The 55331-nt window shown below is 68.0% G+C and carries 60 protein-coding genes (1 of these 60 only partly in view); 37 read left to right on the top strand and 23 right to left on the bottom strand.

The window, feature by feature from the left end; genetic code table 11:
- Window positions 1–213: hypothetical protein (locus tag ACIA12_RS29115; protein ID WP_396370293.1), on the top strand; the 213-nt coding region annotated here is incomplete at its 5' end.
- A 132-nt stretch (window positions 214–345) separates the two neighbouring features.
- Here ACIA12_RS29115 and ACIA12_RS29120 read toward each other — a convergent pair.
- Both ACIA12_RS29120 and ACIA12_RS29125 read right to left on the bottom strand, forming a co-directional pair.
- Window positions 346–1038: a VOC family protein gene (locus ACIA12_RS29120; RefSeq protein ID WP_396370295.1), complete on the bottom strand. Its 693-nt coding sequence runs from the start codon at window positions 1036–1038 to the stop codon at window positions 346–348.
- Between the two features lie 45 nt (window positions 1039–1083).
- Entirely contained in the window at window positions 1084–2565 is a 1482-nt protein-coding gene (locus ACIA12_RS29125) for an LLM class flavin-dependent oxidoreductase (RefSeq protein ID WP_396370297.1), read from the bottom strand.
- 111 nt (window positions 2566–2676) lie between these two features.
- Here ACIA12_RS29125 and ACIA12_RS29130 point away from each other — a divergent pair, with 111 nt between their 5' ends.
- The 6 genes from ACIA12_RS29130 (at window position 2677) to ACIA12_RS29155 (ending at window position 7913) form a co-directional block, all read left to right on the top strand.
- Window positions 2677–3465, top strand: coding sequence for a polysaccharide deacetylase family protein (locus ACIA12_RS29130; RefSeq protein ID WP_396370298.1), 789 nt, complete (start codon window positions 2677–2679; stop codon window positions 3463–3465).
- Window positions 3466–3481: 16 nt separating this feature from the next.
- A complete protein-coding gene (thpR, locus tag ACIA12_RS29135; protein WP_396370300.1) occupies window positions 3482–4045 on the top strand; it encodes an RNA 2',3'-cyclic phosphodiesterase in 564 nt (187 codons plus the stop codon).
- Between the two features lie 42 nt (window positions 4046–4087).
- The gene (gene efeU / locus ACIA12_RS29140) at window positions 4088–4936 is read left to right on the top strand and encodes an iron uptake transporter permease EfeU (protein WP_396370302.1); all 849 of its coding nucleotides are present in this window, start codon (window positions 4088–4090) and stop codon (window positions 4934–4936) included.
- Window positions 4933–6069, top strand: coding sequence for an iron uptake system protein EfeO (gene efeO / locus ACIA12_RS29145; RefSeq protein WP_396370304.1), 1137 nt, complete (start codon window positions 4933–4935; stop codon window positions 6067–6069). The genes efeU and efeO overlap by 4 nt, the downstream gene beginning before the upstream one ends.
- Complete coding sequence (gene efeB, locus ACIA12_RS29150) at window positions 6066–7352, top strand: iron uptake transporter deferrochelatase/peroxidase subunit (RefSeq protein WP_396370306.1); 1287 nt, start codon at window positions 6066–6068, stop codon at window positions 7350–7352. The genes efeO and efeB overlap by 4 nt, the downstream gene beginning before the upstream one ends.
- A 111-nt stretch (window positions 7353–7463) precedes the next feature.
- A complete protein-coding gene (locus ACIA12_RS29155; protein ID WP_396370308.1) occupies window positions 7464–7913 on the top strand; it encodes a hypothetical protein in 450 nt (149 codons plus the stop codon).
- Between the two features lie 44 nt (window positions 7914–7957).
- Here the strand turns inward: ACIA12_RS29155 and ACIA12_RS29160 are convergent, their stop codons facing one another.
- The 4 genes from ACIA12_RS29160 to ACIA12_RS29175 form a co-directional block, all read right to left on the bottom strand.
- A complete protein-coding gene (locus tag ACIA12_RS29160) occupies window positions 7958–8797 on the bottom strand; it encodes a carbohydrate ABC transporter permease (protein WP_396370309.1) in 840 nt (279 codons plus the stop codon).
- Window positions 8790–9764: a carbohydrate ABC transporter permease gene (locus ACIA12_RS29165; protein WP_396370310.1), complete on the bottom strand. Its 975-nt coding sequence runs from the start codon at window positions 9762–9764 to the stop codon at window positions 8790–8792. Before ACIA12_RS29165 ends, ACIA12_RS29160 begins: the two co-directional genes overlap by 8 nt.
- On the bottom strand, window positions 9764–11083 hold the full coding sequence (locus ACIA12_RS29170) for an ABC transporter substrate-binding protein (RefSeq protein WP_396370311.1): 1320 nt from the start codon (window positions 11081–11083) through the stop codon (window positions 9764–9766). Before ACIA12_RS29170 ends, ACIA12_RS29165 begins: the two co-directional genes overlap by 1 nt.
- Before the next feature lie 132 nt (window positions 11084–11215).
- Window positions 11216–12214, bottom strand: coding sequence for a LacI family DNA-binding transcriptional regulator (locus ACIA12_RS29175; protein ID WP_396370312.1), 999 nt, complete (start codon window positions 12212–12214; stop codon window positions 11216–11218).
- 82 nt (window positions 12215–12296) lie between these two features.
- Between ACIA12_RS29175 and ACIA12_RS29180 the strand changes: the two genes are divergently transcribed.
- Window positions 12297–13868, top strand: coding sequence for an acyltransferase (locus ACIA12_RS29180; protein ID WP_396370314.1), 1572 nt, complete (start codon window positions 12297–12299; stop codon window positions 13866–13868).
- On the opposite strand, the gene ACIA12_RS29185 is transcribed toward ACIA12_RS29180, so the two are convergent.
- Complete coding sequence (locus ACIA12_RS29185; protein ID WP_396370316.1) at window positions 13858–14352, bottom strand: helix-turn-helix transcriptional regulator; 495 nt, start codon at window positions 14350–14352, stop codon at window positions 13858–13860. The two genes, ACIA12_RS29180 and ACIA12_RS29185, sit on opposite strands and share 11 nt — an antisense overlap.
- Window positions 14353–14575: 223 nt before the next feature.
- On the opposite strand from ACIA12_RS29185, the gene ACIA12_RS29190 reads away from it, so the two are divergent.
- From ACIA12_RS29190 to ACIA12_RS29205, 4 genes are all read left to right on the top strand, one after another.
- Complete coding sequence (locus tag ACIA12_RS29190) at window positions 14576–15640, top strand: hypothetical protein (protein ID WP_396370317.1); 1065 nt, start codon at window positions 14576–14578, stop codon at window positions 15638–15640.
- Between the two features lie 113 nt (window positions 15641–15753).
- Window positions 15754–16119 (top strand): hypothetical protein, encoded by a 366-nt coding sequence (locus ACIA12_RS29195; protein ID WP_396370319.1) that lies wholly within the window; start codon window positions 15754–15756, stop codon window positions 16117–16119.
- A 63-nt stretch (window positions 16120–16182) separates the two neighbouring features.
- A complete protein-coding gene (locus tag ACIA12_RS29200) occupies window positions 16183–17565 on the top strand; it encodes a class I SAM-dependent methyltransferase (protein ID WP_396370320.1) in 1383 nt (460 codons plus the stop codon).
- 32 nt (window positions 17566–17597) lie between these two features.
- Window positions 17598–18671: a hypothetical protein gene (locus ACIA12_RS29205; RefSeq protein WP_396370322.1), complete on the top strand. Its 1074-nt coding sequence runs from the start codon at window positions 17598–17600 to the stop codon at window positions 18669–18671.
- A 5-nt stretch (window positions 18672–18676) separates the two neighbouring features.
- Here the strand turns inward: ACIA12_RS29205 and ACIA12_RS29210 are convergent, their stop codons facing one another.
- The 3 genes from ACIA12_RS29210 to ACIA12_RS29220 form a co-directional block, all read right to left on the bottom strand.
- Window positions 18677–19198 carry a GNAT family N-acetyltransferase gene (locus tag ACIA12_RS29210; RefSeq protein ID WP_396370325.1) on the bottom strand — a complete coding sequence of 174 codons (522 nt, stop codon included), beginning with the start codon at window positions 19196–19198 and terminating at the stop codon, window positions 18677–18679.
- Window positions 19199–19287: 89 nt separating this feature from the next.
- Window positions 19288–20412 carry a phosphoserine transaminase gene (gene serC, locus ACIA12_RS29215; RefSeq protein WP_396370327.1) on the bottom strand — a complete coding sequence of 375 codons (1125 nt, stop codon included), beginning with the start codon at window positions 20410–20412 and terminating at the stop codon, window positions 19288–19290.
- 105 nt (window positions 20413–20517) lie between these two features.
- A complete protein-coding gene (locus ACIA12_RS29220; RefSeq protein WP_396370328.1) occupies window positions 20518–21351 on the bottom strand; it encodes a phytanoyl-CoA dioxygenase family protein in 834 nt (277 codons plus the stop codon).
- 90 nt (window positions 21352–21441) lie between these two features.
- Between ACIA12_RS29220 and ACIA12_RS29225 the strand changes: the two genes are divergently transcribed.
- Complete coding sequence (locus tag ACIA12_RS29225) at window positions 21442–22218, top strand: helix-turn-helix domain-containing protein (protein ID WP_396370330.1); 777 nt, start codon at window positions 21442–21444, stop codon at window positions 22216–22218.
- Here ACIA12_RS29225 and ACIA12_RS29230 read toward each other — a convergent pair.
- Window positions 22215–23330 carry a citrate synthase 2 gene (locus ACIA12_RS29230; RefSeq protein WP_396370332.1) on the bottom strand — a complete coding sequence of 372 codons (1116 nt, stop codon included), beginning with the start codon at window positions 23328–23330 and terminating at the stop codon, window positions 22215–22217. The two genes, ACIA12_RS29225 and ACIA12_RS29230, sit on opposite strands and share 4 nt — an antisense overlap.
- A gap of 210 nt (window positions 23331–23540) precedes the next feature.
- On the opposite strand from ACIA12_RS29230, the gene ACIA12_RS29235 reads away from it, so the two are divergent.
- From ACIA12_RS29235 to ACIA12_RS29250, 4 genes are all read left to right on the top strand, one after another.
- Window positions 23541–25691, top strand: a complete 2151-nt coding sequence (locus tag ACIA12_RS29235; protein WP_396370333.1) for a hypothetical protein — start codon at window positions 23541–23543, stop codon at window positions 25689–25691.
- Window positions 25692–25773: 82 nt separating this feature from the next.
- Window positions 25774–26412, top strand: a complete 639-nt coding sequence (gene pdxH / locus ACIA12_RS29240; RefSeq protein WP_396370334.1) for a pyridoxamine 5'-phosphate oxidase — start codon at window positions 25774–25776, stop codon at window positions 26410–26412.
- Between the two features lie 277 nt (window positions 26413–26689).
- Window positions 26690–27316, top strand: coding sequence for a CGNR zinc finger domain-containing protein (locus ACIA12_RS29245; protein WP_396370336.1), 627 nt, complete (start codon window positions 26690–26692; stop codon window positions 27314–27316).
- A 67-nt stretch (window positions 27317–27383) separates the two neighbouring features.
- A complete protein-coding gene (locus ACIA12_RS29250) occupies window positions 27384–28142 on the top strand; it encodes a hypothetical protein (RefSeq protein ID WP_396370338.1) in 759 nt (252 codons plus the stop codon).
- On the opposite strand, the gene ACIA12_RS29255 is transcribed toward ACIA12_RS29250, so the two are convergent.
- Window positions 28135–28857: a hypothetical protein gene (locus ACIA12_RS29255; RefSeq protein WP_396370340.1), complete on the bottom strand. Its 723-nt coding sequence runs from the start codon at window positions 28855–28857 to the stop codon at window positions 28135–28137. The genes ACIA12_RS29250 and ACIA12_RS29255 overlap by 8 nt on opposite strands.
- Before the next feature lie 192 nt (window positions 28858–29049).
- Between ACIA12_RS29255 and ACIA12_RS29260 the strand changes: the two genes are divergently transcribed.
- From ACIA12_RS29260 to ACIA12_RS29280, 5 genes are all read left to right on the top strand, one after another.
- Window positions 29050–29688: a TetR family transcriptional regulator gene (locus ACIA12_RS29260; RefSeq protein WP_396370341.1), complete on the top strand. Its 639-nt coding sequence runs from the start codon at window positions 29050–29052 to the stop codon at window positions 29686–29688.
- A 75-nt stretch (window positions 29689–29763) separates the two neighbouring features.
- Window positions 29764–30717 carry an ROK family protein gene (locus ACIA12_RS29265; RefSeq protein ID WP_396370343.1) on the top strand — a complete coding sequence of 318 codons (954 nt, stop codon included), beginning with the start codon at window positions 29764–29766 and terminating at the stop codon, window positions 30715–30717.
- Window positions 30714–31844, top strand: a complete 1131-nt coding sequence (gene nagA, locus ACIA12_RS29270) for an N-acetylglucosamine-6-phosphate deacetylase (protein WP_396370345.1) — start codon at window positions 30714–30716, stop codon at window positions 31842–31844. The genes ACIA12_RS29265 and nagA overlap by 4 nt, the downstream gene beginning before the upstream one ends.
- Complete coding sequence (locus ACIA12_RS29275; RefSeq protein ID WP_396370348.1) at window positions 31832–32752, top strand: 1-phosphofructokinase family hexose kinase; 921 nt, start codon at window positions 31832–31834, stop codon at window positions 32750–32752. Before nagA ends, ACIA12_RS29275 begins: the two co-directional genes overlap by 13 nt.
- A 16-nt stretch (window positions 32753–32768) precedes the next feature.
- Entirely contained in the window at window positions 32769–33605 is an 837-nt protein-coding gene (locus ACIA12_RS29280; RefSeq protein ID WP_396370350.1) for a ketose-bisphosphate aldolase, read from the top strand.
- On the opposite strand, the gene ACIA12_RS29285 is transcribed toward ACIA12_RS29280, so the two are convergent.
- Complete coding sequence (locus ACIA12_RS29285) at window positions 33602–33856, bottom strand: hypothetical protein (RefSeq protein ID WP_396370352.1); 255 nt, start codon at window positions 33854–33856, stop codon at window positions 33602–33604. The genes ACIA12_RS29280 and ACIA12_RS29285 overlap by 4 nt on opposite strands.
- A 68-nt stretch (window positions 33857–33924) precedes the next feature.
- Here ACIA12_RS29285 and ACIA12_RS29290 point away from each other — a divergent pair, with 68 nt between their 5' ends.
- The 3 genes from ACIA12_RS29290 to ACIA12_RS29300 all read left to right on the top strand — a co-directional run bounded on the left by ACIA12_RS29290 (window position 33925) and on the right by ACIA12_RS29300 (window position 36347).
- On the top strand, window positions 33925–34485 hold the full coding sequence (locus tag ACIA12_RS29290; RefSeq protein WP_396370354.1) for a TetR/AcrR family transcriptional regulator: 561 nt from the start codon (window positions 33925–33927) through the stop codon (window positions 34483–34485).
- A gap of 85 nt (window positions 34486–34570) precedes the next feature.
- Window positions 34571–35092 carry a hypothetical protein gene (locus ACIA12_RS29295; RefSeq protein WP_396370355.1) on the top strand — a complete coding sequence of 174 codons (522 nt, stop codon included), beginning with the start codon at window positions 34571–34573 and terminating at the stop codon, window positions 35090–35092.
- A complete protein-coding gene (locus ACIA12_RS29300; RefSeq protein WP_396370357.1) occupies window positions 35085–36347 on the top strand; it encodes an APC family permease in 1263 nt (420 codons plus the stop codon). The genes ACIA12_RS29295 and ACIA12_RS29300 overlap by 8 nt, the downstream gene beginning before the upstream one ends.
- Here the strand turns inward: ACIA12_RS29300 and ACIA12_RS29305 are convergent.
- From ACIA12_RS29305 to ACIA12_RS29325, 5 genes are read right to left on the bottom strand one after another with little or no spacing between them, the layout of a single operon-like run.
- Window positions 36328–37374, bottom strand: coding sequence for an ABC transporter permease (locus tag ACIA12_RS29305; RefSeq protein ID WP_396370359.1), 1047 nt, complete (start codon window positions 37372–37374; stop codon window positions 36328–36330). The two genes, ACIA12_RS29300 and ACIA12_RS29305, sit on opposite strands and share 20 nt — an antisense overlap.
- Complete coding sequence (locus tag ACIA12_RS29310) at window positions 37371–38261, bottom strand: ABC transporter ATP-binding protein (RefSeq protein WP_396370360.1); 891 nt, start codon at window positions 38259–38261, stop codon at window positions 37371–37373. Before ACIA12_RS29310 ends, ACIA12_RS29305 begins: the two co-directional genes overlap by 4 nt.
- Complete coding sequence (locus tag ACIA12_RS29315; RefSeq protein ID WP_396370361.1) at window positions 38258–38650, bottom strand: GntR family transcriptional regulator; 393 nt, start codon at window positions 38648–38650, stop codon at window positions 38258–38260. The genes ACIA12_RS29310 and ACIA12_RS29315 overlap by 4 nt, the downstream gene beginning before the upstream one ends.
- 60 nt (window positions 38651–38710) lie before the next feature.
- Window positions 38711–39634: a cryptochrome/photolyase family protein gene (locus tag ACIA12_RS29320; RefSeq protein ID WP_396370364.1), complete on the bottom strand. Its 924-nt coding sequence runs from the start codon at window positions 39632–39634 to the stop codon at window positions 38711–38713.
- On the bottom strand, window positions 39580–39972 hold the full coding sequence (locus ACIA12_RS29325; protein ID WP_396370365.1) for a deoxyribodipyrimidine photo-lyase: 393 nt from the start codon (window positions 39970–39972) through the stop codon (window positions 39580–39582). The genes ACIA12_RS29320 and ACIA12_RS29325 overlap by 55 nt, the downstream gene beginning before the upstream one ends.
- Before the next feature lie 97 nt (window positions 39973–40069).
- On the opposite strand from ACIA12_RS29325, the gene ACIA12_RS29330 reads away from it, so the two are divergent.
- The 6 genes from ACIA12_RS29330 (at window position 40070) to ACIA12_RS29355 (ending at window position 44875) form a co-directional block, all read left to right on the top strand.
- Window positions 40070–40774 (top strand): metal-dependent transcriptional regulator, encoded by a 705-nt coding sequence (locus ACIA12_RS29330; protein WP_396370366.1) that lies wholly within the window; start codon window positions 40070–40072, stop codon window positions 40772–40774.
- A 74-nt stretch (window positions 40775–40848) separates the two neighbouring features.
- Window positions 40849–41622, top strand: coding sequence for a methyltransferase domain-containing protein (locus tag ACIA12_RS29335; RefSeq protein ID WP_396370368.1), 774 nt, complete (start codon window positions 40849–40851; stop codon window positions 41620–41622).
- A gap of 21 nt (window positions 41623–41643) precedes the next feature.
- A complete protein-coding gene (gene pabB / locus ACIA12_RS29340; RefSeq protein WP_396370370.1) occupies window positions 41644–43011 on the top strand; it encodes an aminodeoxychorismate synthase component I in 1368 nt (455 codons plus the stop codon).
- A gap of 26 nt (window positions 43012–43037) precedes the next feature.
- Window positions 43038–43715: an aminotransferase class IV gene (locus ACIA12_RS29345; RefSeq protein ID WP_396370373.1), complete on the top strand. Its 678-nt coding sequence runs from the start codon at window positions 43038–43040 to the stop codon at window positions 43713–43715.
- 29 nt (window positions 43716–43744) lie between these two features.
- A complete protein-coding gene (locus ACIA12_RS29350) occupies window positions 43745–44659 on the top strand; it encodes an SPFH domain-containing protein (protein ID WP_396370374.1) in 915 nt (304 codons plus the stop codon).
- A gap of 9 nt (window positions 44660–44668) precedes the next feature.
- Complete coding sequence (locus tag ACIA12_RS29355) at window positions 44669–44875, top strand: hypothetical protein (RefSeq protein WP_396370376.1); 207 nt, start codon at window positions 44669–44671, stop codon at window positions 44873–44875.
- Here ACIA12_RS29355 and ACIA12_RS29360 read toward each other — a convergent pair whose 3' ends face one another.
- Complete coding sequence (locus ACIA12_RS29360; RefSeq protein WP_396370378.1) at window positions 44876–45316, bottom strand: VOC family protein; 441 nt, start codon at window positions 45314–45316, stop codon at window positions 44876–44878.
- A gap of 95 nt (window positions 45317–45411) precedes the next feature.
- Between ACIA12_RS29360 and ACIA12_RS29365 the strand changes: the two genes are divergently transcribed.
- Genes ACIA12_RS29365 through ACIA12_RS29385 form a run of 5 tightly spaced genes read left to right on the top strand, consistent with a single transcriptional unit; the run spans window position 45412 to window position 49146 of the window.
- Window positions 45412–45771: a GntR family transcriptional regulator gene (locus ACIA12_RS29365; protein WP_396370380.1), complete on the top strand. Its 360-nt coding sequence runs from the start codon at window positions 45412–45414 to the stop codon at window positions 45769–45771.
- Window positions 45768–46676, top strand: a complete 909-nt coding sequence (locus tag ACIA12_RS29370; RefSeq protein WP_396370382.1) for an ATP-binding cassette domain-containing protein — start codon at window positions 45768–45770, stop codon at window positions 46674–46676. Before ACIA12_RS29365 ends, ACIA12_RS29370 begins: the two co-directional genes overlap by 4 nt.
- Window positions 46673–47443 (top strand): hypothetical protein, encoded by a 771-nt coding sequence (locus ACIA12_RS29375; RefSeq protein WP_396370384.1) that lies wholly within the window; start codon window positions 46673–46675, stop codon window positions 47441–47443. Before ACIA12_RS29370 ends, ACIA12_RS29375 begins: the two co-directional genes overlap by 4 nt.
- Window positions 47444–47482: 39 nt before the next feature.
- Window positions 47483–48421: an ABC transporter ATP-binding protein gene (locus ACIA12_RS29380; RefSeq protein WP_396370386.1), complete on the top strand. Its 939-nt coding sequence runs from the start codon at window positions 47483–47485 to the stop codon at window positions 48419–48421.
- Window positions 48418–49146, top strand: coding sequence for an ABC transporter permease (locus ACIA12_RS29385; RefSeq protein WP_396370387.1), 729 nt, complete (start codon window positions 48418–48420; stop codon window positions 49144–49146). The genes ACIA12_RS29380 and ACIA12_RS29385 overlap by 4 nt, the downstream gene beginning before the upstream one ends.
- Before the next feature lie 407 nt (window positions 49147–49553).
- Here the strand turns inward: ACIA12_RS29385 and ACIA12_RS29390 are convergent, their stop codons facing one another.
- The 4 genes from ACIA12_RS29390 to ACIA12_RS29405 all read right to left on the bottom strand — a co-directional run bounded on the left by ACIA12_RS29390 (window position 49554) and on the right by ACIA12_RS29405 (window position 55004).
- Window positions 49554–52025, bottom strand: coding sequence for a glycogen debranching protein (locus ACIA12_RS29390; RefSeq protein WP_396370388.1), 2472 nt, complete (start codon window positions 52023–52025; stop codon window positions 49554–49556).
- A gap of 302 nt (window positions 52026–52327) precedes the next feature.
- Window positions 52328–53332 carry a LacI family DNA-binding transcriptional regulator gene (locus ACIA12_RS29395; RefSeq protein ID WP_396370390.1) on the bottom strand — a complete coding sequence of 335 codons (1005 nt, stop codon included), beginning with the start codon at window positions 53330–53332 and terminating at the stop codon, window positions 52328–52330.
- A 105-nt stretch (window positions 53333–53437) separates the two neighbouring features.
- Window positions 53438–54232 carry an LLM class flavin-dependent oxidoreductase gene (locus tag ACIA12_RS29400; RefSeq protein WP_396370391.1) on the bottom strand — a complete coding sequence of 265 codons (795 nt, stop codon included), beginning with the start codon at window positions 54230–54232 and terminating at the stop codon, window positions 53438–53440.
- Window positions 54233–54263: 31 nt separating this feature from the next.
- Window positions 54264–55004 carry an SDR family NAD(P)-dependent oxidoreductase gene (locus ACIA12_RS29405; protein WP_396370393.1) on the bottom strand — a complete coding sequence of 247 codons (741 nt, stop codon included), beginning with the start codon at window positions 55002–55004 and terminating at the stop codon, window positions 54264–54266.
- A gap of 139 nt (window positions 55005–55143) precedes the next feature.
- On the opposite strand from ACIA12_RS29405, the gene ACIA12_RS29410 reads away from it, so the two are divergent.
- Window positions 55144–55331 carry the start of an AlkA N-terminal domain-containing protein gene (locus ACIA12_RS29410; RefSeq protein ID WP_396370394.1) on the top strand. Its footprint extends 1321 nt past the window's final position, so 188 of the gene's 1509 nt are visible here — the first part of the coding sequence; it begins with the start codon at window positions 55144–55146; the stop codon falls past the right edge of the window.

Here is a 55331-nt window from a genome sequence, read left to right on the forward strand (position 1 = left end):
TGCAAGAGCAACAGACAGTCCCGGCTGCTGCTGTGGTTCACGCGGTGCCGGGCGCCAGGTTTGTCTGGCCTGCTGGAACGACAGATGTCGATCGATTGCGGCTTGACCGAACAACTGGCTTGGTGGCGGTCGTACGGGGCGTGGCCGTGCACCTGCGTGCATACGGTGGCGGATCCGGACGGGGTGCTCTGGCGTGATGTGCCGCTCGGGTAGGCCGAGCGGTAGCCGCCTGCGGCTCTGTCCGGCGCCGGCAGCGGGGTGGGCTAGAGGCATCCTCAAACAGCTCCGGGGTCAAGGCGACGCCGATGGCTCATCGGCTGGGGCGTCAGCGTCCTGACCAGTGCTTTAGCTGTCTCGGGCTTGCCAGGTGGTTATGCAGGCTTCGTTGTCTTCGGGGTCGGCTAGGACCCAGAAGGCGGGGGCTCGGTGGTCGGAGAGTAGGCGGCCGCCGGCTGCTAGGGCGGCTTTGAGGCGGTGGGGGGCTTCGTCGTGGGGGACGGAGATGTCGAGGTGGATGCGGTTGCGTTGGGGGCGGGGGTGGTCCATTTGCTGGAACCAGATGGCGGGGCCTTGGCCTAGGGGGTCGACCAGCGGGTCCGTGGGGCCGTCGGCTCCTGCTTCGGCGGTGTAGCCCAGCGCTGCCTTCCAGAAGGGGCGGATCGCGGCGATGTCGAGGGCGTCGATGCCGAGTTCCACGAGTTGGACCGATCGTGGGGCTTCCGTGTTGATGTCAGGTTTGGTTTGTGAGCCGGCTTCGTGGACAGCGGCGGAGATCTGGTGCGCGAGGGCGGTGTCGCGGGTGGTTACGGCGGCGTGGTCCAGCGACTGGAGGGTGAGGATCACCCGGCTGGGGCGGAGGTCGACTCGAAGATGCTGGTCGGCGTCGTCGCCACACGCCTCGACCGCGCGTGAGGTGATCTCGGCCGCCTGGGTCAGTGATCCGACCGGTACCGATGTTCGCAGTGTGCCGAGGAGGAAGCGCCACCCCGCGTCGCTGACAGCTTCCGAGGCATCCGTTCGGCTCAGCTTCTGCTCCATGGCTCCATCCTCGCAGCCTCGGCAGTCCACGCGGTGCCAGGTGAACTAGCGGAAGGCGGCGATGATCTCCGCCGCGGTTTCGAGAGGGGCGAGGTCGTCATCGAGGTCGGGGAGGCTGAGCATCACCTCGGTGGCACCCGCCTCGGACAGTTCGCGGAAGCGGCCGATCTGGTCGGGGATGGTGGCTGCGTTGACGGAGGCGGCGTACTTGGCTGGGTCCTGGTTGCGGGGGCGGAGACGGTCGATCAGTTCGGTGAGGTGCTGGGGGTTCTTGCCGATGAGGGTGGTCGAGAGTTGGGTCAGCCGTGGCGGTTCTTTGCCGGGAGGGGTGTTTGCCTGGAGATAGGCGGCCTTCTCCCGGACCTTGTCCGCGGGGCCGAAGACGTTGACGGCATCGGCGTACCGGGCTGCCAGGCGCAGAGTGCGGTTGCCGCTGCCGCCGAGCAGGATCGGTAGTGGGTCCTGCAGCGGGCGCGGGTAGCAAGCAGTCTCCGGTACGTCGAGAACCTTGCCTCGCCACGGTTTGTTGCCTGGTCCCCACAACACGGGCAGCAACTGCAAAGCGTCCTGCAGCAAGGCATACCGATCGCCGACCGACGGAAACTCCCACCCGTATGCCTTGTGTTCGGCCTCGAACCACGCCAACCCGAGCCCACACACCGCCCGACCACCACTCAGCACGTCGAGCGTCGCCACGATCTTCCCGAGGTGAGCGACGTTGCGATAGGTGATCCCGCTGACGAGCGTCCCAAGGTGCACCCGCGACGTACAGGCTGCCAGATACGCGAGCGTCGTCCAGCTCTCCAGGAAGTCCTCCCACGCCCGCCCCACCTGCGGAATCTGCCGGAAGTGATCCATCACGTAGATCGCATCGAACCCAGCCGTCTCAGCAGCAGCGCCGATCTCCTTGACCCATTGCCCCGTCGTCTTCCGCCCCGCCTTGTGCGTATAGCTGCTCAACTGCAACCCGAACCGCAACCGCGCCGGCGCCTCCCGTTGCCGCCGCGCCGCTTCCCCCGCCCCCACAAACGCCTCCGGTACTACGCGTACCGCCGTAGGCGCGAGCACGTCGTCATACCCTTCGCCCGGCAACTCCTTCTTGACCGCCGCCCAAGCCTTGAGCTGCCCAGTCAGCACATCCGCCGGGATCCGCTTGGCCCGCTCCCGATTCCGCCGCCGGCACTCCTCCGCCGGCGTATCGAACCCAACCGCCACACACGCGATCCCTTGCGCCCGAGCCATCGCCAGCCAGTTGAGCCGCCGCTCCCGATCCAGCCCGAGCGTGTCGATCACCGTGGTCAACCGCCGCCCGATCCGCTGCCGAACCACTTCCTCCAGCAACGCGAACGCATCCGTACTCGCCGCCAGATCGTCTTCCCCCGCCCCCACCAGCGCCCGCAGCCGATCGCTGGACACCACCAGATCAGCCGCGAACGTCTCCGCGGCCCAAGTCGACTTCCCCGCCGCCCCCGGCCCCACCAACACCACCACACAAGGCGCCGGCAAATTCCGCCCCTCGATCTCCATACCCCAGTCTCACCCCGCGAATCGGAAACGCGCGAACTGGATGGGGACTTTCGGCGTCTCATCTTCTGCAAGGCCCTGGAAGTGGGGCCGTCTGGTCAATGAGGAGTCGTCATGTCCCGCAAGCTCGGTGCCTTCATCAACTTCGGCATCGGTGTGTCGGCGGTCTTTGTGATCGTCGGGGCGGTGGCTTTCGGGATGGGGCAGGCCAACCAGGCGGCGGCGAGTGCGCCGGACAAGACGGTTTCCTCCGCGAAAGCCCCGGCCAAGGTGCCGGCGAAGACGCCGACGACCACGCCGAGCCCGACCACCCCGAGCCCGAGTACGCCGGTCAAGCCGGCCGGCAACCGGACTGCTGGTGCCGAAGGCAACAAGGTGTTGTTCTTCACCTTCGACGACGGGCCGGATCCGGTGTGGACGCCGCAGGTGCTCGAGGTGCTGGCGAAGTACAACGCTCACGCCACCTTCTTCGAGTTGGGTAGTATGCAGGAGCAGCACCCGAGCCTCAAGGAGCAGGTACTTGCTGCTGGCAACAGCATTGGGAGTCACTCGATCTCGCATCCGCAGCTGACGAAGGTGTCGGCGGCCAAGCGGCATCACGAGATCTTCGACGGGCCGGCCTCGAAGTGTTTCCGGCCGCCGTACGGTGCGGAGAACGCGAAGGTCAAGGCGGACATCAAGGCGGCCGGGATGAAGCCGGTGCTGTGGGACGTCGACACCCTCGACTGGCAGCGGCCGGGGACCCAGGCGATCGTGAACAGCATCCTCAAGGGCGCCCACAATCAAAGCGTGATCCTGATGCACGACGCCGGCGGCGATCGCAGTCAGTCCGTGGCGGCGCTCGACCAGGCGCTGGAGACGTTGACGGCCCAGGGATATGCCTTCGCCGCGATGGACTGCTGACCTCTAAAGTCGTGGGATGCGACTGTTTGTGGCGGTCATCCCGCCGATGGAGGTTGTCGAGCATCTGGCCGAGTTCGTCGGCCCCCGAAGAGATCACCCGGATGAGGACATCCGCTGGGCGTCGGACGAGAACTGGCACATCACGCTCGCGTTCCTGGGCGACGTACCGGAGTACAAGACCGAAGACCTGGCTGAAGGGCTCGAGCGGGTGGCGAACCGGCAGAAGCCGTTCGACCTCCGGCTGAAGGGATCAGGAGCGTTCCCGAGCGTGGCGGACGCCCGGGTGCTGTTCACCGGCGTCCAGGACGAGTCGGACGCTCTGCCGCACCTGGCGATGACGACGCGGTCAGCTGCGAACAAGGCGGGGGTGACCGTGGACGGGCGCAAATTCACCCCGCACCTCACGCTGGCGCGTTTGAAACAGCCGATGGACGTGGTCCGGTGGGTGCGGATCTTCGACACCTACGAGGGACCATCCTGGACAGCGGAGAGTATCGAGTTGGTCTCATCGCGTCTAGGGGAGGGTCCGAGCCATGGTGCGGCGTACGACACAGTGGGCGAATGGAGCTTCTTAGGCTAACCTTCGGAAGGTTAGCCGTACCTAATACCTGGAGTTCCCGCCATGCTCGCCAACTACCTGATCGGTCTTCGTGAAGGTCTCGAAGCCTCGTTGGTGGTCAGCATTCTCGCCACCTTCCTGGTCAAGGCCGGACGGCGGGACAAGCTCAAACTGGTCTGGGCCGGAGTGGTCGCGGCGCTCGCCGTCGCGGCCGTCGGCTGGGGTCTGCTGCAGTTCGTCACCGCGCTGACCGCCAAGTCGTTCACCACCCAGGAGACGATCGGCGGGGTGATGTCGATCGTCGCGGTCGGCTTCGTCACCTGGATGATCTTCTGGATGCGCAAGGCCTCCCGCAGCATCGCCCGGGAGTTGCGCGAGCGGATGGGGCAGGCGCTGGAGCTCGGCTCCGGCGCCGTCGTCCTGCTCGCCTTCCTGGCGGTCTTCCGGGAGAGCATCGAGACGGCCTTCATCGTCTACGCCTCGGCCGCGACCGCGACGACGGCCGCGCCGCTCACCGGCGTAATGCTCGGCCTGATCACCTCGGTCGTGCTCGGCTTCGCGATCTACCGCGGCGCGGTCAAGATCAACCTGGCCGTCTTCTTCAAGTGGACCGGCGCGCTGCTGGTGCTGGTCGCGGCCGGCATCTTCGCCTACGGCTTCCACGACCTGCAGGAGGCGAACATCCTGCCCGGCCTGCAGAACCTCGCCTTCGACATCTCGCAGGTGATCCCGCCGGACAGCTGGTACGGCGTACTGCTGAAGGGCATCTTCAACTTCAGCCCGGCCCCGACGGTGCTCGAGGCGACCGCCTGGCTGGTCTACCTCGTCCCGGTCCTGTTCCTGTACTTCCGCCCGATCAAGTCGACGCCGTCGCCCGCGGTGCCCGTCCGAACTGCCCAGGAGAACTCATGATCACCACCCGCCGAGCCGCCGCCGTCGGCGCAGTACTGCTGCTGGCCGGCCTGACCGGTTGCGCGGACGACAAGCCCGCCGCCGGTGCCGACGACGGGACGGGTCCGGTCAACGTCAAGGCGACCGACTCCGAGTGCGGCCTGAGCCGTACGGACGTGAAGTCCGGGACGAGCACCTTCTCGGTCTCCAACGGCGGCAGCAAGGTCACCGAGTTCTACGTGTACGCCGAGGGCGACCGGGTGATGGGTGAGGTCGAGAACATTGGCCCAGGCCTCAAGCGGGACCTGATCGTGGAGCTGCCGACCGGGAAGTACCAGGCCGTCTGCAAGCCGGGCATGGTCGGCGACGGCATCCGGGGCGACCTCACCGTCACCGGCGCCGCAGCGGCCCAGGTGGACGAGGACACCGCACTCAAGCAGGCCACCGAGAGCTACCAGCGCTACGTGAACTCGCAGGCGATCGCGCTGGAGCAGAAGACCATCGAGTTCGTCACCGCGGTCAAGGCCGGCGACGTCGCCAAAGCCAAGGCGCTGTTCCCGGTCTCCCGCACCTACTGGGAGCGGATCGAGCCGGTCGCGGAGTCGTTCGGCGACCTCGACCCGAAGATCGACGCCCGCGTCAACGACGTCGAGCCCGGCACCGAGTGGACCGGGTACCACCGCATTGAGCAGGCCCTGTGGGAGAAGAACACCACCGCGGGGATGGCGAAGTACGCCGACCAGCTGCTGACCGACGTGAAGACGGTGGTCGCCAAGGCCAAGGTCGTGAAGCTCAACCCGCTGCAGCTGGCCAACGGCGCCAAGGAGCTGCTCGACGAGGTTGCCACCGGCAAGGTCACCGGTGAGGAAGACCGCTACTCGCACACCGACCTGTGGGACTTCCAGGCCAACGTCGAGGGCTCGCAAGCCGCGGTACAGGCCCTGCGTCCGGCGCTGCAGCAGCGCGACCCCGCACTGGTCACCACGCTGGACACCAACTTCAAGGCAGTCTTCGCCGCGCTGGACAAGTACCGCGTCGGTGACGGCTTCAAGCCCTACACCGCGAGCGAGGCCGAGAAGAAGGAACTCGGCGCGGTCGTGGACGCGCTGGCCGAACCGGTCAGCAAGGTCGCCGGCGTGATCGCGAAGAAATGACCGAGAACACGAACGACGCCCAGCAGCGTCGAGGGATCTCCCGTCGCGGTCTCTTTGGCGCGGCGGGGGCCGCGGTCGCCACCGGCGTCGCCGGGTACGCCGCCCACTCAGCGCTGACGACCGAGGAGTCCCAGGCCGCCGACAACAGCGGCCCGGTCGAGTTCCACGGGACCCATCAGGCCGGGATCGTCACGCCTGCGCAGGACCGGCTGCACTTCGCCACCTTCGACGTGACGACCGACAAGCGCGACGCCGTCATCTCCTTGCTGAAGGAGTGGACAGCAGCGGCGGCGTTGATGACGGCGGGCCGCGACATCGGCCAGTACGGTGCGGTGAACGGCCCGGGCGAGGCTCCACCCGAGGACACCGGCGAGGCTGTCGGCCTGCCGCCGGCCCGGCTCACTCTGACCATCGGCTTCGGGCCGAGCTTCTTCGTCGATGCCAAGGGCAACGACCGGTTCGGGCTGAAGGGAAACCGCCCGGCCGCGCTGGTCGACCTGCCGCACTTCATCGGTGACAACCTGGATCCGGCTCGCAGCGGTGGCGACATCGCGATCCAGGCGTGCTCGGACGACCCGCAGGTCGCGGTGCACGCGATCCGCAACCTGGCCAGGATCGGCTTCGGGACGACGGTCGTGCGGTACTCGCAGCTCGGGTTCGGGCGGACGTCCTCCACGTCGAGGGCGCAGACCACGCCGCGCAACCTGTTCGGCTTCAAGGACGGTACGAACAACCTCAAGCTGGAAGACACCGCGAAGCTCGAGGAGCAGCTGTGGGTCCAGCCCGAGGACGGCCCGGACTGGATGGTCGGCGGCTCGTACCTGGTGTCGCGGCGGATCCGGATGACGATCGAGATCTGGGACCGCACGTCGCTCGGCGAGCAGGAGCAGATCATCGGCCGCGGCAAGGGCACCGGCGCTCCGCTGGGCAAGGCCGACGAGTTCGACCCGATCGACTTCAACGCCAAGACCTCGGACGGTACGCCGAAGGTGGCCAAGGACTCGCACGTCCGGCTGGCGCATCCGCAGTTCAACAAGGGTGCGGAGCTGTTGCGGCGTGGGTACAACTTCGTCGACGGCTCGGACGGCCTCGGCCGGCTCGACGCGGGGCTGTTCTTCCTCGCGTACCAGCGCGATCCGCGCAAGCAGTTCGTACCGATCCAGCAGCAGCTGTCCCGCTCCGACGCCATGAACGAGTACATCCGCCACGTCGGCTCAGGCATCTTCGCCTGCCCACCAGGAGTCACCCCCGGCTCCTTCTGGGGCGAGAAGCTTTTCAGTTAGATCCCAACAGTTAGACCTCCGTCTAACTGTTGGGCCGCGGCGCCCAGCTCAACCACCAAACCCATTGCGCCTCCGGCCTGCCGCGGGTGCATCCCCGGCCTCAGCGTTGACGTGATCACCAAGCGGCTCAAGGCCAAGGGCTTCAGTTGCAAGGACGACCGCATCCTCGGGATGCGCTGCGAGAAGGGCGGGCTGGAGGTCGGCCTCAGCCGCGTCTACAAGACGAAGAACCAGGTCGAGAGCATCGACGTGGGCGGGCGCGCCTCCGGCAGCGGGAGTTATCCGCAAGGCCCGAAGAAGGCGTGGGCGTCGCTGCAGGCCGGCCTGCCCGGGATTCTGCCGCTGTTCATTCCCGATGCCGCGGCCCGGCGGCAGATCGTCGCCTTCGCCGCCAAGAACACCAACCACGCGGCGACCGGTCCCGACGCCGTGAAAGAGACGAGGCTCGACAACTACCGCCTCTCCTGCCACGGAATCAGCGGCGCCACCGTCGGCAAGAACGGCCGGAGCTCGTCCAGCTACTCCACCTCGGTGGACATCTACGGTTCGTCGCCCTACTGAACGACGACGCGCGGGGTCACCTGACCCCGCGCGCCACGTCATTGCTACTTGACGGCTCCAGCGGTTACTCCGGCGACGAAGTGGCGTTGGGCCAGGAGGAAGCCGATGACGACCGGGATGCTGACCACGAGGGCAGCGGCCATGATCTGGTTCCAGTAGATGTTGGTCTGGGTCGAGTACTGCCGTAGTCCGACCGACAAGGTGCGGTTGGACTCGGTCGTCATCACCGAGGCGAACAACACCTCACCCCAAGCGGTCATGAACGAGTAGATCGCGACCGCGATGACGCCCGGCCGGGCAGCCGGGAGTACGACCCTGGCAAGCGCGCCCATCGGACCGCAGCCGTCGACCAGTGCCGCCTCGTCGAGTTCGCGGGGGATGCTGTCGAAGTACCCGGCGAGCATCCAGATCGAGAACGGCAGGCTGAACGTCAGGTACGTGATGATCAGCCCGAGCCGGGTGCCGACCAGTTGCAGCCCGAGCGAGTTGTTGATGTTCACGAAGATCAGGAACAACGGCAGCAGGAACAGCACGCCGGGGAACATCTGCGTCGACAGCACCGTGGTGGTGAAGACGCTGCGGCCGCGGAACCGGAACCGGGAGACCGCGAACGCCGCCAGGATCGCGATCGCGACCGAGCAGACGGTGGCGACCACCGAGACGATCGTGGAGTTCACGAAGTACCGGGCCAGCGGCACCGTCTTCCACATGTCCACGAACGGGTCGAGGGTGAGCTTCGACGGCCACCAGGTGAAGGCGCCCTGGACGTCGCTCAGCGGTTTCAGCGACGAGGTCACCATCACGTAGAGCGGGACGAGCACGAACAGCCCCAGCACGGTCAGCACGACCGCGCGATAGGCCTTGAATCCCTTGGTGTCACGCACGACGAGACCTCCGGCCGGTGACGATCAGGTAGGCGCCGGTGACGATCATCAAGAAGATCAGCAGCAGCACGGACATCGCCGCGCCGGAGCCGAAGTTCCAGGTCAGGAACGACGCGTTGTAGATGTGGAAGGTGATCAGGTCACCCGCCGGCGGCTGCGCGTTGCCGAACAGCACGTACGGCGTGTTGAAGTCGCTGAACGTCCACAGGAACAGCACCAGCACGAGCACCAGGTTGACCGGCCGCAAGGCAGGCAGCGTGATGTTGCGCCACTGCCGGACCGACCCGGCGCCGTCCACCGCGGCCGCCTCGTAGACGTCGCGCGGGATGCTCTGCAGCCCGGCCATCAAGGTCAGGAACGCGAACGGCCACAGCTTCCAGACCGCGACCGTGATCAGTGAGACGAGCGCGTTGCCGCCGATCAGCCAGAACGGGCGGTCGCTGGTGAGCCCGAGGTTGTCGACGATCACATGGTTCACCGCGCCGGTGTCGCGCTGGAGCATGAAGTTCCAGGTCAGGATTCCGGCGTACGCGGGGAGCGCATACGGCACCAGGAACAACGTCCGTACTACGCTCCGCCCCTTGAACGGTGGTTGCAATGCGACCGCCGCCGCCATCCCGAGAATCCACGAGAGGGCCAGCGTGATCAGCGAGAAGGCGACCGTGACGCCGAAGGACTTGAGCAGGCCTTCGCCGACCGCGTTGTGGAAGTCGACGGCCACCCGGTAGTTGTTGAAGCCGGCCCACGGCGCGGCCGACCAGTTCGAGATGAAGAACTTGGTCAGCTTCACGAAGCTCATCCAGATGCCGACCAGCATCGGCACGATGTGGATCAGCAACTCCAGCAGGACCGCCGGGGCGAGCAGCAGATAGGGGAGCTTCCGGCTCAGACCGGGCCGGTGGTCGAGCCCCCGCCGCGGCGGCTTGGCAGCCGTCGCGGCAGGGGCATCCTCGGTGACTACGGACATCAGCTGCCGGCCGCCACTTGGTCCTGGGCCGTCTGGAGGACCGACTTCACGTCATCGGCGGTGACCGTGCCACCGGTGGCGATCTTGGCGAACAGGCCGTTCATCGCCTTGCCGACGGTGCTCTCGAACTGGTCCTCGGCCGGTACCAGCGGCAGCGGCTTCGACTTGGTGTTGTAGACGTCCTGGAAGGTCGCCGCCTCGGCCGCGTCGGTGGTGAAGACCGGCTTGGCGTCCTTGAGCACCGGCAGCGAGGAGAACGGCTTGCCCAGCGTGGCCTGGGTGGTCGCGTCCGTCATGTACTTGACGAACTTCAGCGCCGCGTCCTTGTGCTTGGTGTTCTTGAAGATCGACAGGTTGATGCCGGCCACGTGGCTGGCGGTCTGGTTCGGCGAGCCCTGCGGCGCGGGGAACGGCACGACGCCGTACTCGCCGGCCTTCATCCCGTTGGCCACGATCGAGGAGTCGGCGTTGTTCTGGTTGATCACCATCGCCACCTTCTTGGTGGCGAAGTCGTTCACCGACTTGGTGCCGTTGTCGTACTGCGCGTTCGACGGGTTGGCGACCTTGTCCTTCTGCATCAGGTCGAGGTACCGCAGCACGCCCTGCACGTTGCCGTCGCTGGTGAAGGTCGGCTTGCCGTCCTTGTCGAACCAGTCGGCGCCGTTCTGGGCGCCGTTGATGAAGGCGAAGTGCACGTTCTCGGTGTAGCTGCCGGCCGCCAGCGCCATTCCCCAGGTCTTCTTCGCCGGGTCGGTCAGCTTCTGCGCGGCCGACACCATCTCTTCCCAGGTCTTCGGCGGCTGCAGCCCGGCCGCGGCGAACATCGCCTTGTTGTAGTACAGGCCGTAGGCCAGCCCGTAGAGCGGGACCGAGGTCGGGTCCTCGCCTTCCTTGCCGCCGGTCGCCAGAGCCGTCGGCACGAACTTGTCCTTGCCCCCGATCGCGTTCATCGCATCGTCGTCGAACGGCAGGAACGCGCCGGTCGCCTGCAGGGACGCGGCCCAGGTGTTGCCGATGTTGAGCACGTCGGGGCCCTGGCCGGAGGTGGTCGCGGTCTGGATCCGGGTCTGCAGGTCGTTCCAGCCGATCACCTCGAGGTTGACCTTGATGCCGGTGTCCGCGGTGAACTTCTGCAGGACCGGTGTCAGCACCTCTTTGTCGTTGTCCAGGCTGGTGCCCTGGTTGCTGGCCCAGTAGGTCAGCGTCTGGTCTCCACCACTACCGCCGTCGGAGCCGCCTGAATCGCTGCCACCGCAGGCGGCCAGGCTGATTCCCAGGGCGGTCACCGCTGCTGCGGCTACAAACGAACGCAGTCTCACGTCGGACTCCCTCGTCCCGTCGAGCCTCCGGCAGGAGAGCGGAGGCTGGTGCGGCCATAGTGGCCTAACCGGTTAAGCTGCGGAACCCTAACCGGTTCAGTTGACCCGGTTTCGTTATTTCACCGTGATCTTTCAGGCTGGTGCGGTCGAGTCCCGCACGCGTAGTACCCCAGAAGGGGTCTCCCAATGCAGCCCCGACTCGCCGGCCGCGATCCGGAACAGCAGATCGGCCGCCATCCGGCCGCGCTCCATCGTCTGCTGGTCGACGGCGGTGATGCCCGGGAGCGCGAGCTCGCACAGCGGTGAGTCGTCCCAGGCGATGATCGAGAGCTCGTCCGGTACCGCGGTCCCGAGCTCGACGGCGACGCGGAGAGCAGCGACAGCCATCAGATCGTTGCCCAGGATGAGGGCGGTCGGCCGGTTCTTGCTGGTGAGGAGCTTGCGCGTGATCGCCGCGCCGTCGGCGTACTGGTAGCTGCCTTCGAGGTGGGTGACCCGGATGCCGCGTGCTTCGGCGTGCTCCTTGAGGAGTGTCACCCGCAACTGCTCGTGGACGAAGGTGAACGGGCCGCTGACATGTGCGACGTTCTTGTGGCCAAGCTCTTCCAGGTGCCCGACCAGCAGTTGCACCGTCTGCTCCGGCGAGCTGACCAGCCGGCCGACGCCGTCGTCGGGCGCGTTGGAGCTGACCACGACGCAGGGGACGCCGAGCTCCTTGAGCAACGGGATCCGGGGGTCGTCGTTGTGCTCGTCGAACAGGATGAATCCGTCGACCCGGCCCTGCCGGCTCCAACGGCGGAGTACGTCGAGATCCTGGCCCTGCTCGCCGGTCAGCCGGAGAAGGAGCGAGGAGTCGACCTCGTTCAGGTACTGCTCGATGCCGACCAGGGTGCGCATGTAGAACGCCTCGGTCGAGATCAGCGCCGGGTCGCGGGCGATCACGATGCCGATCGTCCTGGTACGGCTCGCGGACAGCGCGACGGCGGCGGAGTTCGGGTGGAAGCCGAGCTCGGCGGCGAGGCTGAGCACGCGTTGCCGGGTCTCCTCGCTGACGCCGGAGCGGCCGTTCAGCGCGTACGAGACCGAGGCCTTGGAGATGTCGAGCCGGCGCGCGAGGTCGCTGATCGTCACGCGCTGACTGCGCTGCCCCCCACCGCTCCCTCCTTGCATGGGCCGAACGTTAGCAGCGCAGTTTTCTGGATAGCGTTATCCCATGACCTCGTCCGGTATGACCTCCGCCGCTCACCGTCTGGATTTCCTTCCGTGGGAGTACGCCCGCGCATCGCCCGCTGAGCGCGAACGGCAGGCCGAGCGGCACCGCGAACTGAAGGGCTCGGCGGGGCCGGCCGGTTCGGTGGAGCTGGCCGCCGACGCGTATGTCGCGGAGAGCGCCGCGGTCTTCTGCGAGGTGCTCCGGATGGGGTCGCGGTCCTACATAGCCGCCCACGCCTACGTCACCGGCGAGATCCGGCTCGGCGCCGACACCACCATCAACCCGTTCACCACGGTCCGCGGCAAGGTCGTCCTGGGCGACGGCGTCCGCATCGGCGCCCACACCTCGATCCTCGCCTTCAACCACGGCACCGCCCCCGACCAGCCGATCCACCGCCAACCCCACACCTCCGCCGGCATCACCGTCGGCGACGACGTCTGGATCGGCTCCAACGCGGTAATCCTCGACGGCGTAACCATCGGCCCCCACAGCATCATCGGCGCCGGCGCGGTAGTAACAAAGAACGTCGACGAGTGGTCCGTAGTAGCCGGCAACCCCGCCCGCAAACTCCGCGACCGCCGCGAGCCTAGAAGGCCGGTTGCAGAACTTTCGGCACCTGCCGCAGCCTTTGCTGTCAAAGCGCGGTCGCAGGCGGACGCCTTGCTGGCAAGGTGTTTTGATGGTGAGAAGTTTGTCGATCAGCCTGGGGGTGAGTCTGCGGTCCGGCCTTGGTGTGATGCCATCGAGATCGCTGATCTGCTCCTTCGACGTGCACCCGCTGGCCACTCGACAGCTGACCTGGTACGTCGGTTGCGGGCGGCTGAGGTGTCTGTGCTCGACGGGCCCGGGAGCTATCACGTGCTCTGCGTCGGCTACGCCCTTCAGTTGCTGGGTAGTTGCTTCGAGCACCCAATCTCACTCGACCTGGAACCGGCCCGCTTCGACGAGTTGCCGTGGGCAAGGAATGCGTGGAGCGCGGGTGCGGCGATCGACTCCGTCGGTACGGCGATCGCCCGGAACCTCAAGGATCATGGGGATTCCACCATGCTCTACCCGCTGATGGGCTGGCTGACCACCCACGCCGATCCCGAGACCGGCATGTGGGGCCAGCCTCACCCCGACGACGGTTGGCTGCAAGTGGTCAACGGCTTCTATCGCCTGACGCGCGGCACCTATGCGCAGTACGGGCTCCCGCTGCCGTACCCCGAAGCGGCGATCCGCACCCTCCTGGTCCACTCGCAAGACCAGCGCGTCGAGTTCAACGCCTGCAACGTACTCGACGTCATCCACCCGCTCTGGCTGGCCGGCAAGCAAACCGACTACGGCCGCGCACAAGGCCGTGAATGGGCCGAGCAGACGCTGGCCATCATCCTCACCCGCTGGGTCGACAACGAAGGTTTCGCCTTCGCCCCCGACGCCACCGACGCCCGCGCAACCCCTGGCCTGCAGGGCACCGAGATGTGGCTGGCCATCATCTGGCTCCTCACCGACTACCTCGGCTTCTCCGACGTACTCGGCTACCGCCCCCGCGGAGTACACCGCCCCGAACCGCTCATCACCCTCAACCGTTGAACCAGCCGTCAGTGTGCAGCGTGCGGCCGAGTCGGCCGGCGTACTGGCTGAAGAAGATGCGGGAGGAGAGTTCCCGGCGGCTGGAGACGCCTACCTTTTCGAAGATGACCTTGAGGTGGTCCTGGACCGTGTAGGGGGACAGGTGGAGGGCCGCGGCGATCTGGTTCGTACTGTCGCCCAGGAGGACGTGCTGGACCACGTCTCGCTCGCGATCGGTCAGCCCGTACGCCTCCACGATGAGCGGGATGACCTTGGCCGCGCCGGCGGCGGACACGACAGTGGTGATCGACGAGGGCAGCATGCCCCACAGGTCGCCACCGAGCTCGGCGATCCGCTCCTGCGCGGTAGCGCTGGCCGAGATGACCTCATTGGTGCCGTCGAAGATCACCACGGCCGCAGACGTGTCCCGCCCGGTCTGGCCGACGTTTGCCGCGACCAGGCCGCGCCGGAGGCCCAGTGCCATCGTGGCCTCGATCCAGTGCATGAACTGCGCCTCGGCCGGGGAGAAGCCGACCCGGTCGCCAGGCTCGGGGAGATCAAGCAGCGGGTGGATCCGCTGGGCGTATTGGTCGGCAACTACCTACTGGTCTGAGCTGGTCGGCAGGGGTCCACTAACCTGGGCCGGTGGACCCCCGGACCCGACGGCTCGTCACCTCAGTCGTACTAGCGGCGCTGGTCGCGATCGTGGTGATCGCGGCGCTGGTGAAATGACCACCAGGTCGTCGTACCTGCTTCGGGCCGGACTGGTCCGCAACGTGCGGACCGGGGAGCACCTGACCACCTTCGTGGTGTCGGGGGTCTCGACCGTCCTCATCACTCGCCTGATCCTGGGGCTGAGTGGTTACCCGCAGATCGGCGGCAAGGGACTGCACATCGCGCATGTCCTGCCCGGCGGACTGCTGATGCTGCTCGCCATCTACCTGCTGCTGTCGTACGTCGGACCGGTGGTCCGGCCGGCGGCGGCGCTGGTGGGCGGCGTCGGCTTCGGGCTGTTCATCGACGAGGTCGGCAAGTTCATCACCTCGGACAACAACTACTTCTACCAACCGACCGCGGCGATCGTGTACGTCATCTTCGTGCTGATCGTGCTGGGCTCGAGGTACGTCAGCAACCGGCGGCCGATCGACGAGCGGGAGCAGTTGGCCAATGTGGTCGACAACGCGGTCGAGGGAGTCGCCGGTGGGCTGTCCCGGCGTCGGCTGGCACAGGCGTCCGCGCAGTTGAGGGTGGTGGGGCCGGAGGTCGTCGGGCGGCGGGAGACCCGAGCGCTGCTGGCTGCTTGTCCGCCTGACGAGGTGGAGCTCGCTGCGCCGATCGACGCCGCGTGGAAGAAGCTGCACCGGGGCTTCGACCGGCTGGCGACCCATCCGCTCGCGCCGGCCGTGGCGGTCTTCGTGCTGACCCTGCAGGCGCTCGGTGCTCCTGTCATCGCGGCCGGCCTCCGGTTGGATGACGGGCGGTTGCTGACCGACCTGCCGGTGGTCGGAGTGGCTGCGGGGAGTCTGCTGTCGGCAACCTTCACGATCCGGGGCGGGCTGCGGTTGCGGGCTCGCGATCGGGCGCGTGCGGTGCGGCTGTTCGAGCTCGCAGTACTGGTGTCGCTGCTAGTGACCCAGGTGTTCCAGTTCGCCGGTACGCAGTTCGCCGCGGTCGGCGGGATGACCCTCGACCTCGTCCTACTCGGCTTGCTCGGCGCCGAGAGCGAACGACTGCGGCAAGCAGCCGCCCCAGTTCTCATCGCGGCCGAAGAGGACCGCGGCGATGGCGGCTAGTAGACCAGCGGGCCGGTTGGGTTGTCCACAGGTCTGAAATTCGTCTCTGGATCGCGGTGGGATCGCGGCATCTTCTCTGGTGAGAACCCGTTTCGACACGAAGGAGAAGACACATGGTCCGGGTGATGCTCGAGGACGCCGACTACTGCGACGTCCCGTCCGACCTGATGACATTCGACGACGGCGTGGTCGTCTTCTGGCGCGATGGCGAGGAGGTCGGCCGGCACCGACTGCTCCGGATCAGAGCCCTGGAGCTGCCGGCCGGCCGCTCCTACGGCCGTCGCGTGGAGGAGGCCCGCAAGACGTATCCCAATGCCTTCCGGCTGTGGACGGCAGAGCAGGAGGAGTTGCTCACCCAGATGTTCCAGGACGGTGCCGGCAAGGACGCGCTGGTGACCGCCCTGGGGCGCCAACCCGGCGGTATCGAGACCAGGCTGAAGGCCCTCAATCTGCTCCCCGAGGACGGCAAGCTGGTGTAGCCCTGGTGTAGCCGAGGCGAGACCCTTTTGTGATCTCGCGGAGCGGTCGGCGACAATGGCGCGATGCAGGCTGACCAGGAAGCGGTTGAGCGGACCGGCGACGCGAGTGAAGACTCCGTCGCGGGTGCCGTACGCGACGAGTCTGCCGGAGGTGCCGCAGGCGACGATCCTGCCCGGGTTGCGGCGGGTGAGCCGTATGCCGGGGGTGCCGCGGGCCAGGCGTCTGCCGGGGGTGCTGCGGGTGAGGAGTCTGTTGCGCGGGCTGCGGTTCGGGAGGCGCTGCTCGAGCCGGGGGCGTTGGTGCGGGCGGTCGGGTCCGGGCGGCGGCGTGGGGCGGAGGCGCCTCAGTACCAGCGGGTGGAGTTGCGGTATGTGGACCTCAAGGGGGTTCGGCGACTCCAGGTGACTGAGTTCGACGAGCGGCAGGCGCATACCCGCAACGCGGACGCCGGTGGCGCGGGTGAGGTCGTGGATGAACTGCTCGGGCTTCCGTACGGGAACTGGCATGTCGAGACGACCTCCGAGACGCTCCGGCTGCGATACACCAAGAAGGGCCGGCCGCTGCTGCACCGGCAGGCCGAGCAGCACGAGCAGGAGACCTCACACGACCGGGCCAAACACCGGCTGCTCGATCCTGCCGCGGCGTTCCTGGTCGAGTTGGGGATCAGTGACCATCTCGGGCGGGTGAAGCCGTCGCGGCAGGCGAAGTACAAGCAGATCGAGGAGTTCTGCAAGCTGCTGCTGCCGGCCGTGGAGGACGCGGTGTCCGCGGGCCGGATCGGGACCGGCCGGCCGTTGCACGTGGTCGACCTCGGCTGCGGGAGCGCCTACCTGACGCTCGCGGCGTACCACTTGCTGACCGATGCCGGGCATGACGTGCGGATGACCGGCATCGATCACAACCCGGCCGCCCGGAAGCGGAACACCCAGCGTGTCACCGCGCTGGGCTGGCAGGACCACCTGGAGTTCGTGGACGCGACCATCGCGGACGCGCGGCTCGACACGCCCCCGGACGTCGTGCTCGCGCTGCACGCCTGCGACACGGCGACCGACGACGCGCTGGCCCGGGCGGTCGGCTGGGAGGCGCCGCTGATCCTCGCGGCGCCTTGCTGCCACCATGACATCCAGAAACAACTCAAGAGCGTCGAACCACCGGCGCCTTATGCGCTTCTCACCAGATATGGCATCGTTCGGGAGCGGTTCGCCGACGTCCTCACGGATTCGCTCCGGGCGGCGGTGCTCCGACAAGTCGGCTACCGGGTAGAGGTGGTGCAGTTCGTGGACAGTGAGCACACGCCGCGCAACCTGCTGCTCCGTGCTGCCCGGACGGGCGCGGCTGCCGGCCCGGAGGTGCGCGCGGAGTACGACACGCTGACCGCGGAGTGGCAGGTCACGCCACATCTCGCGACACTGGTGCTCGCCCCCGACCGCGAGGCGGTGCTTTGAGCTTGCTGCGCAATGCCCTGACCCTGACTGCCGTGGCTCTGCTGAGTTTGGCCGGGGTCGCGATCCCGGCGGGTGCCGCTGACGCGGCCGATCCGACCCCCGGGGCGCCGAAGAAGCTGTTCACCATCGACGACTCCCGGGTGGACGAGTCGTCCGGGCTGGCGAAGAGCTCGCGCTACGAGGGCATCTGGTGGACGGTGAACGACTCCGGCGACACTGCCCGGGTGTTCGGCGTCGACAAGACCGGCAAGGTCCGGGTCCAGCTCAAGTTCAAGGCGCCGGTCAAGGACGTCGAGGCGATCGCGGTCGACAATGACGGCACCATCTACATCGCCGACATCGGCGACAACAACAAGGTCCGGGATCAGATCTACGTGTACACGATCCCCGAGCCCAACCAGCTCGAGGACGAGGATGACGTCAAGTTCCACCGGTACGACTTCGAGTATCCCGACGGCGCGCACGACGCCGAGACGCTGCTGATCGAGCCGGCCAGCAAGCGGCTGTACTTCGTCACGAAGGTCAAGAAGAAGGCCGGTGCCATCTACGCCGCGCCCGAGGACGCGTCCCGTGAGGGCACCAACAAGCTGACCAAGCTCGCCGACGCGCCCGCCTCGGAGTACGGGGTGACCGACGGCACCTTCATGCCGGACGGCAAGACGGTCGTGCTGCGGACGTACCTCGACGTCGCGACCGTGGCTTGGGGCGATACGCCGACGCTGGTCGCACGGTCGGCCACGCCGGTCGCGCAAGGCGAGTCGGTCGCGGTGGGACCGACCGGCAGCGACATCCTGGTCGGCAGCGAGGGCAAGAACTCGCCCGTCTACGAGATGGCCGCGCCGGCCAAGAAGACCGCCGCGAAGCCGCCGGCGGCCACCAACCCGGCCGCCACGCCGAAGCCGGCCGCGAACACCAGCTCGACGGAGCCGAAGAAGAGCCACAGCCTGCGCTGGATCGTCGTCGGCGCCGCTCTGCTGGCGCTCATCATCACCTTCGTCACGTTCCCGGCCGGCCGCCGCGAACGCCTCGACCGAATGGCAGAGAACGCCCGCCTCACCGGCCAGCCCCCACCCAACCCCCACGGCCGGCGCCGCTCCAACGCCTAGTACGGCTAGTTGCTTCCGGTCGGTGGAACCGGTTTTGCGAAGTGGACCCGGCGATGGCCGTGCTGTTCCTCGCGATGGGTCTCGGTGTAGCCGTGGCGTGGGTAGTAGGCGAGGTTCTCGGTCATCTTCTCGTGGGTGTAGAGCACGATCCGGGAGTACCCGCGGGCCCGAGCCTGCTCTTCGGCGAACGCGAGCAAAGTGCTGCCCACGCCCTGCCCCTGCGCATCCGGAGCCACCGCGACGACATCGAGCAGCAGCGCATCCGCCTGCTCCTCGAGCAACACGAACCCGAGCGGTGGTCCGCCTGCGGGGGTGAGCGCGAGGGGCGGCGGCTCGGCGTCAGCGACGGCGGGCGGAGGCTCGACTTCGGCGAGCCAGACCTTGTGGTCAGCGATCGCGGTGGCGTAGTCCAGCGTCATCGGCATCGCGGGACGGCCGATTCGCTCGGTGTACCGCTCGAAGGCGGCGATCGCGAGGCTGGTCACCGCCGCCGAGTCCGTGGCGACTGCGGGACGGATCGAGGTCATGCCCCCATCGTCACTCCCCAGCGAACCGGCGCAAAGCAACCGGCCGCCGTCCCCTGTGGGAGCGGCGGCCGGTCGGGTGGTCGGGCGGGTCAGCGGAGCTTTTCGACGGTGTAGTCGATGGCTTGGGTGAGCTTCTCGACGTCGTCGGGGTCGACGGCGGGGAACATCGCGACCCGGAGCTGGTTGCGGCCGAGCTTGCGGTAGGGCTCGGTGTCGACGATGCCGTTGGCGCGCAGCACCTTGGCGACGGCCGCGGCGTCGATCGAGTCGTCCAGGTCGATGGTGCCGATCACCAGCGAGCGGGCTTCGGCGTCCTCGACGTACGGGGTGGCGTAGTCGGACTTCTCGGCCCAGGTGTAGAGCCGGTTGCTGGAGTCGGTGGTGCGGCTGACGCTCCACTCCAGGCCGCCCTGGCTGTTGATCCAGTCGGTCTGCTCGGCCATCAGGAACAGCGTGGACAGCGACGGGGTGTTGTACGTCTGGTTCTTGCTGGAGTTGTCGACCGCCGTCGCCAGGTCCAGGAACGCGGGGATCCAGCGGCCGGACGCGGTGATCTCCTCGACCCGGGCCAGCGCCGCCGGCGACATCAGGGCGATCCACAGACCGCCGTCGGAGGCGAAGCACTTCTGCGGCGCGAAGTAGTAGACGTCGACCTCGTTGATGTCGACCGGGAGGCCGCCGGCGCCGGAGGTGGCGTCGATCGCGACCAGCGCGCCGTCGTCGGCGCCCTCGACCCGCTTGATCGGGGCCATCACGCCGGTGGAGGTCTCGTTGTGCGGCCAGGCGTACAGGTCCACGCCGGCCTCGGCGACCGCGGCCGGGCGGGTGCCCGGGTCGGCCTTGATCACGGTCGGGTCGCCCAGGTGCGGCGCGAGCTGGGCGGCCTTGGCGAACTTGGACGAGAACTCGCCGAAGCTCAGGTGCTGGCTCTTCTCCCGGATCAGGCCGAAGGTCGCGATGTCCCAGAACGCGGTCGAGCCGCCGTTGCCGAGTACGACCTGGTAGCCGTCGGGCAGCTGGAAGAGGTCGGAGACACCCTGCTGGACGCGGGCGACCAGGTTCTTCACCGGCGCCTGGCGGTGCGAGGTGCCGAGCAGCTTGGCCCCTTCGGTCGCCAGGGCCGCGACGGCCTCCGGGCGCACCTTGGACGGACCGGCGCCGAACCGTCCGTCAACCGGCTTGAGCTCTGCGGGGATGATGATGTCGCTGGTCACCAGCGGTTCCCTTCGTCGTCTGGCTGAATCCTGCCGACGACGCTGTCAGCACTTCACAGTCTTCCACATCTCCCCACGCCGTCTGCCGCGGGTCTCAACAGGCCGCTACTCGTGCTTTCGGGTGACCTTCTCATGCCCGGTCATCACAGCCACCGGCCCGTCCTCGCCAGGCACCCACTCACCGCAGGCGCCGCCGCCCTCGGCGACCCCCAGCTCCAGTGGAGTCCCGTCCATCCGCAGTGCCGGGTGGTAGTACTCAGCGACCTGGTCGGCCTCGCCCTGGATGTAGTGCCCGATCAGTGCCCGCCGGAAGCGGTCTGTACTCACGTTAGGCGCGCTGCCATGGACGAGAGCGCCATGGAAGAACAGCACGTCACCAGGAGCCATCTCAACCGGTACTGCCGCCTCCTGCGACGGCAGCGGGACAGTGACGTCCGTGAAGCTCACCTTGGTGTCGGCCTTCTCAGTGCACAGGATCGGCCACCGGTGGCTGCCCGGCACGACCTCCAGACACCCGTTCTCCACATCGACCGTGTCGAGCGCCATCCACGCCGCTATGCAAGTGCCCGGCTCGGCCTTCAGATAGAAGTTGTCCTGGTGCAGAGCCTGGCCTCGCGACCCCGGCGGCTTGAAGTAGATCATCGTCTGTACTGCGTAAGGCGACCGCCCGAGCAACCCCGTCATCACCTCGTCCAGCCGCCGGTCGATCAACCACTGCAGCGACAACTCGTCCCACCGATGCATCTGCGCCATCCGCGGATACCGCCGCAACGGATCCCGGCTGCCGGCCTGTACGCCGACCACATCGCCCGGGTAGGACCCTCGCCCGCGCAACTCCATGTAGTGGTCCCGCAGCCGCCCCACCTCGTCCGCCGCGAACAACCCGCGCACCAGCGTGTACCCCGCACTGTCGAACTCCTGCTTGTACGAAACGCTCACCACTGGCTCCTCACGGATTAGGCTGACATCAATATCCTCCCCGTCCACAAAGGCTACGGCGACGGATGATCGACGCAAGGAGTTGACCTTTTGACGCATCAGCCCGTCCTCGCTACGCCGGTCGCCCTCGAACTCCATTCGCCGCCGACCTTCTGGCGGTGCGAGCCGTCCTGGTCGTGGGTGTCGCCGCCGCAGCAGGATCACCTGCTCTGGTGCGTGCTGGACGGCATCGGCCGGCTGGAGCTCAACGGCAGCACCCGCGAGCTGGGACCGGGCGTCTGCGCGGTGTTCGCGCCAGGGGATGCGCCCACGGCCAGCCACGATCCACGGCGTCGGCTGCTGGTGTTCGGGATGCACTTCGCTGTCGACCCGCAGGGCGTAGTACCGGCGACGCGGTGGGCCGAGGTGCAGGACCGGGTGCTGCTCGGTGCGCTCGCCCGGAGCAGCGATACGGCGTACAGGCGGGGTGATCCGCTAGGGCGACGGCAGGCCGAGCTCTGCCTGGAGCAGTTGCTCGGTCTGATCTGGGACGCGGCACACAGTCCGCAGCCCAGTGCGACCGACACTGCTGTGCAGGAGGTCGCGCAGGCGATCAGGCAAGACCCCAGCCGGGACTGGAGCGTCGCAGAGATGGCCGCCCAGGCGCTGCTCTCCAGAGCTCAGTTCACCCGGAGATTCGTCGCCCAGCACGGCACCTCACCTGCCCAGTACCTGATCCAGGCCAGGGTGGAGCGAGCGCACCAGCTCCTGACCGAGACTGCCATGACAGTCACCCAGGTCGCTGCCGCGCTCGGCTACACCGATGTCGCCTACTTCAGCCGCCAGTACAAGTTCCGCACCGGCAGCTCACCGAGCCAGACCCGCTAGTTGGCCCACTTCTCGTTCCAGCCCTCGATTTCTGTGGCGGGGCGGGACGCGGGGCCCGAGTAGATGGCAGAGGGACGGATCAGGCGGCCGGTGCGCTTCTGCTCGAGGACGTGGGCGCTCCAGCCGGCCGTGCGGGCGCAGGTGAACATGGAGGTGAACATGGGCGGCGGGACCTCGGCGAAGTCGAGCACGATCGCTGCCCAGAACTCGACGTTGGTCTCGAGGACCCGGTCCGGGCGGCGCTCGCGCAACTCGGTGAGGGCGGCCTGTTCCAGTGCCTGGGCTACCTCGTAGCGGGGTGCGTCCAGCTCTTGCGCCGTACGGCGAAGTACCCGGGCGCGGGGGTCCTCGGCCCGGTACACGCGATGGCCGAAGCCCATCAGGCGCTCGCCGGCGTCCAGCAGGCCCTTCACGTAGGAGCGGGCGTCACCACTCTTCTCGACGCCCTCGATCATCGTCAGTACCCGAGCAGGAGCGCCACCGTGCAGCGGGCCTGACATCGCGCCGACAGCACCGGACAGGGCCGCGGCGACGTCGGCGCCGGTGGAGGCGATCACCCGGGCGGTGAAGGTGGAGGCGTTCATGCCGTGCTCGGCGGCAGAGGTCCAGTACGCGTCGACTGCCTTGACGTGCTTGGGATCGGGCTCGCCGCGCCAGCGGATCATGAAGCGCTCGGTGATCGTGCTCGCCTTGTCGACCTCGCGCTGGGGGACCATCGGTTGCCCGATGCCACGAGCGGCCTGGGCGACGTACGACAGCGCCATCACGGCCGCGCGGGACAGGTCGTCGCGTGCCTGAACATCGTCGATGTCGTAGAGCTGCCTCAGACCCCAGGCCGGGGCGAGCATCGCCAGCGCGGACTGCACGTCGACCCGGACATCACCAGTGTGCACGGGCAGCGGGAAAGGCTCCGCGGGCGGCAGGCCCGGGGTGAAAGCGCCGTCGACGAGGAGGCCCCAGACGTTCTCGAACGGCACCCGGCCGACCAGATCCTCGATGTCCACCCCGCGATAGCGAAGCGCCGAACCTTCCTTGTCCGGCTCCGCGATCTGGGTGTCGAAAGCGACCACACCCTCTAGACCGTGCTGAACATCGACCTTTGGATCTGACATCCCCTGAGACTCCCTTGTCCGGCTGTTCGATCTAGGCGCTCAGGCAGCATAGTTCTCCGCCTGACCGCGCGGACAGATCTGTGACCGGTTCGGCGTGAACCTCTGGCTGTGCCAGACTCTGGGCGCAGACCATGCTGCCCACTGGTCTGGTACTGATCCGACATCTCGCCGGGATGCAACTTTTCCGGCCCCGATCGCATCTGGCAGGGCATGGAAACTGTTGTGGCATACGCCTTCGACCGCTTCGCGGGTCCGGAGAAGGCGGCGGCCGGCGTACGACGCGTCGAGGCGTACTACGGCGAGCTTTGGCAGGGCCAGGCTCGACGGGACGGTTGTGACGCCGGAACCGTCGGACTGCACAGCTGGAGCCGGCGCGAGCCGGACTACCACTGGCCGGCCTGGCGTGACGACGACGACCTCTGCGTCGCCAGTCTGCACGTGCCACTCGGCTACCAGCAGATCGTCGGCGACCTGGCGCCGCAACGAGCCGCGACGCCATTGGCCCGTGCAGTGCTCGCCGATCCGGCCCGCATGGCGGAGCTGGCGCCTCCCTTCCTCTTGTCGGTGCTCGACCCGGCGGACGAGCGACTGGAGCTGTTCACCGACTCCGTTGGTCTCGGGCGGCTGTTCCAGCTCCGTACTACCGATGGCTGGGTGTGGAGCAACCGTGCGGCCGCCGCATGCCTGTTCGCCGACGTGCCTGCTGAAGCTTCGGATCGGGGCTGGCGTTACGCCGCCGGCTGCGGCTGGTTCATGGGCGACACCACCCCGTACGACCGGGTGCTGACTGTGCCGGGCGCCACCCACATCGTGACCGAGGGACGGCGCAACCGCCGTACTGTCACGCGGATCGAGGCAACGAGCATCTGGTCCGGGCCTAGCGGCGGCGAGTTGCCGCAGCGGCTGATCGAGGAGACCGCCGAGGCCCTGCGTGGCGTCGCCCGGTCCGTGAGCAAGCTGTGGCCCGGTACCCCGACAGTGGATCTCAGTGGAGGCAGGGATTCCCGCGTTGTCGCCGCGGCGTTCCTGTCGGCCGGGGTGGACCTCAAGCTCAACAGCTACGACGCCGTACCGGGGGAGCTGGCCGTAGCCGAGCAGCTGGTGGCAGCCCTTCCCTACAAGGTGGAGCACATCGTCACCGGCAAGCCCGCACCGGTGACCACTGCTGCACCAGCACCGGTACCGCCGCCGATGACGCCCGTGATCGAGCGGATCCGGCGCTGGCATCGGTTCGCCGAGGGACTGCGTCCGGCGAGCTACATCTTCCACAACCCACCGGAGGGGCTGAGTGACGTCGCGCACCTGGCGATCGGTGGCGCAGGTGGCGAGATCGCTCACGGGCACTTCTACCCACCGGACGTGCTGAAGCTCGACCAGAGCCCGCTGGAGGAGAAGCTGGAGCTGTTCAACGCGCGTCTCCAGAAGCGGCTCATCCCTGCAGTTGGCCCGTCGGACGCGACGAGGGGCGCAGTGGCCGGGCAGATCGACCACGTGTTCCGCGAGGCGATCCAGGGCGGCTTCGAGGACGCCACGATGCTCGACTACTTCTATGTGGTCGAGCGACTGCGTCGCTGGGGCAGTGCGGGGGAGCGGACCGGCATCGTGTCGCCGCTGCTCGTACCGGCGTTCGTTCGAGGAGCCTTCTCGATGAGTGCGCCGCAGCGGCTCGAGAACGCGCTGCACCGAGCACTGGTACGCGAGCTGGTGCCGCAGTGGGCGGACATCCCGTTCTTCAAGGCGCAGCCCGTCGCCGGGGCGACGCCTCGCCCGCCGGCACCGGTGAAGCGGCTGGGCGCGGCGCCTGATCGCGACCTGATCGGCGAGCTGCTCACGACCGACCAGACCGGAGACTTCGATCCGGCGGAGGTGCAGCAGCTCTGGGCTGCGTCACTGGCCGGTGAAAGCACGGTCGGTCAGGAGGTGGCACTCCGCCAGCTCCTCTGGCGAGCCGTCTTCGACGACCACCTCGCCGAGGTCAACAAACACCTGACGAACCCACCCAAGCCCAAACCGAAGCGCGCGCCTGCACCAGCACCAGCGCCGACAACCAGCGCAGCGCCGCCGACCGGGGCAGTACCGGCGACCGGGGCAGCGTCGACCGGGGCAGCGTCGACCGGGACAGCGTCGGCAACCGGGGCAGCGCCGGCCACCGGGGCCGCGCCGGCAGTCAAGGCAGCCTCGGCTGCCGGGGAAGTAGCGGCTGCCGCCGCCGAGCCAGCGCCCGCTGCACCGCAGGCGACAGCGCCGGTGGTGAAGCAACGCAGCTCGTTCAAGACCAAGCTGCGCCGCAACCCGACCGTACGCAGACTCGCCCGCAGCTCCGCCGGACGCGCCGTCCGCAAGCTACTGCGCTCCCGCTAGGCCCGTTGAGCCACTGGACCGACATGCGCCCGAAGAGCCTCGCCAGGTCGATGGAGAACTGAGCGCCTCGTACCCTCGACCCGTGGACCTTCAAGACATGCGGGAGACGTACGGCCTGGGTGAGCTGCTCGAGGAGCAGGTGGACGCCGACCCGCTGAAGCAGTTCGGGTTGTGGCTGGCCCAGGCCGTCGACGCGGGCCTGCACGAGCCGAACGCGATGGTGCTGGCGACTGCCGATCAGGAGGGCAAGCCGTCGGCGCGGATCGTACTGCTCAAGGGTCTCGACGAGCGCGGGTTCGTCTTCTACACCAACCAGCAGTCCCGCAAGGCCGACGACCTGGCAGCCAACCCCGCCTGCGCCCTCGTCTTCCCCTGGCACGCGATGGAGCGCCAGGTCCGGGTCGAGGGCACCGCCGGCAAACTCCCGGCAGACGAGGTCGACGCGTACTTCGCCAGCCGCCCGCGCGGCTCCCAGCTGGGCGCCTGGGCCTCGCAGCAGAGCCAGCCGGTCGAGTCCCGCGCGGAGCTGGACCTGCAGTACGAGTCGTACGAGCGCCAGTGGCCCGAGGGCACCGAGATCTCCACCCCGTACTTCTGGGGCGGCTACCGGATCGTCCCGGCAACCATCGAGTTCTGGCAGGGCCGCACCGGCCGGCTCCACGACCGCCTCCAGTACCAGCGATCCGGCACGGACTGGCAGCTCCGACGCCTGCAGCCCTAGAACAGAAAAAAGACCCGCAGGCACTTCCTGGGACACGACCGGGTGGTCGAACCAAGGGTCAGGCGGACTTTCCTGACTACCTGCGGGCCCGGTGACTGGCGTGAAACTGGCTAGCCACATGCCCACCACACATAGATGTGGTTGACGGGACTCAGCCCGCCATCACCTCACGAGTCCGATTGCAATTCATGCGTTGGACCACCTCCCTTCGCGTGTACTCAGAACCTACGTCGGCAACTTCCGCCGTTCAACCAGTTTTCGTGATCCCATGTGAGCCATGTCGGTACTGCCCTCGCACCTGGAGCTGGTCCAGGGCATCGTGCTGCCGAAACCGGTCGGCGCCGACCCGGTCCTGGACTTCCTCAACACCCGCTCCGACTTCGCCGGCCGGGGGCTCGCGGTGAACGAGTGGCTCACCTCGTACGAGGCGTTCGTGATCTGGAACGGGTACGTCGGGCTGCTGTCCGACGCGAGCGTGTTCCGGCTGATCGAGCAGGCCTCGGTCAGGCCGACGGACGCGACCCGGCGGCTGGACGCGGCCCGCGAGTTCAGGGCCGACCTGTACGACGTACTGACCGACGAAGCCGCATCGGGTTCATTCGAAGCGGTTGCCCGGGCGGTCGACCGTGCCCTGGCGAGGCGGCACCTGAGCGCAGTACCGGCTGATGGGCCTGGAGTGCGGGCGTCCTGGGAGCTGCCGGAGGACCTGGGGCTCCCACTGGACCAGTTGGCCCTGCTTGCGTCGGAGTTGCTGACCGGTGCGTCGCGGGACCACATCCGGCTGTGCCCGGGAGACAACTGTGGCTGGCTGTTCATGGACCCACGTGGCCGTCGCCGCTGGTGCTCGATGGCGACCTGTGGCAACCGCGCCAAGGTCAGGGCACACGCCGCCCGCTCCCGCTAGCTCTTGCAGCTAGCTGCAATTGTCGGCTGAACCCCAACATTCCAGACCGCCAACGCGTGTAACAGGTATGGAGAACTGGGGCGGGGTGTCGCGGCGGGTGTTGCTCGCTGGGGCGTTGGGGGTGGTCGCGGTCGGGACCCCGCTCGGCTGGCAGGAGGTCGGCTCGGGGAAGCCGTCACGAAAGCCGGAGCCGGTGGCTTCCGTTGGCTTCGGCTCTGGCAGCCCGGCGGACTGGAAGAACTACAGCCGGTTGATCTCCAGCCGGCAGCAGATCGAGCGGGTGGTCCGGACGGACGGCGTGTTCATGTTCGGGGACAGCCTCGGGGTGACCGGCGGCCCTGTCTTGGCAGAGCGGCTCGTGGCCCGCACTCACGACGCGCTCGCCATGGACGCCTGGTCGGGCCGGCCGACCGCACCGGCCGCGGATGCTCTCGCACTCTGGGCCCGGACCTACGGACTGCCCGGCCGGATCCTGATCGAGACCGGAAGCAACGACATCTTCAACCCGCCGGCGGTCACTGCCCAGATCGACCGGGTCATGCAGATCGTCGGCCGGACCAGGACCGTCATCTGGGTGAACGTGTGGGTCGCGCGCCGCAGTACGGCCGCCGCGGACCGCTCCAACAGCGCCTGGATCAACCGGCAACTGGCAGCAGCCACCCGTCGCCATGCCAACCTGCAACTGGTCCACTGGGCCGAGTTCATCAACGCAGACCCGAGGCGGGAGCGCCGGTACCTCCACGACGGCGTCCACACCACCCCGCTGGGCCGGGATGCCCGCAACGAGCTGATCATCCGGGCGCTGGCAGCGACGAAGGTCAGTTGAAGAGCGCTGGGTCGACCAGGATCCAGGTGTGGCGGGCGCGAGCCAGTACGCGGCCATCGGAGTCGTACAGGGTGCTGGCCGTATGCGTCTTGCGGCCGTCCTCGCCGAGCACCCGGCCCATGAGGACGCAGGGCTCGCCTGCTCGCGGGCGGGCGTCGATGCAGGTGGTCATCTGGCCGAGTACCGACGGGCGGCCCTCCATGTCGATCGCCCAGCCGCCAGGGCAGTCGAGTGCCGACCAGATGTAGACCGGGTCGACCAGACGGTCGCTAGCGGCCAAGTCAGCCCCCGGATGCCAGGTACAGGCCGTCCTGCCGTCGCCCAGCGGCCCTGGCTTCAACTGCAGCCCCTCGTGGTTCTCCGGGCCACAGACGAAGCAACTGGGGAACGGGTGGTCTACAAGACCCTTGTACTCCGCTTCGGCCGCCAGCGCCTCGTCCGGCCCGACCGGCTCCACCGTGGCGTCGGCCAAGGTGGCCACACTCACCGGGACACCCTCGGCGACGGGAGCAGTCCCGGCCAGCCTGGCGCCGGACGGATCTACCGAGAGCTCCAGGTCGGTTTCCATCGGCGGAGGTACCAGTAGACGTACCCGAGGCACCGTGTCCGCGGGGATCGCCGCAGCGAGCGCAGTACCGACCAGACCTGCGACATAGCCGCCGTTGCCTGACTTGGCGGGCCCCCGGAAGCGCGGCGCGATCCGCATCGTGGTCATGCGCAGAGACCTTAGTACGCGCCGATTGCGCCCCGGATCGCGGGGATTCCCGTGTTTTCTGAGCTTCTTTCCAGATTTACTGCCCTGACCACTCTCATTCAAACGTCCGTTTGAACTATGCTGTGGCCAGGCTACGGCGCGTAAGCAGGTGGGGTGCCTGAGCGAGCGGTAGCCGGGGGGAAGGAGAACTCTGTGGAGACACCCGTGGAATCCACCCGGGAGAGATTGCTCAACATCGCCGAGCAGAGGTTCGGCGAGGGGGGTTACGAAGGAACCTCGCTGCGCGCCATCACGGTCGCGGCGGCCGCCAACATCGCGGCGGTGAACTATCACTTCGGCTCGAAGGAAGCATTGTTGCGCGCGGCGGTGGCGCGCGCGATGGCACCGGTCAACACCGAGCGCCGGCGCCGGCTGGACCAATTGGAGGCGAAGGGCGAGCCGAACGCCGAGCAACTGATCCGGGCCTTCATCGAGCCCGGCCTGGATCTCGTACTGCGCCGAGGCGAGCGCGGCCCGGTGGTGGCCCGCTTCATCGGGCGGGTCGCGTTCGACCCGAGCCAGCGGATCCGGGAGCTCTACGCGGCCGAGTCCGATCCGGTCGAGGCGCGCTATCTGGCCGCGCTGCAACGGGCGTTGCCGGACGCGTCGCCGGAGTCGGTCGCCTTCGGCTACGTGAACATGCTCGGACTGCTCGCCCTGCATCAGTCGCAGGCGCTGACCAGACCGCCGGGCGCGGAGCCGCCTGGCATCGACGAAGGGGAAGATCCGGGCAAGCTGGCCGAGGATCTGATCGCCTTTCTGGTAGCGGCCTTCGACCGGGGACTGCGCTGACCGGGCTCCTCGAAGTTGTCCAGAAACTGCTCATGGATGTTCGAACCGGCAGGTAACGCTGCATAATGGCGCTCCGTGGACCCCTGTGAAGTCGTGGTTGCCGTCGATCTCGGTGGAACCCGGATGAAATGCGGCCTGGTCGCCGCCGACGGTGCCGTGCTGCACCGGGAGACCAGGCCTACTCCCCGTGAGTCCGGGGGCCACGCAGTGCTCAGCGGTCTGCTCGAAACCGTCGTCGAGCTGGCCCAGAAGGCCGCCGCCGACGGTCACCGCGTCCGCGCGGTCGGGGTGGTCGTGCCTGGCATCATCAACGCCGAGCGGGGAACAGTCAGCGCGGAGAACCTCGCCTGGTCGGATACGCCGGTGCTCGCCGAACTACAGGCCGCGATCGGGCTCGACCAGAAGGTCCTGCTCGCCCACGACGTGCGCGCGGGCGGTTACGCGGAGCTACGCCAGGGAGCGCTCACCGGTACGACGAACTCGCTGTTCCTCCCGCTCGGCACCGGCATCGCCGCCGCGATGGTCGTCGACGGCAAGCTGGTCAGCGGCGACGGGTACGCCGGTGAGCTCGGCCACACCAGATTCGTCCACGGCTCGGCGGCCGAGCAATGTGCCTGCGGCCAGTGGGGGTGTCTGGAGACGATCGCCTCCGCTGCCGCGCTGGCCCGTCGCTATGCCGTCCGCACCGGCCGGGTGGTCGACGGAGCGCGTGAGGTGATCGAGCTGCTGGCGCAGGGCGACGCTGACGCCGCAGTGGTCTGGCGTGAGGCCCTGGCCGCGTTGACCGACGCCCTGGTCATGTACACGACTCTGGTCGCACCGACCCGGATCGCGATCGGCGGCGGCCTGGTCGGTGCGGGGGAGACCCTGCTGGCGCCGCTGCGCGAAGGTGTGCACGCGCGACTGACGTTCCAGCGCGAGCCGGAGATCGTGGCCGCGGAACTGGGCGAAGAGGCCGGCATGCTCGGCGCCGCGTGGATGGCGTGGGACCGGGTGGCTGCCGAGGAGAGCGGAGAAGAGACGGTATGACGACGTACAAGGTGGCGCGGCTCGTCACCCCCGACGATGTCCTCGAGAACGCCTGGCTGCAGGTCTCCGGCGGCGACATCCTCGCCTTCGGGCGGCGGTCCGACGGGATGCCGGCCGACGGTCAGCGGCCGGAGGATCTCGGCGACGTGACCGTCGTGCCGGGGTTCGTCGACATCCACACCCACGGCGGCGGCGGGTCTACGTACTCGACCACCGATCCCGAGGAGGCGCGCAAGGTCGTGGCCTTCCACGCCAAGCACGGCACCACCACGACGATGGCCAGCCTGGTGACCGCGCCGCTCGACGAGCTCGTCTCGCAGACGGCCTGCCTGGCCGACCTGGTCACCGACGGCGTGATCGCGGGTGTGCACCTCGAAGGGCCGTTCCTGTCGGCCGCGCGGTGTGGCGCTCACGAGCCGACGCTGCTGCGCGATCCGGTCGAGGGCGACGTGGCCAAGGTGCTCAGCGACGCGGTGGCGATGGTGACGATCGCGCCGGAGTTGCCGAGTGGGCTGGACGCGATCCGGCAGGTCGTCGACGCGGGTAAGGTCGCGGCGCTCGGGCACACGGACGCGACGTACGAGCAGATGATCGCGGGTGCCGACGCCGGCGCGACGGTGGCTACGCACTTGTTCAACGGGATGCGGCCGTTCCATCACCGTGATCCCGGTCCGGTGGGCGCCGCGCTGAACGATCCCCGGCTGCTGCTCGAGGTCATCAACGACGGCATGCATCTGGACCCGCAGGTGGTCCGGGTTGCCCTCGCCGCAGCGGGCGTCGACCGGATCGCGCTGATCACGGATGCGATGGTGGCGACCGGGATGCCCAACGGGCGTTACATGTTGGGCAGCCTCGAGGTGGACGTGAAGGACGGGCTGGCGACGCTTGCCCACGGCACCCATTCGATCGCGGGCAGCACCTTGACGATGGATGTCGCCTACCGCAATGCCGTCAAGGCCGGGGTGTCGCTGGTCGATGCGTCGCGGATGGCGTCGACGACGCCGGCCGGTGCGTTCGGCTGGTACAACGTCGGCGCGATCGAGACCGGCAAGCGGGCCGATCTCGTGCTGCTGGACGAGGACTACCAAGTCCAGAAGGTGATGCGGGCCGGCTCGTGGCTGGACTGATCGGGACGGTCACCCTCAACCTGGCGCTCGACGTCACGTACGGCGTCGACGAGTTGGTGGTGGGCGGCAGCCATCGCGTCAACGCGCCGCAGCAGCGGGCCGGAGGCAAGGGCGTCAACGTCGCCCGGGTCGCCGCGACGCTGGGGCATCAGGTGCTCGCCCTCGGGTTCGTGGGCGGGCTGACCGGCGAGATCGTCGCCGAGGAGTTGTTCGACGCGGGGCTGACCGCGTTGCTCACGCCGATCCGGGGCGAGACGCGGCGAACCGTTGCCATCGTCAACGGTGTCGACGGCGACGCGACGATCTTCAACGAGGCCGGGCCGTCGGTGTCCGAGGACGAGTGGCGCGCCTTCCATGACCGGATGCCGTGGGCGCGGCTCGATGTCCTGGCATGCTCGGGGAGTTTGCCGCCCGGGCTTCCCGCGGATGCTTATGCGGAGCTGGCGGTGCGCGCGCGGCATCACGATGTGCTGTCGGTGATCGACGTCGGCGGAGATGCCTTGGTGGCGGCCGCGAAGGCCGGTGCGGTGGTTCGCTCGAACGCCGCCGAGCTTCGCGAAGCGTTGGGAGAGCTCAGCGTCGAAGAGGGCGCTCGGCAGTTGATTGCGGCCGGTGCGACCGCGGCGGTGATCACGGACGGCGCCCGCGGAATGGTTGCTGCTAGCAAGCAAGGCGCGTGGCGTGCGCTGCCGGTCGAGAGGGTTGCCGGCAACCCGACGGGTGCCGGAGATGCCTGTACCGCGGTCGTCGCGGCCGCCGTGGCGGCGTCGGCCGAGCCCGACTGGCCTGTGGTACTCAAGTCGGCCGTTGCCGCATCTGCGGCTGCCGTGCTGACCCCCGTCGCCGGGGACATCGATCTCGAGGCGTACCGACGGTGGCAGCCGCAGGTCGTCGTACAAACGCTTTAGAACAAGGGAGTTCGTCATGCCGCTCGTATCCGGGGCCGAGGTTGTGCTGGGTGCCGCCAAGGACGGTCGTGGGGTCGGCGCGTTCAACGTGATCCAGCTGGAGCACGCGACCGCGCTGATCGCCGGTGCCGAGCAGCTCGGCGCGCCCGTCATCCTGCAGATCAGCGAGAACGCGGTGAAGTACCACGGCTCGCTCAAGCCGATCGCCGTCGCCATGCTGGCCGCCGCGGCCGCCGCCGAGGTGCCGGTCGTCGTGCACCTCGACCACGCGATGGACCGCGACCTGGTCACCGAGGCTGTCTCGCTCGGCTTCACCTCGGTGATGTACGACGCGTCGAAGCTCGACTACGCCGACAACGTCGCGGCCACCACCGAGGTGACGAACTTCTGCCACGACCACGGTGTTTTCGTCGAGGCGGAGATCGGCGAGGTCGGCGGCAAGGACGGCGTGCACGCTCCCGGAGCGCGGACCAAGCCGGAGGAGGCGCTGGCGTTCGCCGAGGCCACCGGGGTCGACGCACTGGCCGTCGCGGTCGGCTCGTCCCACGCGATGACCGAGCGGACGGCCGAACTCGACTTCGACCTGATCGCCGCGCTGCGCGCCGCAGTACCGGTTCCTCTTGTTCTGCACGGTTCTTCCGGGGTCGCGGATGCGGACCTGACTCGCGCGGTCGAGGCCGGTATGACGAAGGTCAACATCGCCACCCACCTCAACAACGTCTTCACCGCGACCGTGCGTCAGGTGCTCAATGACCAGCCGAACCTGGTCGACACCCGCAAGTACCTCGGCCCCGCCCGTACTGCCGTCGCCACCGAAGTCACCCGGCTGCTCACCTTGCTGAAGGCGGTCTAGAGGGAGCAGTTGCCGCGGATCCAGCCGGCGCGGAGCTCATCGCGGGCGGTCTGGACCTGGCCGCGGGCGACCGGGTCCGGGACCTCGTAGTCGTCGATCAGCCGGGTCAGGGCCAACTCGATCGCGGCCACCACAGCGTCCTCCTGGGAGACCTCCGCCTCGTTCACGCCGGACACCCCGGCCGTCAGCGCGACCACTCCCGCCAGCTCCTGCGGGGTCAGCCGGAGCAGGAAATCTGTTCTGGTCGGCACGGATCCTCCCTGGGACGTTGATAGAGTCATCCTGCAATGCAACGGCCATGTTTCACAAGGGGAGTCCGATGACGGCAGCGGCGGTGGACGAGACCCTGCGCGCGGCCACGGTCGCGGTGCTGGCCGAGCACGGCTGGGAAGGCGTCACCCTCGAGCGGGTCGCCGAGCGGGTCGGCCGGTCGCGGGTCACGCTGTGGCGCCAGGGGCTGACCGTCGAGGGCCTGCTGAACGCGCTGCTGGACGAGCTGGCCGAGGACTACCGGGACACGATGTGGCCGGTACTGACCGCGACGGGGACCGGGCGGGAGCTGCTGGTCCGGTCGCTGAACGCGCTCTTCGACGTGATCGACCGGCATGTCCCGCTGATGCTGTCGTCCGACCTGGTCTTCCACCGGGAGCAGGAGCGCAACGGCTCGGTGTCCTTCATCGACCCGTTCGAGCGGTTCCTGCGCGAGGGCGAGGCGGACGGTTCGCTGCATCCGCACGGCCGGATCAGCGACGTCGCCGAGGTGCTGATGGTGGCCGCCGCCTTCACCTACGTGCACATGCGCGGCCGGCACCACTGGTCGCGCTCCCGGGGCCGGACGCTGACCCTCGACCTGGTCCTGCGCGGCATCGTCGATCCCTGACCCGAATGCAACATAGGTGTTGCACAAATCGCAACGAGGGCGTTACATGGTTCCCATCAGTCGCAGCGCAAGAGGGGACAATCCGATGACCTTGCCGTACGCCGAACCGCTGACCCGTGTCGAGTTGGGACCACGAGTGATCCCGGAGCCGCCGCGGGTCGGCGAGCCGGGTGGGGAACCGTGTGGCCTGTGCAAGTGGTTCGCCGACTTCGACGAGTCCGAGCACACGCCGATCTGGAGCAACGACGAGTGGGTGCTGTGCCGGGCCACCGAGGTGACCATCCCCGGCGTGGTGTGGCTGGCCAGTCGCAGCCATCACGACTCCTTCGCCGACCTGCCGGACAAGCTCGCCGCCTCCTACGGCCCGGTCGTGGCCCGGATCGAACGAGCGATCCTGAGCGTCGGCGACATCGCCCGCGTCCACGTCTACCGCTGGGGTGACGGCTCCTCCCACTTCCACATCTGGTTCTTCCCCCGCCCACTCGGAATGCTCGAGGCACGGCGCGAGATGCTCCCGCTGTGGGCGGACCTGCTGCCGGAGGCTCCGAAGGGCGAGGTAGCCGAAGCCGAACAGAAGATCGCCACAGCGATGGCCGCCGGTGACTGAGAATAAGGCCGACGAACCCCAGCCGGCGCTTGCGCGGCGGTTGGGGGTTGGGGATGCGGCGGTGGTCGGGCTCGGGTCGATGGTCGGTGCTGGGGTCTTCGCGGTCTGGGCGCCGGCTGCCCGTGCCGCGGGCGGGCTGCTGCTGGTCTCGCTCGTGATCGCCGGGTTCGTCGCCTACTGCAACGCGGCGGCCTCGGCCCAGCTCGCGGCCGTCTACCCGGTCTCGGGTGGCACCTACGCCTACGGTCGGGAGCGGCTGGGGGAGTGGTGGGGATACACGGCAGGTTGCGCGTTCGTCCTCGGAAAGACCGCGTCCTGTGCCGCGATGGCGCTGACCTTCGCGACGTACGTAGTACCGGGCCACGAATGGGTACGCCGCTTGGTCGCCTTGGCAGCCGTGATCGTGCTGGCCGTCGTCAACTACCGCGGCGTCACCAGAACCGCCGCCCTCACCCGCATCCTCGTCGCCTGCTCGCTGCTGGTTCTCGCCATCGTCGTGGTCCTGCTGCTGTCGGCGGATCACGTCACCGACTGGACCACCGACACCGGCCCGTACGGCGTATTGCAGGCTGCCGGCCTGCTCTTCTTCGCCTTCGCCGGCTACGCCCGGATCGCCACCATGGGCGAGGAGGTCCGCGACCCGGCGAAGACCATCCCGCGAGCCATCCTGATCGCGCTCTTCGTTGCCGTAGGCATCTACTTGGTGATCGGCATCAGCTTGCTGCTGGCCCTCGGCCCGGACCGGATCGCTTCGGCCTCGGCCCCGCTTGCCACCGCAGTGCAAGCGGTCGACGCCGCCTGGGCTCAGCCCATCGTCCGGATAGGCGCCGCTCTCGCCAGTCTCGGCGCTCTTCTCGCACTGATCGCCGGTATCGGTCGTACCAGTCTCGCGATGGCCCGCAACCGCGATCTGCCGACCTGGCTGGCGGCGGTCCACCCGCGTTTCCAGGTGCCGCATCACGCGGAGATCGCGCTGGCGGCGGTGGTCGGCGTCCTGGTGCTGACCACCGACCTCCGCGGCGTGATCGGGTTCTCGTCGTTCGGGGTGCTGCTGTACTACGCGATCGCCAACGCCTCGGCGTACACGCAACCGGCCGAGCAGCGGCGGTGGCCGCGAGTCCTCAACATCCTCGGACTGCTGGGATGCGTCGTCCTCGCGGTCACCCTGCCGCTGACCTCGGCCGTCACCTGCGCCGTACTGCTGGCGATCGCCTTGTTCGCCAGGTGGCTCAGGCTCAGGACAGGTCGCGCTTGATCCGCCAGAAGCTGAAGCCGGTCAGGGCCGCGGCCAGGAAGAGGAAGAGGCCGGTCTCGCGCCACTGCAGGTCCCAGAACCGGTTGGCCGGGAAGTACTTGATCTCTTGCCGGTAGCCCTCGTCCGCAAGCCGCTGGAAGCAGCTGCTCATCGGCGGACGCGGGGCGGTCTCCTCCACATTCGGCGGGGGCGGGCCGCAGGCCGCGAGGTAGCTCGGCAAGGTCTTCTGAACCGCGCCGGCCGAGTTCACCGTGTGCTCGGAGATCTTCCAGAAGCCTTCGCCGGGGAGCTTCGCCTCGATCCGCATGACCTCGGCATTGTCTTCGGGGCCGGAGAGCTGCAGACCGCGCATGTTCTCGGTGGTGACGATGATGGTGGACTCGTCCGGGGTCATCAGATGCGGCCGCAGCAGCATCGGTGACAGCACCTCCACGGCGACCACGGCCGCCAGCGTGACGGCGATCGCGACGATGCTGCGCCGGGCGACGAGCCCGATGGCCACCCCGAGCGCGAAGGCGAAGGCCGTGTAGCCGATCGGCACCACCCCTCGGGCGCCGAACACACCCGGCCACAGCCGGGGAAGCTCGTACGGGCCGGCGGTCTGGCCGCCGTTGATGGCGTCGTCGATCGGGTCGGCCCACCACGTCACCGCGAGGGTGAGCAGGCCGGTCGCGGCCATCGCTCCCAGCCCGGTGATCGCGAGCTTGACGGCCAGCCAGCGCATCCGGCTGATGCTCTGGTTCCAGACCAGCCGGTGCGTACCGGCCTCCAGCTCGCGGGCGATCAGGGGTGCGCCCCAGAAGGCTCCGATGATCGGGGGAGCGGCGTACAAGGCCACCATGCCGCCGTTGTACAGGTACTGGTTGATCTTGTCGAAGCGGATCCGGTCGAGGAAGTTTTCGTGGGCGAGGTTGTAGTCGTGCAGCAGGCCGGGGCCGGTCGCGGCGAGGAAGGCGACGAGGACCGCGACCGCTGCCGCGATCACGAGTGCCTGGACGCGGAACTGCCGCCAGGTGAGCCAGATCATCGCTGCACCTCCAGTACGGGCCGGTCGTTGTGCCGGGACGGATGGGAGCGGCCCATGTAGGCCAGGACGAGGTCTTCGAGGGTGAGCTGGGAGACCGTCCAGGCCGGGTCGAGGATGCGCTCGTCGGTCCGGATCAGGAAGGTCGATTGGCGATCGGTGTGGCTCGCGGAGATGACGTGCTGGCCGCTGGGCAACGACTTCTCGTCGCGACGCGGTCCGACCAGGCGGTGGTGGGTGGCGAGCAGGGTGTCGATCTCGCCGCTGACCTGCACGCGTGAGTCGACCAGTACGACGAGGTAGTCGCACGAGCGCTCGACGTCGGAGACCAGGTGCGAGGACAGTACGACGCTCAGCTCCTGTTCGGCGACGGCCTCCATCAGGTCCTGCAGGAACTCCCGCCGGGCCAGCGGATCGAGCGCCGCGACGGGCTCGTCGAGGATCAGCAATTCGGGCCGCTTGGCAACGCCGAGGGTCAGGGCGAGTTGTGCGCGCTGACCGCCGGACAGCTTGCCGGCGCGCTGCTTCGGGTCGAGCCCGAGCCGCTCGATCCGGCCGTCCGCGATCGACTGGTCCCAGCCGGGGTTGAGCCGGGCACCGAGCTTGAGGTGGTCGGCGATGCTCAGCCGTGCGTACGTCGGGGTGTCCTGCGCGACGAACCCGATCTTGGCCTGCTGCGTGGTGCCGGCCGGGTTGCCGAGCACCTCGATCGAGCCGGTCGTCGGGGTCAGCATGCCGACCGCGAGATTGAGCAGCGTGCTTTTGCCGGCGCCGTTCGGGCCGACCAGACCGACCACGCGGCCGGCCGGAACCTCCAGGGTGCAGTCGATCAGAGCCTGCTTGCGGCCGTACTTCTTGCCCAGACCACGGGCCTGTAGGGCGGCGCTCATGCTATTTCCTCCTGAGCGCCGGACCGAAAGGTAGTGGCGAACAACGCCTCGATACTGTCGTCGTCCAGCCCCGCTTTACGGGCCTTCAGCAACCATTGCTGCAGGTCCCGGCGGAGCGGGCCGTGGGCGGCCAGGCTGTGGTCGGTGAGCGTCCGGGTCACGAAGGTGCCGCGCCCCGGCCGGGCCGCGACCAGGTCCTCGTGCTCCAGTTCGCGGTACGCCTTCAGCACCGTGTTCGGGTTGATCGCCAGCTGCCCGACGACGTCCTTCACCGTCGGCAACTGGTCCCCCTCCCGCAACAGCCCCAGCCGCAGCCCGTTCTTCACCTGCTGAACGATCTGCTGGTACGGCGACACCCCCGAGCGGCCGTCCAGATGGAACTCGATCATCCCCATCTCCATTCATCTAGTTAACTAGTACAATACCCAGATGAGGGAGAAGGTCAAGAGTCAGCGGATCGCGTCGTACCGGCGCAGCGCCTCGAGTCGGGCCTCGGCATGGTCGACGATCGGCTCGGGATAGTCGGAGGTGCCGAGCTCGGGGACCCAGCGACGCTGGTAGACACCGTCGGGGTCGAACTTCTTCGCCTGCGTCGCCGGATTGAAGACCCGGAAGTACGGCGAGGCGTCGGCGCCGCAGCCGGCCACCCACTGCCAGTTCAGCGAGTTCGAGGCGAGATCGCCGTCGACCAGGTGCTGCATGAACCAGCGGGCGCCGAACTTCCAGTGCACATGAAGGTCCTTGACCAGGAACGACGCCACCACCATCCGCATCCGGTTGTGCATGAAGCCGGTCGCCCCCAACTCCCGCATCCCTGCGTCCACGATCGGGTAGCCGGTCATCCCGTGGCACCAGGCGTCAAAGGCTTCGCCCGGTTCGTCGTACTCCATCTTGTCGAACTCAGGTCGCAGCGGCTTCCACGCCGCGTCCGGATGTCCGGCCAGCAGGTCCGCGCAGAACTCCCGCCAGGCAAGCTCGCGCCGGTACCCCTCGGCGCCGGCGCCGCGCTTCGCGGCAAGATCCGCGAGCATCGTCCGCGGGTGGATCTCCCCGTACTTGAGTGGCACCGACATCCGCGAGGTCGCATCGAGATCCGGCCGATCGCGGACCGCCCCGTACTCCGCGACTTCGTCGAGGTACGCCGCCCACTGTTCGCGGGCGGGCCCTTCTCCCGCGACCACTTTGCTCGACGGAAGCCGGTCGCCCTTGGCCTCGACCCATTCGACGTCCGTCGGCGCGTCTACGGGCTGTCGCCAGCCGTGTTCGAGCCAGGCCCGGAAGTACGGCGTGAAGACCCGGTACGACGACCCCTGTTGCGTCAGGACCCGCCCTGGCGCAACGGCGTACGGGGGCCGGTACTGACGAGCGGACACCCGAGCGCCTTGCCGACTGCCGCGTCGCGCCGACCACCGTACGGTCCGTAGTCCGCCGAGATGTGCACACTCCCGGCGCCGACCTCGGCCGCCAGCGCGGGCACCACCTCGACCGGATCCCCGCGCCGCACGACCAGCCGCCCACCGAGCGACTCGGAAAGACTCCGCAAGGATCCCGCCAGATGCGCCCGCCGCGGCCCACCTGCCTGATCCCACAACAAAGGATCGAGCACGAACACCCCGGCCACCTTCCCGCCACCCGCCGCGACCGCGTCGAGCAGCGCCGGATTGTCGTGCAGCCGAAGATCCCGCCGGAACCAGATCACCGCAGAAGTCATCTCTAGATCCTCGGGGATGCACAACTTTCCACGACACTTCGCGAGATTCGAACACACGATTGGGTAAGGCTTGCCTCAGTAGGTGAGAATGGATGTCGTGAGCGAGCTGATCGATACCACCGAGATGTACCTGCGGACCGTCTACGAGCTGGAAGAAGAAGGCATCCTGCCGCTGCGCGCGCGGATCGCCGAGCGGCTCCACCAATCCGGACCGACGGTCAGCCAGACGGTGGCCCGGATGGAGCGCGACGGGCTCGTCACGGTCGAGGGTGATCGGCACCTCGAGCTCACCGCGGTCGGACGGATGCAGGCCACCCGGGTGATGCGCAAGCACCGGCTGGCCGAGCGGCTGCTGGTCGACGTGATCGGGCTGGAGTGGGAGGACGTGCACGCGGAGGCCTGCCGCTGGGAGCACGTGATGAGCGACGCGGTCGAGCTGCGGCTGCTGAAGATCCTCGACAACCCGACCGAGTCGCCGTACGGCAACCCGATCCCGGGCCTGGAGGAGCTGCAGAAGGAGAGCCTCGCGACCCCGATCGGCGAGTTCCGGATCGGCGTCGAGCCGCTCGACAAGGTGCTCGACCAGGCCACCGGCGACAGTGTCCGGGTGCTGGTCCGGCGGATCGCCGAGCCGGTGCAGAGCGACGACGACGCGATGTCGGTGCTGCGCCGCGCGGGCGCGCTGCCCGGCCGCGAGGTCGACTCGATGCTCGACGCGGAGGGTGTCCTGATGGGCAGCCGCGAGGCCGGCGGCGTGATCAGCGACGAGACCGCGGGCCACATCTTCGTCAGCGTGGTTTAAGACTGCACCAAGAATCCGCACGCAAAGCTCTCAATGCTGTACTGACAGTGTTCAGGCAGTAACGTCTGTCCGCGATGCCTGAGAACGATATCGACTGGCCGGGCTACCTGCGGGAGTTCCACACCGCGGCCCCGGGCAGCACTGAAGCCCTGTTGTCACGAGCGGTGGCCGGGGACCACACGCCCTATCGCTGGCTGGTCCGCGCCGTCTCCGGCGAGGCGCGCCGCGTCCTCGACCTGGCCTGCGGCAACGGCCCGGTCGCCCGTGAGCTGTACGGGCGGTGGGTGGTCGGAGTCGACAACAACGCCGCCCAGCTCGCCGGCGCCCCCGGCCCGAAGGTCCAGGCGGACGCGCTGCACCTGCCCTTCGCCAACGAGGCCTTCGACGTCGTCACCTGCTCGATGGGCCTGGCGGTGCTGCAGCCGCTACCCGAAGTACTGGCCGAGGCCGCCCGCGTACTGCGACGTGGCGGTGTGCTCGCTGCCACGGTCCCCGCGGTGCGACCGCTGCGGCGCAGCGACCTCCGCACGCTCACCAGCCTGACCACGCGGCTGCGTTCGACGCCGCAGTTCCCCGGCGGCGGCGAGATCAAGGACCTCAAGGACCAGTTGCGCGCGGCCGGCTTCGACGTGATGGAGTCCCAGCGCGAGCGGTACGCCTACACGGTCCGCTCCCTCGACGACGCCCGCCGCCTGGTCGGCGCGCTCTACCTGCCCGGTACGTCGGACGCGCGCCGCGAAGCCGCCGCCGTCTGGCTGGCCGAACGCAGCGAGACCAAGGCCGGCCTCGAGGTCGCCATCCCAGTCCGCCGCATCACCGCAATGCGCACCAAGGTCGCCCTCGCCTGAGTCGCGGGTACCGTTCATGCTGTGTCTGCTCTGATCTGGTCGATCCGTGTACTGGATCGTGTGCTGGACGGCGAGCGGTTCTACCGCGAGCTGCTGGCGGACGAGCCGGCCGCGTTCTGGCTGGACGGCAGCCTGACCGACCGCGGTGTCCGCCGGGTTTCGGTGCTCGGCACCTCGGCCGGCGCCGACGCGGAGGTCGTCGTCCGGGACGTCGCCGACGGGGACGTCTTCGCCGAGCTGCAGGACCTGCTCGGCTCCCGATCGGCTCAGCTGGGCGAAGTACCGGCTGTGCTGCAGGACGTCTTCAGCGGCGGCTACGTCGGGTATTTCGGGTATGAGCTGAAGGCCCTCACCGGTGGCGCCGCCGCGCACGAAGCGCCGACTCCGGATGCGTTGTGGATGTGGGCCAACCGCTTCGTGATCCTCGATCACGACGAGGACCGGGCCCTGCTGGTCGCCGTGCACGCCCCGGACGACACATCGGCCGGCGCCTGGCTCGACCGCGCCGAATCAGCGGCCGCCAGTTGGTACATGGGTTGGCGGGAAGCGCCACCGGTCGCCGAGCTCGACCTCGAAGCGCATCTGGAGCAGGACCGCGCGACGTACCTGGCCGGGATCGACGCCTGTATGGCCGCGCTCGAAGCTGGTGAGACCTACGAGGTCTGCCTCACGAACCGGGTCCGGCTGCCCGCCATCGAGGACCCCTTCGAGTTCTACCTCTGGCAACGGCAGAGCAACCCGGCTCCGTACTCCGCCTTCCTCAGGTACGGCGACCTGGCCGTGGCCAGCTCCTCGCCCGAGCGGTTCCTCACCGTCGACGGCGACGGCTGGGCCGAATGCCGTCCGATCAAGGGGACCGCGCCGCGGGTCGAGGACCCGGCACAGGATCAACTCGTCGCCAAGGCGCTGGCCGAGGACGAGAAGACCCGCGCCGAGAACCTGATGATCGTCGACCTGATCCGCAACGACCTCGGCCGGGTCAGCCGGCCGGGCACCGTACAGGTCCCGCAACTGATGGCGGTCGAGAGCTACCAGACCGTGCACCAACTCGTCACGACCGTCCGTGGGCAACTGCGTGATGGTGTGGACGCGGTGGACGCAGTACGGGCGTGCTTCCCGCCCGGCTCGATGACCGGGGCGCCGAAGATCCGCACGATGGAGCTGCTCGACGAGTTCGAGTGGTCGGCGCGTGGGGTGTACTCGGGCGCGCTCGGCTACCTCACGGTCGACGGCCGGGCGGATCTCAGCGTGGTGATCCGGACCGCGGTGATGACTCCGGGGGAGACCGTGGTCGGGGCGGGTGGGGCGATCGTGCTCGACTCGGACCCGGTGGCGGAGTACGACGAGATGGTGCTCAAGGCAACAGCAACGATCCAGGGGCGGGCATGAGTTCTACTTCTATTTCTTCTTTGCGGGTGGCGGATTCCTTCTTGGTGGCCAATGGCAAGATCCGCGGCCTGGACCTGCATCGGCGGCGTTTCACCACGTCCTGCGCAGCGGCTGGAATCGATGCCGGAAGCTACTTCGACGACCAGGTCAAGCGGCTGCCCGGCTTCGGCCGCTGGTTCCCGCGCTTCGAACTGGACACCGACGGCAAGCTTTCCGTCCAGCTCCGCCCGGCGCCACCGCAAGGCGGCCGCATCCGCGTGGTGGTCCACGACGGCCCCGACCCGCGCACCCAACCGCTGGTGAAGGGCCCCGACCTCGAAGCCCTCGGTGACCTGAAAGCCCAAGCCGCCAAGGCCTTCCACGCCGACGAGGTCCTCCTCACCGACCCCGACGGCGTTGTCGTCGAAGCGGCGTACTCGGCCGTCCTCTGGTGGGAAGACGACACCCTCTGCATCCCGCCCACCGACCGCCCGTACCTTCCCTCGGTCACCTCAGAACTCGTACGCCGAATCGCCGCCGCCCAAGACATCGAGGTCGCCGAACGCCCCCGCACCGCCACCGACCTCGCCGACACCGAAGTCTGGCTGGTCAACGCCCTCCACGGCATCCGCCCAGTAGAAGCCTGGAACCACGACCCGATCGACCCCCTCCCTTTCACCCGCTCCACCACCTGGCAACAACTCCTGCTCTCCTCCGCTACCTAAAACTGATATCACTATGCTACCTTCGGGATATGACTACAGAGACAGCTGTGCTGGTGGAGATGCCCAAGCCGAAGGTGAGTGAGCGGTCGGCGGGGGATCTGGGTGGGTGGCCGATGCTCGGGGTGGCGTTTGTGCTCGGGGTCGTCGGAGTCGTGTTGTTCGTGCTGGGGACCAGTGGTGATCAGATCGCGCTCGTCGTCGTGGGTGTCGTCGCCTTCGTCGCCGCGCTGATCGTCGCGGCCGGTCTTACGCCGGTGGCGCCGGGGCGGGCGCGGGTGCTGCAGATCCTCGGTCGGTACGCCGGAACGATCCGTACCGACGGGCTGCGCTGGGTGAACCCGATCTCCGCCCGTAAGGAGATCTCCACCCGGATCCGCAACCACGAAACGGCCGTTGCCAAGGTCAACGATGCCGACGGCAATCCGATCGAGATCGCCGCAGTGGTGGTCTGGCAGGTCGAGGACACCGCGCAGGCGATGTTCGAGGTCGACGACTTCGTCCGGTTCGTCGCGATCCAGACCGAGACGGCTGTCCGGCACATCGCGAACAGCTACCCGTACGACGTTCACGACGAGACCGACCGGATGTCGTTGCGGGACAGTACCGACGAGATCACCCAGAAGCTGTCGACCGAGATCGGCGCCCGGGTGCATGCGGCCGGCGTGCACGTGATCGAGTCGCGGATCACTCACCTGGCCTACGCGCCCGAGATCGCGCAGGCGATGCTTCGTCGCCAGCAGGCCGGCGCTGTCGTCGCTGCCCGGCAGCAGATCGTCGAGGGTGCTGTCGGGATGGTCGAGCTCGCGCTGGCGCGGTTGTCCGAGCGTCAGGTGGTCGAGCTGGACGAGGAGCGCAAGGCGACGATGGTCAGCAACCTGCTCGTCGTGCTCTGCGGTGATCGCGACGCCCAGCCCGTGGTCAACGCCGGTTCGCTCTACCAGTAGGGCGCGCTCGTGGCCGTTGAACGCAAGAAGATCCTGCTCCGGCTGGATCCCGTGGTCCACGACGCGCTGGCCCGGTGGGCAGGCGACGACCTGCGCAGTACCAACGCGCAGATCGAGTTTCTGCTCCGCCGCGCCCTCGCCGACGCCGGCCGGCTCCCCGGCAATGTCGGCAAGATGCGCGGCCCCGGCCGCCCGGCCAAGGAGGAGGACTCCTAGCTACTCGCCGAGCTCGGTGAACAAGGTCAGCTGTACGCCTCCCGGTCCTTCGAGGCGGGCGTTCAGGGAGTTCCAGGGTGTCCGGGTCGGCTCGGCCACCACCTCGGCTCCGGCGGCCGCCAGTTTGACGGTCGTCGCCGCCGAGTCGTCCACTTCGAAGGCGACCCGGTACTTCCCTGCCACCCGCCGTCCGACCTCGACCCGGTCGATGAAGTCGGCCTGGTTCGGGTCCGCGATCTCCAGCGTCGCCCGCCCTGCCTCCAGGATCGTCACCCGCCCGTCCGCCGACTCGTAGGCCTCCCGCTCGGTCAGCCCCAGTACGTCGCGGTAGAACCCGACCGCCGCCTCGTAGTCGTCGACCGTCACCACCAGCCGCAGTTCCCGCACTCCGTCCGCCACGATCCGCTCCTTGATCCACTTCGCCGAATTGTCCGATTGCACCGTACCGATCCAGGGTGCTACGGTTCATTAGTCAAGTAATGAACCTATGAACCGAAGAACCCGAAGAACCTAGCGGCAGGGTGGAGGTGAGCGCGGTGTTCGACGATCGCAGCCCGATCTATCTGCAGATCGCGGAGCAGATCAAGAACGACATCGTCAGCGGCGCGCTCGCCGAGGACGAGCAGGTGATGTCGACCAACCAGTACGCGGCGTTCTACCGGATCAACCCCGCCACCGCCGCCAAGGGTTTCGCCCAGCTGGTCGACGAGGGCGTGCTCTACAAGAAGCGCGGCATCGGCATGTTCGTCAGCCCGAATGCCCGCGACCTTCTCCGGACCGGCCGGCGCGACTCGTTCTTCGCCGACGTGGTCGACCCGATGATTCGTGAGGCCAAGGCGATCGGCGTACCGCTGGCCGACGTCGTGAAGCACATTCAGAAAGCTGGTGAGCAGTGAGCGGCCTGGGAGTCAGAACCGAGAACCTGACCGTCGCGTTCGCCGGTGTACCGGCCCTGGACGGGCTGGACCTCCGGCTCGCGCCGGACAAGATCCACGGTCTGCTCGGCCGCAACGGCTCGGGCAAGAGCACCTTGGCCGCGGTCCTGGCCGGTTTCCGGCAGCCCGACGACGGCCGGGTGTTGATCGAGGGCGACGAGCTGGGTGCACTGCCACCGTACGAGGACGCCGTCGTGACCAGCCGGATCTGCCTGATCCGCGAGTCGGGTGACCTGATCGACTCCGCGCCTGTCCGCCATGTGCTCGGGCTGGCGAGCAGCCTGCGACCGTACTGGAACGATGACCTGGCCGGTGAGCTGCTCGACAAGTTCGAGGTACCGACGAAGAAGAAGGTGCAGAAGCTCTCCCGCGGCAAGAAGTCGGCGCTCGGCGTGGTGCTGGGACTGGCCAGCCGGGCGCCGCTGACGATTTTCGACGAGAGCTACCTCGGGATGGACGTGCCGTCGCGCAACCTCTTCTACGACGCGCTGCTCGCCGACTACACCGAAGTACCGCGGACGATCATCTTGTCCACCCACCTGGTCAGCGAGGTCAGTGCGTTGCTCGAGGAGGTCGTCATCCTCGACAACGGCCGCCTCGTCACCCAGTCACCGGTCGACTCGCTACGCGGTCGCGGCGCCTCGATCGTCGGCCCGGCGCTCGCTGTCGACGAGTTGACCGCGGACCTGACCGTGCTCGCCGAGCAGCGGCTCGGCGGTACCAAATCGTCAACGGTGCTTGGCGATCTGGACGATGCGCTGCTCGCGAGGGCGCACTCGGCCGGCCTGGAGATCGGCCCGGTCGGCCTGCAGGAACTGTTCGTCCACCTGACCGGTACGACGCGCTCGAAGGAGGGCTCCGCATGACCACCCAGTCGATGGCCCGTACCGCGACCCTGCCCAACGGCGCCACCTCCTCCAGCCGGCTCAAGCGCGTGGTCAGCTCGATGATGATCGGCCTGCGCCCGATGATCGTCGGCTACTGGCTCGTGATGACCGGCTCGTTCCTGATCGGCGGGCTGATCTCGCAGCTGATCGGCGGCGGTCTCGACCACAGCATCTGGGACTACGGCACCCAGTCGCCGAAGTACTTCTCCTCGGCGATCGGCATCACCCTGGCGCCCGCGTTGTTCAACCTCCTGATCGCGCACGGCGTCACCCGGCGGATGTTCTCCGTTGCCGCCGGCATCATTCTGACCGGCGCGGCGGCCGCGACCGCGTTGCTGTGGGTGGTCGCCTATCAGGTCGAGCGCGTCATCTACGACTGGGCCGGGCTGACCCAGACACTGGCCAACCCGCATCTGTTCACCAAGACCTCGCAGGTGGGGCTCATCTTCGCCGAGTTCTTCCTGCTGATCATCGCGCACGAGGCCGCCGGCTGGCTGATCGGCATCAGCTTCTACCGGTTCGGCTTCTGGAAGGGTCTCCTGTTGCTGCCGCTCGGCATCCTGCCGGCCGCCGCCGCGGAACTCCTGCTGGTCGCGCAATGGCTCGCCGAGGCGCTGCGCAGTACCGGCTATCACCGTCCACCGCTGGCGATCGGCGTACCGGGAGTGCTCGCGGTCAGCGCGCTCGGCCTGTACTTCGGTTACCTGATGCTCCGCCCGATGGCGCTCAAACCCGCTAAGGGCTGACCCCACTCCACTCTTCCGCAGCAGTAGGAAGGCTCCGCCATGCCCAGAAACAGCCTTGATGACGACTTGGTGGTCGTCAACTTCCTCCACAAGACCTACGGCGCCACCGTCGCCGTCGACAACGTCTCGCTGACCGTTCGCGAGGGTGAGATCTTCGGCATCCTCGGCCCGAACGGCGCCGGCAAGACCACCACGGTCGAATCGATCGCCGGGCTCCGCCGGCCGGACTCCGGTACGGTCCGCGTCGCCGGCCTCAATCCGTACAAGCGGCGTAGTCAGATCACGTCGCTGATCGGCGTCCAGTTGCAGGCGGGCGAACTGCCAGACCGGATCAAGGCCCGCGAGGCGCTGGAGCTGTACGCGTCGTTCTACCCGAACCCTGCCGACCCGGCGGAGCTGCTCGAGCGGCTCGGGTTGACCAAGGTACGGGACACCGCGTTCGGCAAGCTGTCGGGCGGGCAGAAGCAGCGGCTGTCGATCGCCTTGGCGTTGATCGGCAACCCGAGGATCGCCATCCTCGACGAGCTGACCACCGGCCTCGACCCGCAGGCGCGGCGCGACACCTGGGAGCTGGTCAAGCAGATCCGCGACTCGGGCGTCACCATCATCCTGGTCACCCATTTCATGGAGGAGGCCGAGTACCTCTGCGACCGGATCGCCATCATCGATGCCGGCAAGGTCGTCGCGCTGGACACCCCGGCCGGCCTGGTCGATGCGGCCCGTGCCGAGCAGCGGATCACTTTCCGGGTCCCCGGCACGCTGGACGACGCGATCCTGAAGGCCTTGCCGGCTGTCGGCTCGGTGATCCGCGACGGCGACCGCATCGTTGTCACCGGCAACGACGACCTGCTGGTCGCGGTCGTCACCGAACTCGCGGGCCGGGGCCAGGCACCCATCGACCTACACACCGAACAGACCACTCTGGACGACGCCTTCCTGGCGCTGGCCGGCCGGAACTTCGAAGGAGCGGACCGATGAGCCAGACCCTTACCCTCACCCGGATCGAGAGCAAGCTGTTCCTGCGCGAGTGGACCGGGCTGTTCTTCGTCTTCGTGCTGCCGGTCGGCCTGCTGACGATCTTCTCGCTGATCGACGACGGCAGCGGGTCGAGCGACGGTGTACCGGCGAGCTTCCTGCCGACGATGGCGATCGGGATCGGGATCGGCATCCTCGGGATGGCCACGCTGCCGATGATCCTGGCCGGCTATCGCGAGAAGGGCATCCTGCGCCGGATGTCGACCACGCCGGTACGTCCGGTGAAGTTGCTGATCGCCCAGCTGCTGCTCCATCTCGCCGCGGGCATCGTCGTGATCGCTCTCATCCTCGGGCTGGGCTCCGCGGTCTTCGGCGCCGACCTCCCGGCGGCGCCGCTGCCGTTCGCGCTCTCCGCGGTTCTCTACACGGTCGCCGAGTTGTCGATCGGAGTCCTGATCGCCGGGCTGGTCTCGACCGCCAAGGGTGCGAGTATCGTCGGCAACATCCTGTTCTTCCCGAGCATGTTCTTCGCCGGTGTCTGGACGCCCGGCGATCTGATGCCGCATGCCATCCGCTGGGTCCGTGACATCACTCCGATGGGCGCCGGGATGACCAGCATGCAGGGCGCCTGGTCGGGTCACTGGCCGGGCCTGGAACACCTCGTCGCGTTGCTCGCGGTCACCATCGCTTGTGTTGCAATGGCCGCTCGATTCTTCCGCTGGGAATGAAGGTTATACACAGGGGGTGTGCATAACATCGGTCGTTTCTGTGGACGGCCGCGTACTCGCTGTGGACGACACGCTGGCAGTGGCAGATTCGCGGATTCTCTTTGCCAGAAAGGGTTGTGCGGGCACCGCCGGGGAAGGTAGAAATGTCGACACGCTGTTCCTCCGGGAACGGCGGGTCGGACGGATACCGAGGACCCTCGCGGTGGGGATCCCCACTGAGGTAGACCGGTGACGGGGTCTGCCGGACCCGACGGACCCGTCCGGGAAGCTGGAGACGTCACCTTCCTTCAGCTCTTGTGGGCCCCTCCGACTCATACTCGGAGGGGCCTGCTTCTTTGTGCTCGACGCGGTGAAAACGAAACCGGCCGGTGCACGAATGCGCACCGGCCGGCTGTTTGGTAGAGCGTTCAGCTGAGAGTGACCCTCAGCGTCGAGTGGCTCCCATGGGCGGCCACCTGTACCTCGGTTCCGCGTGCCGTAGTGACCAGCTTGTACTTCGCCACGCGACCGTCGAGGCTCACCGCCTGTACCTTCGCGCCCGCAGGCAGCACCGCGCCGATCGTAACGGTTGCTGACAGCCCCTTGCTGTGAACCTCGGTCCGAATTTCCTTGCCTGCAAGGGATGCCGAGACATCAACCGATCCACGACCGAGCCGGATGTTGCTGCCGGCCACCTTCCGCTGCCCACCCGGGATCTGCGGTACGACGGCCAGCTTGCCGTGGCCGAGATCCGGATCGACACCGAGCTGCTGGTGCACGACCGGCCAGAGGATGCCGTACGCGCCCCACGCCTGCAGCGTCATCGAGCGGTCGGTGAACGCCCGGTCGATGTTCGCCGGCGAGTCCGGTGACGGCGCGATCTCCGGCATGGCGCCCGGCGTTTCCCAGACGTTCGGGTCGAGCTGGATCCGCGCGTTGCCGGTCGTGTAGACCTGCTGCTGGCTCTTGCCCAGCCTGCCGAAGTTGCCCTCGGCAACCGCCATGATGGAGGTGTTCAGCGAGAAGATGCTCCGCTCGCTCTTCACCGCCGAGACGACGGTGTCGCAGGATGGCCCGGGATTGCCCGCCGGATCCGAGGTCGGCCCGGTGCCCGTGTGGAACAAACCGAATTCTCCTGTGTAGCAAGGCTTCTCACGCTGATCGAGTGCCGTCTTGGCGTGGTCGGCCGAAGCCAGGGGAGTGGTCGGCTGACCCGGCCGGACCAGCTCGGCCTCCATCGGGGTGACGCCGGTCCAGTGCCGCTGGAAGATCGGGGTGTTGTCGTTGGCCGGATTCTTGGGGTCGTCGATCGAGTCGGCGTACCCGAAGGCCTGGTCGACCCACCACTGGCTCTCGAACCGCTTCTCCAGGTCGGCCGCCTTGGCCGTCGCCCACTGCTGGGTCGCCCGGTCGTGCTTCGACGCCGCGAGATCAGCCAGGTCGCGCAGTCCGCGGGCCAGGTACACGGTGCTGTCGAGCTTCTCCGAACCCATGCCGTTGCGCTCGACGTTGGCCAGACCCTCGAGCCAGCCGTCGCCGTCCTGGTCGAGTTCGCGGTAGACGTACTTGAGGTTGCGCACGCTGAAGTCGTACATCTCGTCGCGGAACCGGTCGTCGCCCGTCCACCGCCACAGCAGCGCGACGATGCTGGGGAACTTGACCGTCTCGTCGGTGTTGCCGGCGCTGGTGTTCGAGCCGAAGTACACGTCGCCGGTCGGCGTCACCTCATGGGCGACCTTTCCGCTGCGGTTGTTGAGCAGGTCGCTCACATCGCGAAGTGCGCGCAGATGGGCTTTCACCGTGTCGAACTGACCGGCCGCGACCGCGGCGTACGAGGTGTACTCGCCATCCGTCGCGAACAGCCACGGGTAGTCGGGGAAGCCGGCGCCGAACCAGCGGGCGACGTCGACGGTGCCGCTCGGTGCCGGGTAGGCCTTGCCCTCGTTGACGTCGCGGATCTGCAGGTTGTGCGCCTCCTGGACGGAGTCGGCGAGGTTCTGCTTGCTCCACTCGACGCTCTGCTGCAGCAGCCGGTCACCAGGCAGGTCCACTGCGGACATCGCGTCGATCGCGGCGCGGCTCTTCTTCTTTGCCTGCAGCAACTTCTCCGGGTTGCTGATGGCGCGCTTGTACTCCTTCTGCGCTGCGCTCTTGCCTTCGTCCGATCCCGCGACGGCGAACCACACCGTCGTCGTCCGGCCGGGCTTCAGATCGACGCTGTAGGTCAGTCGGCCGCCGGTGCCCTTGCCGAAGGCGGTGTCATCGCAGTGTTTGGGCGCGTCACCGTCGGCCGGGCAGATGACGGCTGGGTCCTGCGGGCCGCGGTGGTCGGCGCCGAGGGCGTGATTCGCCGGTCTGAGCGTCGAGCCGACGATCGCGGTGTAGTCGTGCTTGGCGGCGTTGGTTATCGGGGGAGTGCCTTGCTCGCGGAATTGCAGGGTGCCATCGCTGTACGACCCGCTGTCCGGAAGGTTCATCTGCGCGGCGTTGGGAGTGGTCCAACCCCAGGGGTAGGACTGCATCAGCTCGGAGTGTGCGTCCACGTCGAGCGCGACCGTCTTGGCGGTGGCCGACTTGAAGGTCAGCCCGACCAGCGTCGCGCGGACACCGTCGGGGACGAAGTCGGTCCGCTCGACGCTGACCGCGCCCGGATAACTGATCCGCTGGTAGCCCTGTCCGCTCGTGTACTTCGCAGCCGCGGTGTCCTTGCCCAGCCACGACCCGTCCACGCCGAACCAGATCCCGTCCAGCAACTTCAACGGCGCGGACCAGATCCCACCCATCTCGCCGCGGGTATGCCAGCCGGTCGCGGGGTAGAGCCCGTTCTCGTCGCCCATCGCATAGGCCCGGTCGCCGACGACCAACGACCGCCGATCCGCCAGCCGGGTCGACTCTGACAATTCGCTCGCTTCTCCACCGCCGCCCCGCACCCTTCCGGCCCGGACGCCGGGAGCCGCCTGAGCACCGGCACCGCCAGCCCGCGCATCGGGGGCCGCCTGCGGTTCGGTACGGGCACCCGCCGATACTCCCGCGGTTGCGATGGAGGGGATCCCGCTGAGGGCGAGGACCGTGGCGGAGGCGAGTAGGCCGGCCGTACCGGCGTACCGTCTGCCTCTTGGTCTGGTAGTTGATCTGCTTCGTCCGACAGGGCGGGGTGTCATGACGTGTTCCTCCTTCTGGTGGCGTCTGAGCGCCACCTGCGTCAGCCCGGGGCCGTGCTGCCCCTGACCACTAGCTCGGGTTGCAGGAGTCGTTCGGTATGCCCAGCAGGTGTGGTGAGAATGTCGATCAGCTCGCCGGCGATCTCGTCCATCGGCTGCCGGATGCTCGTCAACGCCGGCGACACCACCGACGCCAGCGGCGAGTCGTCGAAGCCGGTCACCGCGACGTCGACGCCGGCGACCAGTCCACGCCGGCCGAGCTCCCGCAGCGCGCCCAGCGCGAGAATGTCGCTGATGGCAACGATCGCGTCGATCGTCGGGTCGGCGTCAAGCAGTTCCGCCGTACCGCGAGCGCCTTCGTCGATGGTGTCTTCGCGACACCGGACGGCCAGCTCGTCGTGGCTCGGCAACCCGAGCTCCCTGCACCTGCCCTGCCATCCGCTCAGCCGGTTCTCCGCCAGACCCGAGGTCTGCGGCCAGCTGAGGAAGCCGATCCGCCGCCGCCCGGTCTCGTACAGATGCTGAACCGCGATCGCGCACCCGCCGGCGCCGTCGACATCAACCCAAGGGCCGGGCTGGGTGGACTCCTCCCACACCCGCCCGAACGACACGAACGGGATCTGCTGCTCCTTCAGCCACGCGTGCCGCGGGTCATGCGTCTCGGTCTGCGACAACACGAACCCGTCGACCAGCCGCCGGGCGTGCAGATCCTCGTAGACCGGCATCCCCTCGACGCCGACCGGTGCCGTGAACAACAGAATGTGCCGCCCGCTGCTCTCCGCCGAGGTGCACAGCGCGTGCAGGAACTGGTCCATCACCAAGTGGACCTGCCCGTGCGGCCAGCTCGGTACGCAGTACCCGATCAGCTCGACGGCGCTCGTCCGGAGGCTGCGCGCGATACGATTGGGCCGGTAGTTGAGCAACTCGATCGATCGAGTCACCCGCTGCAGGGTGTCCGGCCGCAGTCGATGAGGCGCGTTGAGGGCGTTGGAAACGGTCTGCACCGAGACCTCCGCGTGAGCGGCAACCTGCTTCAACGTAGCCACGAACCAACCTCCCACCACACCAGAAGCCACCCGTTTTAACGTTCAAATCCCCCAGCAGTCTCACCGCCGAACCCCTTCCGTGTCAACGGCTGACCCGGTACTTGCTCAGTGAACGCGAGGCGGTCCGGCGCGGAGGACCTCTTGTGCTTCTGCCACTGGTCCAGGTGCGATCCATCGTCCCTGCCAAGTGGCACCGGCGTGGATGAACGCTTGCGGGTCGCCGTCGCTGATTTTCACCTTCACGTCGAAGCCATCCGTCTGCTCACGCTCGGCGAGTAGTTGGCGGATGTCTTCTGGGGTGGTTTGTTGAGGGGTTGTGGTGGTGCCTTTGTAGGCGCAGGAGCCGTCCCAGCGGAGGATTCGGCGGCGGACGGACGGGACGAGGAAGTTGCCGCCGACCCAGATGGGGATGCGTGGACGCTGGAGGGGGACGGCGCTGAGTTGGGCGCCGTCGAGTTGGTAGTGCTTGCCGGCGTACCGGACGGGCTTGCCGGTCCACAGCGCGGTGATGATCTCCAGCGACTCGTCGAGCTTCTCGGCCAGTTCGCGGGGCGTGCCGGTGAGGAACGGGTCGCCCGGGTCGCCGATCCCGACGCCGAGGATCAGCCGCCCGTTCGACAGGTGATCCAAGGCAACGGTCTCGGCGGCGAGTTGCCAAGGATGGCGACGGGGGACCGGCGTCACCGTCGTACCGATTCTGATCGTCGACGTCGCACAAGCCATCGCCGCCAAACAGATCCACGGATCGTACGTCGGTTCCGCCGCGTCCCCCTGGTAGACGAGATAGTCCTCCAGAAACACCCCGTCCCACCCACAGTCCTCCGCCATCCGCGCCAACTCAGCCAGCCCGCGCGGATCCCGCCCCACCCCCACCGCCCCAAACGTCACCGAAAACCGCATCCCCAGAAGCTAACGCCCCCCACCGACAGAATCAGGCGGCGTGGCCGCCGTCGACGTTCAGTTCGGTGCCGGTGACGTAGGAGCCGCCCGGGCCGGCGAGGTAGAGGACCGCGGCGGCGACGTCCTCAACTGTGCCGAAGCGATCTAGGGCCAGGAAGGAACGCTGGGCTTCGGCGAACGGGCCGTCGGCTGGGTTCATCGCGGTGTCTGTCGGGCCGGGTTGGACGACGTTCGACGTGATGCCGCGGGCGCCGAGCTCGCGCGCCAGCCCTCGGTTCATCCCGACGACGGCCGACTTGCTCATCGCGTACAGGCTCATCCCCGGTCCGGTGTTCCGATCGGCGATGCAACTGCCGATGTGGATCATCCGCCCGCCATCAGCCAGCACGCCGGCCGCGGCCTGCGCTGCGACGTACAGACCGCGCACGTTCACCGCGAGCACCCGATCCAGTTCCCCGAGCGTCACATCGCCGATCATCCCCATCGTCCCGACGCCGGCGTTGTTGACGAACACATCCAACCCACCCAGTACTTCGTACGCCGTACCGACCGCCTCCCGCACCGCCCCCGCGTCAGCCGCATTCGCCGGAATCGCGAACCCACGACGCCCAGCCGCCTCGATCTCCTTCACCACCGCCGCCGCGTCATCCGGCGAACGGTGATAGGTGATGGCGACATCCGCCCCACCCACCGCCAGCGCGACCGCCACCGCGGCCCCGATCCCCCGACTGCCACCGGTCACCAATGCCATCTTGTCCTTGAGCTCTGTCATGCCTTCAGTCCACCCGCTCGGCGTCGGCCGAGCTGGCGAAAATACGACCCCGGATCCTGACGTCGTTTTTCCGCCGAACCTCGACCGGGGCGGTGGGGGGGAAATGTATTTGATGGCGCAAAACCGCTAGAAACTGTCGGTGCCGCCATGGATGCTGGAGCACGTGTACGAATGTGTCGAGCGGTGCGTGCGAGCGGTCCAGTCGAAGGATGCCCGCTTCGACGGCTGGTTCTTCACGGCCGTACAGACCACCAAGATCTACTGCCGCCCGAGCTGCCCGGTCGTCCCGCCCAAGGTCAAGAACATGCGGTTCTACCCGAGCGCCGC

This window comes from Kribbella sp. NPDC051620 (assembly GCF_044453825.1).
Taxonomy (GTDB): Bacteria; Actinomycetota; Actinomycetes; order Propionibacteriales; family Kribbellaceae; genus Kribbella.

Coding starts and splice junctions, on each gene's coding strand:
- ACIA12_RS29120 (WP_396370295.1), bottom strand. CDS start 1,038: ATGGAGCAGAAGCTGAGCCGAACGGATGCCTCGGAAGCTGTCAGCGAC.
- ACIA12_RS29125 (WP_396370297.1), bottom strand. CDS start 2,565: ATGGAGATCGAGGGGCGGAATTTGCCGGCGCCTTGTGTGGTGGTGTTG.
- ACIA12_RS29130 (WP_396370298.1), top strand. CDS start 2,677: ATGTCCCGCAAGCTCGGTGCCTTCATCAACTTCGGCATCGGTGTGTCG.
- thpR (WP_396370300.1), top strand. CDS start 3,482: ATGCGACTGTTTGTGGCGGTCATCCCGCCGATGGAGGTTGTCGAGCAT.
- efeU (WP_396370302.1), top strand. CDS start 4,088: ATGCTCGCCAACTACCTGATCGGTCTTCGTGAAGGTCTCGAAGCCTCG.
- efeO (WP_396370304.1), top strand. CDS start 4,933: ATGATCACCACCCGCCGAGCCGCCGCCGTCGGCGCAGTACTGCTGCTG.
- efeB (WP_396370306.1), top strand. CDS start 6,066: ATGACCGAGAACACGAACGACGCCCAGCAGCGTCGAGGGATCTCCCGT.
- ACIA12_RS29165 (WP_396370310.1), bottom strand. CDS start 9,764: ATGTCCGTAGTCACCGAGGATGCCCCTGCCGCGACGGCTGCCAAGCCG.
- ACIA12_RS29180 (WP_396370314.1), top strand. CDS start 12,297: ATGACCTCGTCCGGTATGACCTCCGCCGCTCACCGTCTGGATTTCCTT.
- ACIA12_RS29185 (WP_396370316.1), bottom strand. CDS start 14,352: ATGCACTGGATCGAGGCCACGATGGCACTGGGCCTCCGGCGCGGCCTG.
- ACIA12_RS29190 (WP_396370317.1), top strand. CDS start 14,576: ATGACCACCAGGTCGTCGTACCTGCTTCGGGCCGGACTGGTCCGCAAC.
- ACIA12_RS29195 (WP_396370319.1), top strand. CDS start 15,754: ATGGTCCGGGTGATGCTCGAGGACGCCGACTACTGCGACGTCCCGTCC.
- ACIA12_RS29200 (WP_396370320.1), top strand. CDS start 16,183: ATGCAGGCTGACCAGGAAGCGGTTGAGCGGACCGGCGACGCGAGTGAA.
- ACIA12_RS29210 (WP_396370325.1), bottom strand. CDS start 19,198: ATGACCTCGATCCGTCCCGCAGTCGCCACGGACTCGGCGGCGGTGACC.
- ACIA12_RS29230 (WP_396370332.1), bottom strand. CDS start 23,330: ATGTCAGATCCAAAGGTCGATGTTCAGCACGGTCTAGAGGGTGTGGTC.
- ACIA12_RS29235 (WP_396370333.1), top strand. CDS start 23,541: ATGGAAACTGTTGTGGCATACGCCTTCGACCGCTTCGCGGGTCCGGAG.
- ACIA12_RS29245 (WP_396370336.1), top strand. CDS start 26,690: ATGTCGGTACTGCCCTCGCACCTGGAGCTGGTCCAGGGCATCGTGCTG.
- ACIA12_RS29250 (WP_396370338.1), top strand. CDS start 27,384: ATGGAGAACTGGGGCGGGGTGTCGCGGCGGGTGTTGCTCGCTGGGGCG.
- ACIA12_RS29255 (WP_396370340.1), bottom strand. CDS start 28,857: ATGACCACGATGCGGATCGCGCCGCGCTTCCGGGGGCCCGCCAAGTCA.
- nagA (WP_396370345.1), top strand. CDS start 30,714: ATGACGACGTACAAGGTGGCGCGGCTCGTCACCCCCGACGATGTCCTC.
- ACIA12_RS29280 (WP_396370350.1), top strand. CDS start 32,769: ATGCCGCTCGTATCCGGGGCCGAGGTTGTGCTGGGTGCCGCCAAGGAC.
- ACIA12_RS29290 (WP_396370354.1), top strand. CDS start 33,925: ATGACGGCAGCGGCGGTGGACGAGACCCTGCGCGCGGCCACGGTCGCG.
- ACIA12_RS29295 (WP_396370355.1), top strand. CDS start 34,571: ATGACCTTGCCGTACGCCGAACCGCTGACCCGTGTCGAGTTGGGACCA.
- ACIA12_RS29305 (WP_396370359.1), bottom strand. CDS start 37,374: ATGATCTGGCTCACCTGGCGGCAGTTCCGCGTCCAGGCACTCGTGATC.
- ACIA12_RS29310 (WP_396370360.1), bottom strand. CDS start 38,261: ATGAGCGCCGCCCTACAGGCCCGTGGTCTGGGCAAGAAGTACGGCCGC.
- ACIA12_RS29315 (WP_396370361.1), bottom strand. CDS start 38,650: ATGATCGAGTTCCATCTGGACGGCCGCTCGGGGGTGTCGCCGTACCAG.
- ACIA12_RS29325 (WP_396370365.1), bottom strand. CDS start 39,972: ATGACTTCTGCGGTGATCTGGTTCCGGCGGGATCTTCGGCTGCACGAC.
- ACIA12_RS29335 (WP_396370368.1), top strand. CDS start 40,849: ATGCCTGAGAACGATATCGACTGGCCGGGCTACCTGCGGGAGTTCCAC.
- ACIA12_RS29350 (WP_396370374.1), top strand. CDS start 43,745: ATGACTACAGAGACAGCTGTGCTGGTGGAGATGCCCAAGCCGAAGGTG.
- ACIA12_RS29375 (WP_396370384.1), top strand. CDS start 46,673: ATGACCACCCAGTCGATGGCCCGTACCGCGACCCTGCCCAACGGCGCC.
- ACIA12_RS29380 (WP_396370386.1), top strand. CDS start 47,483: ATGCCCAGAAACAGCCTTGATGACGACTTGGTGGTCGTCAACTTCCTC.
- ACIA12_RS29385 (WP_396370387.1), top strand. CDS start 48,418: ATGAGCCAGACCCTTACCCTCACCCGGATCGAGAGCAAGCTGTTCCTG.
- ACIA12_RS29400 (WP_396370391.1), bottom strand. CDS start 54,232: ATGCGGTTTTCGGTGACGTTTGGGGCGGTGGGGGTGGGGCGGGATCCG.
- ACIA12_RS29405 (WP_396370393.1), bottom strand. CDS start 55,004: ATGACAGAGCTCAAGGACAAGATGGCATTGGTGACCGGTGGCAGTCGG.